General features: G+C 74.8%; 38 protein-coding genes and 1 pseudogene (1 of these 39 running past the window's edge). 18 read left to right on the top strand and 21 right to left on the bottom strand.

Going from position 1 to position 57,671, the window contains the following annotated elements; genetic code table 11:
- Positions 1-1,215, top strand: the 3' portion of a protein-coding gene (dusB, locus tag LZF96_RS02860) for a tRNA dihydrouridine synthase DusB (protein ID WP_267940381.1). It extends 21 nt beyond the left edge of the window; only the last 1,215 of its 1,236 coding nucleotides appear in the window; the start codon falls outside the window, past its left edge; the stop codon is at positions 1,213-1,215.
- 287 nt (positions 1,216-1,502) lie between these two features.
- Here the strand turns inward: dusB and LZF96_RS02855 are convergent, their stop codons facing one another.
- Positions 1,503-3,485 carry a glycogen debranching N-terminal domain-containing protein gene (locus tag LZF96_RS02855; protein ID WP_233865301.1) on the bottom strand — a complete coding sequence of 661 codons (1,983 nt, stop codon included), beginning with the start codon at positions 3,483-3,485 and terminating at the stop codon, positions 1,503-1,505.
- On the bottom strand, positions 3,482-5,605 hold the full coding sequence (locus LZF96_RS02850) for an amylo-alpha-1,6-glucosidase (RefSeq protein WP_233865300.1): 2,124 nt from the start codon (positions 5,603-5,605) through the stop codon (positions 3,482-3,484). Before LZF96_RS02850 ends, LZF96_RS02855 begins: the two co-directional genes overlap by 4 nt.
- Positions 5,606-6,085: 480 nt before the next feature.
- Between LZF96_RS02850 and LZF96_RS02845 the strand changes: the two genes are divergently transcribed.
- Together LZF96_RS02845 and ppdK are read left to right on the top strand one after the other, a co-directional pair.
- Positions 6,086-7,315 (top strand): ROK family protein, encoded by a 1,230-nt coding sequence (locus LZF96_RS02845; RefSeq protein WP_233865299.1) that lies wholly within the window; start codon positions 6,086-6,088, stop codon positions 7,313-7,315.
- A 696-nt stretch (positions 7,316-8,011) separates the two neighbouring features.
- On the top strand, positions 8,012-10,705 hold the full coding sequence (ppdK, locus tag LZF96_RS02840; protein ID WP_233865479.1) for a pyruvate, phosphate dikinase: 2,694 nt from the start codon (positions 8,012-8,014) through the stop codon (positions 10,703-10,705).
- 237 nt (positions 10,706-10,942) lie between these two features.
- On the opposite strand, the gene LZF96_RS02835 is transcribed toward ppdK, so the two are convergent.
- The 7 genes from LZF96_RS02835 to LZF96_RS02795 form a co-directional block, all read right to left on the bottom strand.
- Positions 10,943-11,329 carry an STAS domain-containing protein gene (locus tag LZF96_RS02835; RefSeq protein ID WP_233865298.1) on the bottom strand — a complete coding sequence of 129 codons (387 nt, stop codon included), beginning with the start codon at positions 11,327-11,329 and terminating at the stop codon, positions 10,943-10,945.
- A complete protein-coding gene (locus LZF96_RS02830; RefSeq protein WP_233865297.1) occupies positions 11,326-12,681 on the bottom strand; it encodes a PP2C family protein-serine/threonine phosphatase in 1,356 nt (451 codons plus the stop codon). The genes LZF96_RS02835 and LZF96_RS02830 overlap by 4 nt, the downstream gene beginning before the upstream one ends.
- Positions 12,678-13,490, bottom strand: coding sequence for an alpha/beta fold hydrolase (locus LZF96_RS02825; protein ID WP_233865296.1), 813 nt, complete (start codon positions 13,488-13,490; stop codon positions 12,678-12,680). Before LZF96_RS02825 ends, LZF96_RS02830 begins: the two co-directional genes overlap by 4 nt.
- A gap of 133 nt (positions 13,491-13,623) precedes the next feature.
- Positions 13,624-16,434 (bottom strand): HAD-IC family P-type ATPase, encoded by a 2,811-nt coding sequence (locus LZF96_RS26875; protein WP_308294135.1) that lies wholly within the window; start codon positions 16,432-16,434, stop codon positions 13,624-13,626.
- Positions 16,431-17,240, bottom strand: coding sequence for a hypothetical protein (locus tag LZF96_RS02805; protein ID WP_233865294.1), 810 nt, complete (start codon positions 17,238-17,240; stop codon positions 16,431-16,433). The genes LZF96_RS26875 and LZF96_RS02805 overlap by 4 nt, the downstream gene beginning before the upstream one ends.
- Positions 17,241-17,337: 97 nt before the next feature.
- Positions 17,338-19,839 (bottom strand): glycoside hydrolase family 3 N-terminal domain-containing protein, encoded by a 2,502-nt coding sequence (locus LZF96_RS02800; protein ID WP_233865292.1) that lies wholly within the window; start codon positions 19,837-19,839, stop codon positions 17,338-17,340.
- A gap of 1,006 nt (positions 19,840-20,845) precedes the next feature.
- Positions 20,846-21,865: a LacI family DNA-binding transcriptional regulator gene (locus LZF96_RS02795; RefSeq protein ID WP_233865290.1), complete on the bottom strand. Its 1,020-nt coding sequence runs from the start codon at positions 21,863-21,865 to the stop codon at positions 20,846-20,848.
- 180 nt (positions 21,866-22,045) lie between these two features.
- On the opposite strand from LZF96_RS02795, the gene LZF96_RS02790 reads away from it, so the two are divergent.
- Complete coding sequence (locus LZF96_RS02790; protein ID WP_233865288.1) at positions 22,046-23,494, top strand: endo-1,4-beta-xylanase; 1,449 nt, start codon at positions 22,046-22,048, stop codon at positions 23,492-23,494.
- Positions 23,495-23,967: 473 nt separating this feature from the next.
- Here LZF96_RS02790 and nirD read toward each other — a convergent pair whose 3' ends face one another.
- The 5 genes from nirD to LZF96_RS02765 all read right to left on the bottom strand — a co-directional run bounded on the left by nirD (position 23,968) and on the right by LZF96_RS02765 (position 29,504).
- A complete protein-coding gene (gene nirD, locus LZF96_RS02785; RefSeq protein ID WP_233865477.1) occupies positions 23,968-24,402 on the bottom strand; it encodes a nitrite reductase small subunit NirD in 435 nt (144 codons plus the stop codon).
- A gap of 92 nt (positions 24,403-24,494) precedes the next feature.
- Positions 24,495-27,152, bottom strand: coding sequence for a nitrite reductase large subunit NirB (gene nirB, locus LZF96_RS02780; RefSeq protein WP_374203071.1), 2,658 nt, complete (start codon positions 27,150-27,152; stop codon positions 24,495-24,497).
- Positions 27,152-28,513, bottom strand: coding sequence for an NAD(P)/FAD-dependent oxidoreductase (locus tag LZF96_RS02775; protein WP_233865286.1), 1,362 nt, complete (start codon positions 28,511-28,513; stop codon positions 27,152-27,154). The genes nirB and LZF96_RS02775 overlap by 1 nt, the downstream gene beginning before the upstream one ends.
- Before the next feature lie 177 nt (positions 28,514-28,690).
- A complete protein-coding gene (locus tag LZF96_RS02770; RefSeq protein ID WP_233865284.1) occupies positions 28,691-29,011 on the bottom strand; it encodes a cupin in 321 nt (106 codons plus the stop codon).
- A 139-nt stretch (positions 29,012-29,150) separates the two neighbouring features.
- Positions 29,151-29,504 (bottom strand): Uma2 family endonuclease, encoded by a 354-nt coding sequence (locus LZF96_RS02765; protein WP_233865282.1) that lies wholly within the window; start codon positions 29,502-29,504, stop codon positions 29,151-29,153.
- Between the two features lie 386 nt (positions 29,505-29,890).
- Here LZF96_RS02765 and cutA point away from each other — a divergent pair, with 386 nt between their 5' ends.
- Positions 29,891-30,298 (top strand): divalent-cation tolerance protein CutA, encoded by a 408-nt coding sequence (gene cutA, locus LZF96_RS02760; RefSeq protein ID WP_233865280.1) that lies wholly within the window; start codon positions 29,891-29,893, stop codon positions 30,296-30,298.
- On the opposite strand, the gene LZF96_RS02755 is transcribed toward cutA, so the two are convergent.
- Complete coding sequence (locus LZF96_RS02755) at positions 30,232-32,541, bottom strand: molybdopterin oxidoreductase family protein (RefSeq protein WP_233865475.1); 2,310 nt, start codon at positions 32,539-32,541, stop codon at positions 30,232-30,234. The two genes, cutA and LZF96_RS02755, sit on opposite strands and share 67 nt — an antisense overlap.
- 279 nt (positions 32,542-32,820) lie before the next feature.
- Here LZF96_RS02755 and LZF96_RS02750 point away from each other — a divergent pair, with 279 nt between their 5' ends.
- On the top strand, positions 32,821-33,549 hold the full coding sequence (locus LZF96_RS02750) for a sirohydrochlorin chelatase (protein ID WP_233865278.1): 729 nt from the start codon (positions 32,821-32,823) through the stop codon (positions 33,547-33,549).
- Between the two features lie 82 nt (positions 33,550-33,631).
- On the opposite strand, the pseudogene LZF96_RS02745 reads toward LZF96_RS02750, so the two are convergent.
- Positions 33,632-33,790, bottom strand: a pseudogene (locus tag LZF96_RS02745) (DUF397 domain-containing protein); the annotation flags it as partial.
- Positions 33,791-34,157: 367 nt separating this feature from the next.
- Between LZF96_RS02745 and LZF96_RS02740 the strand changes: the two are divergent.
- From LZF96_RS02740 to LZF96_RS02725, 4 genes are all read left to right on the top strand, one after another.
- Positions 34,158-34,565 (top strand): YciI family protein, encoded by a 408-nt coding sequence (locus tag LZF96_RS02740; protein WP_233865276.1) that lies wholly within the window; start codon positions 34,158-34,160, stop codon positions 34,563-34,565.
- 20 nt (positions 34,566-34,585) lie between these two features.
- Complete coding sequence (locus LZF96_RS02735) at positions 34,586-35,731, top strand: RNA polymerase sigma factor (RefSeq protein WP_233865473.1); 1,146 nt, start codon at positions 34,586-34,588, stop codon at positions 35,729-35,731.
- Positions 35,732-35,905: 174 nt separating this feature from the next.
- Positions 35,906-36,307, top strand: a complete 402-nt coding sequence (locus LZF96_RS02730; RefSeq protein ID WP_233865274.1) for a hypothetical protein — start codon at positions 35,906-35,908, stop codon at positions 36,305-36,307.
- A gap of 4 nt (positions 36,308-36,311) precedes the next feature.
- Positions 36,312-36,857 carry a GNAT family N-acetyltransferase gene (locus tag LZF96_RS02725; RefSeq protein ID WP_233865273.1) on the top strand — a complete coding sequence of 182 codons (546 nt, stop codon included), beginning with the start codon at positions 36,312-36,314 and terminating at the stop codon, positions 36,855-36,857.
- 306 nt (positions 36,858-37,163) lie between these two features.
- On the opposite strand, the gene LZF96_RS02720 is transcribed toward LZF96_RS02725, so the two are convergent.
- Positions 37,164-37,853 carry an alpha-ketoglutarate-dependent dioxygenase AlkB gene (locus LZF96_RS02720; protein WP_233865272.1) on the bottom strand — a complete coding sequence of 230 codons (690 nt, stop codon included), beginning with the start codon at positions 37,851-37,853 and terminating at the stop codon, positions 37,164-37,166.
- Between the two features lie 159 nt (positions 37,854-38,012).
- Between LZF96_RS02720 and LZF96_RS02715 the strand changes: the two genes are divergently transcribed.
- On the top strand, positions 38,013-39,413 hold the full coding sequence (locus LZF96_RS02715) for a deoxyguanosinetriphosphate triphosphohydrolase (protein ID WP_233865271.1): 1,401 nt from the start codon (positions 38,013-38,015) through the stop codon (positions 39,411-39,413).
- A 30-nt stretch (positions 39,414-39,443) separates the two neighbouring features.
- Here LZF96_RS02715 and LZF96_RS02710 read toward each other — a convergent pair whose 3' ends face one another.
- Complete coding sequence (locus tag LZF96_RS02710) at positions 39,444-40,205, bottom strand: triacylglycerol lipase (protein ID WP_233865270.1); 762 nt, start codon at positions 40,203-40,205, stop codon at positions 39,444-39,446.
- A gap of 433 nt (positions 40,206-40,638) precedes the next feature.
- On the opposite strand from LZF96_RS02710, the gene LZF96_RS02705 reads away from it, so the two are divergent.
- From LZF96_RS02705 to LZF96_RS02685, 5 genes are all read left to right on the top strand, one after another.
- Positions 40,639-43,593 (top strand): LuxR family transcriptional regulator, encoded by a 2,955-nt coding sequence (locus LZF96_RS02705; protein WP_233865269.1) that lies wholly within the window; start codon positions 40,639-40,641, stop codon positions 43,591-43,593.
- Positions 43,594-43,920: 327 nt separating this feature from the next.
- Positions 43,921-45,240: a CdaR family transcriptional regulator gene (locus tag LZF96_RS02700; RefSeq protein WP_233865268.1), complete on the top strand. Its 1,320-nt coding sequence runs from the start codon at positions 43,921-43,923 to the stop codon at positions 45,238-45,240.
- A 352-nt stretch (positions 45,241-45,592) separates the two neighbouring features.
- A complete protein-coding gene (locus LZF96_RS02695) occupies positions 45,593-46,774 on the top strand; it encodes a nitroreductase family protein (protein WP_233865266.1) in 1,182 nt (393 codons plus the stop codon).
- A gap of 149 nt (positions 46,775-46,923) precedes the next feature.
- Positions 46,924-48,900: a DNA primase gene (gene dnaG / locus LZF96_RS02690; RefSeq protein ID WP_233865264.1), complete on the top strand. Its 1,977-nt coding sequence runs from the start codon at positions 46,924-46,926 to the stop codon at positions 48,898-48,900.
- A 204-nt stretch (positions 48,901-49,104) separates the two neighbouring features.
- Complete coding sequence (locus LZF96_RS02685; RefSeq protein ID WP_374203070.1) at positions 49,105-50,412, top strand: RNA polymerase sigma factor; 1,308 nt, start codon at positions 49,105-49,107, stop codon at positions 50,410-50,412.
- 150 nt (positions 50,413-50,562) lie between these two features.
- Here LZF96_RS02685 and LZF96_RS02680 read toward each other — a convergent pair whose 3' ends face one another.
- On the bottom strand, positions 50,563-52,011 hold the full coding sequence (locus LZF96_RS02680; RefSeq protein ID WP_233865260.1) for an FGGY family carbohydrate kinase: 1,449 nt from the start codon (positions 52,009-52,011) through the stop codon (positions 50,563-50,565).
- Positions 52,012-52,386: 375 nt separating this feature from the next.
- On the opposite strand from LZF96_RS02680, the gene LZF96_RS26375 reads away from it, so the two are divergent.
- Positions 52,387-55,053 (top strand): beta-galactosidase, encoded by a 2,667-nt coding sequence (locus LZF96_RS26375; RefSeq protein WP_267940378.1) that lies wholly within the window; start codon positions 52,387-52,389, stop codon positions 55,051-55,053.
- Between the two features lie 205 nt (positions 55,054-55,258).
- Here the strand turns inward: LZF96_RS26375 and LZF96_RS02670 are convergent, their stop codons facing one another.
- Complete coding sequence (locus LZF96_RS02670) at positions 55,259-55,930, bottom strand: hypothetical protein (protein WP_233865258.1); 672 nt, start codon at positions 55,928-55,930, stop codon at positions 55,259-55,261.
- Entirely contained in the window at positions 55,927-56,685 is a 759-nt protein-coding gene (locus LZF96_RS02665) for a hypothetical protein (RefSeq protein WP_233865256.1), read from the bottom strand. The genes LZF96_RS02670 and LZF96_RS02665 overlap by 4 nt, the downstream gene beginning before the upstream one ends.
- Positions 56,686-57,126: 441 nt before the next feature.
- Between LZF96_RS02665 and LZF96_RS02660 the strand changes: the two genes are divergently transcribed.
- A complete protein-coding gene (locus LZF96_RS02660) occupies positions 57,127-57,525 on the top strand; it encodes a hypothetical protein (protein ID WP_233865254.1) in 399 nt (132 codons plus the stop codon).
- Positions 57,526-57,671: the final 146 nt, after the last annotated feature.

Raw genomic sequence — 57,671 nt, 5'->3', positions numbered from 1 at the left:
CCCCCCTCCGTCGAACCGACGGCCCCGGGCCTTCCCGCCCCGACGTCGCCCGTCGACGCCGAACCCCCGCCGAGGGCCGTCGCCGCGCCGCTGGTGGTCGGCCCCCACCGGGTATGGCCCCCGGTCGTGCTGGCCCCCATGGCGGGCATCACCAACGCGCCCTTCCGCCGGCTGTGCCGGGAGTTCAGCGGGGGGCGGGGTCTGTTCGTCAGCGAGATGATCACCACCCGCGCGCTGGTCGAACGCAACGCCAAGACCATGCGACTGGTCCACTTCGACGACGACGAACGTCCCCGCTCGGTCCAGCTCTACGGCGTGGACCCGGTGACCGTCGGCCGCGCGGCCCGGATGATCGCTGACGAGGGACTGGCCGACCACATCGACCTCAACTTCGGCTGCCCGGTTCCCAAGGTGACCCGCCGGGGCGGCGGCTCGGCGCTGCCCTGGAAGCGGCCCCTGCTGCGTGCCATCCTCCGGGAGGCGGTCCGGGGCGCGGGTGACCTCCCGGTGACGATGAAGATGCGCAAGGGTATCGACGACGACCATCTCACCCACCTCGACGCGGGACGGATCGCCGTCGACGAGGGTGTCACGGCCATCGCCCTGCACGGCCGCACCGCCGCCCAGCACTACGGCGGGACCGCCGACTGGTCGGCCATCGCCCGGCTCAAGGAGGCCGTACCGGAGATCCCGGTGCTGGGCAACGGCGACATCTGGTCCGCCGACGACGCCGTGCGGATGGTCCGCGAGACCGGCTGTGACGGCGTGGTGGTGGGACGCGGCTGTCTGGGTCGTCCCTGGCTGTTCGCCGATCTGGTGGCGGCCTTCGAGGGACGGGGGAGCGCGGGGTACGCGCGGCCGACGCTGCGCGAGGTCGCCGCGACGATGGTGCGCCACGCCCGACTGCTCGGCGAGTGGCTGGAGGACGAGTCGCGCGGGGTGATCGATTTCCGCAAGCACGTCGCCTGGTACACCAAGGGTTTCTCGGTCGGCTCGGAGGCCCGCCGCCGCCTCGCGGTCTCCTCCTCCCCGGAGGAACTGAACGATCTGCTACAGGAGTTGGACCTCGACCAGCCGTGGCCGACCGGCGCGGACGGGCCGCGTGGGCGCACCTCCGGACGCAACCGGGTGGTGCTCCCCGACGGATGGCTCGACGACCCGATGGACTGTCCGGCGATCATCGCCGACGCCGAACTGGATACCTCCGGCGGCTGACCCCGGCCGGGCGGGTGCCGGCACGGTCCCCGTCTGCCGTTCGCCGGGCGCCGTGGCGCACCGGGAGCGGCGCCGATACCGGGTCCGTGCCCCGGCCCGGAACGGGTGCCGGGGCCGGTGTCGTACGGACGCGGGCGCGCTCCGCCCGCCCGGCGGGGGTGGGGCGCGTTCGCGCCGGTGTCGGGGAAGTCGGGGATGCCGGCGCGGACCCCGGCGCGCGGGCGGTCCGGTGGCTTCCCGGACGGCCGCGGCCGGGGGCGTACCCGATCCGCGCCGCCGGCCCGCCGTCAGCCGGCGGCCGGCTCCGGCACGGGGCCGTCGTGACCCCGATCCCCGCAGCGGCCCGTCCCGCTCTCCCGCCCGGCCTCCCGATGGGCCGTCAACAGTGCCAGCGGCGCCGCCGCGGCCCAGGCCTGCGGCGAACACGCGTAGGGGTGGGGCACCGGCTCGGGGTGGTCCCCGCGCCCGTACCCGGCCACCACCTCCGGCAGCCGGTGGTCGTGGCGCTCGGCCAGCGCCATCAGCCCCGAGGTGAGGCGGTCGACCTCCTCGCACAGCCCGTGCCGGGCCAGCCCCAGGGCCAGTACCGCGTTGTCGTGCGGCCACACCCCGCCCCGGTGGTAGGCGAGCGGGTGGTACGCGTCCTGGCCGGCCGCCAGGGTGCGTACTCCCCAGCCGGTGAAGAAGTCCGGCTCCAGCAGGCGCCGACCCACCGTCGCCGTGCGTTCCGGGTCGAGGATCCCCGACCACAGCAGGTGCCCGGCGTCCGAGGCCAGGGCGTTCACCCGCCGGCCCGTGCCGTCCAGGGCGAGGGCCGGGAAGTCGTGTTCCGGCATCCAGAAGTCGGCGAGGAACCGCTCGCGCAGCGACCGCGCCGCCGACTCCAGCCGTTCCGCCCATCCGGGGTCCCCCCACACCCGGCGGGCCAGACCGGCGGTCCGGAGCAGCGCGTCCCACGCGTATCCCTGCGCGGCGGCGGCGGTGATCGGGCCCTTCGCCGGGGTGCCGTCGGCGAAGCAGATCGCGCCCGGGGAGTCCTTCCAGCTCTGGTTGGCCAGGCCGCCCTCGTCCGGGTGGTAGACCAGGTAGCCGTGTTCCTCCAGCCCGCCGTGGCGGAACATCCACTCCACCGCCGCGCGGGCGTTGCCCTCCAGGGCGCGGGCCAAACCGGTGTCGCCGGTCACCCGCGCGTGCTCGTCGAGCAGCACCAGGAACAGCGGGGTACTGTCCACGGCACCGTAGTAGCGCGCGTACGGGACCTGTCCGAAGTGGGCCAACTCCCCGTGGCGGACCTCGTGCACGATCTTGCCCGGCTGCGCGATCCGCGCCGGGTCCTCCTCGGTCGCCTGCGTCGCGGCCAGGGCGGGCAGGGTCGCCGCCGCCGGTTGCGGGCGGTACGGGAGGGCGAACAGTGAGGCGAACAGGGCGTGCCGCCCCAGCAGGGTGAGGAACCAGGGCACGCCGGCCGCCGGCACCCGGTGGATGGCGCCGTCCGGTCCCTCGGCGGGAATCCGCAGCGCGGCCAGGTCGACGAGCCCCCGGGCGCAGGCGCGGTCCAAGGCCCGTTGGCCGGGGCCGGCGGAGGGCAGGGCGTCGGTGCCGGGGAAGCCGTCGGTGCCGGTGGCCGGGCCGGGAGCGCCGTGCGGGTGGGCGGCCACCCGCAGCACCAGCTCCACCGAACCGTGCGGTTCCAACTCCAGCCGCCACACCAGCCGGCGGGCCCCGCTGCCGGTGTCCTCCACCGCGTCGGGAGCGGGCTCGGCGGAGACGACGGTGCGGGAGTGCCACTCACGGCGCCGATACCCGAAGGCCACCCCGTCCGGCAGGGTCTCGCGGGTGCGCACGGCGTGTGGTTTCTCGTACCAGCGGTGGTCGGAGCGCAGTTCGAACTGGTCGGCGAAGTCCGCGTCCACGGTGAGGGCGACCAGGGTCCGGTCGTCCGTCGCCCGGTTGCTCACCACCCGGACGCGCTCCACCAGGGTCCCGGCGGTCACCGTCTGCTCGCGGAAGACGGTGTGCGCGGGCGGCTCACCCCCCCCGCCGGGCGGGGTGAGCACGCAGGAGGCGGTGTCGCCGGAGCCGTCGGTGGTCGGCACCAGGACGGTGGGGATGATGCCGTCCACGGTGAGCTGCCACCGGCTGAGGTGCCGGGCGTCCCGGGTGAACAAGCCGTCCGGCAGCGCCCCGCGCGCGCCGGTGACGTCCCCCGAGGGACCCAGCAGCGCGAAGGTGCCGTTGTGGACGAGTAGACGGTGGTGCGTGACGGTCATCGGGGCGTCCCCTCCCTCGGTGCGGCCGGGGCCGCGGCGGTCGTCCCCGGGGCGTCGACCGGCGGCTTCGCGGTCGACGGGACCCGGTTCCCGGCCCGGGGCGGGCGGTCGCCGAGCGATCGGCCGACGCCCTCCCCGGTGGTTCCGTCGTGCGCGTCCGGCCGGTCGGCGGGGTCACCCCCGGGCCGGCGGATCCTCCCGACACCCCCGCGGGGCACGGCCCGGGCCCGGCCGTGCCCGGTCGCGGCGCCGTACCGGGCCCCTTCGGGGTCCCCGTCCCGCTCGGTCGGGTCGATCGACCGCGGGGCCGGTAACCCGATCCGGCCGGGGCCCTCCGGGGCGGTGTCCGAAGCGATCTCCGGGAGGTTCGGGAGGCGCGACGGTTCCGCCGGTGGCCCCGCCCCGGGGGCTCCGGGGGCCGGGCGTCCCGTCGGCTCGACGGCGCGCGGTCGGTCGCCGGCGTGCCCACCGGGGCCGTGCCCGGCGTGTCCGCCCGGTCCGGCGGCGCGGCCGGCCCGGCCGGTGCGGGCCGTTCGGCGGGGCGGGTCCGCGGCGCGACGCATGAGCGGCTCGCGCGGCACCGGTTCGGGGGGCCGAACGGCTCCCAGCAGATCCACCGTCAGGGCGGCCGTCCAGCCGAACTGCCGGGTGCCGCGCGCGCGTCCGGTGCGCGGGTCGAGGTACTCGGCGAAGTCGGAGGCCACCGCCGAGGTCAGCACGGCGGTGCGCAGGTCCTCGGCGAGGCCGTGCTCGCCGTACTCCCGCAGACCCCGCTCGATCAGCCAGTTGACGTTGAACCAGGCCGGGCCGCGCCAGTAGCGGGACGGGTCGAAGGCGGCACCGAGCAGGTCGTAGCTGGGCACCATGCGGGTGGTCGAGCCGAGACCGAAGTGGGGGCCGGTGAGGGTCCGCAACAGGGCCGCCGAAACCTCCGGGGGCAGACCGGGGACGATCAACGGGAGCAGGCCCGCGCAGCTCAGTTCGCGGATCGGACCGCCGCCACGCACGTCGTGGCACAGGAAGATGCCGTGCTCGGCGTCCCAGAGGCGGTCCACCAGCGCGTCGGTGAGGTCCGCGGCCCGCTCGTGGTGGGGGTGGGGGTCGGCGCCGACCGCCGCCGCGATGTGGGCCAGGGCCCGTTCGGAGGCGATGAGCAGCGCGTTGACGCCGGGGTCCTCGACGGCGAACCGATGCGGGGCGGCCGCGTCGTCGTAGCCGTGGTCCCGGTAGTCGGCGGCCAGCCGCACGTACCGGCCGTAGTCCAGGTCGGTGGGGCGGTCGCCGGCGTCCCCGTGATCGAGGTCGGCGCGGCGGAAGGTGCCGGCCCGGGCGGGCACGATCCGGCTCAACGGCTCGTCCCAGCAGGGGCTGTTGTCCATCCCGGACTCCCAGGGATGGACGATCGACACCAGGCCCCGGCCGCCGAGGTCGCGGCGGTCGGTGAGGTAGCGCTGCCAGGCGGCCAGCCGGGGGTACATGCGGGACAGGAAGCCCCGCCGGGCGGAGTCGGTCGGGTCGGCCAGGTGGACCAGCCAGGCCGCGAGGGCGTGCACCGGTGGCTGGATCAGCCCCGAGGTCTCCACGCCGGCCGGGGCGCCGGCCCGGGCGCCGGCGGCGGAGGAGCGCCAGAAGTCGGGGCTGGGGAAGTAGGCGCCCAGCGGCACCTCGGGGTTGAAGACGATGTGCGGCATCCGACCGTCGGCCCACTGGGCGGCGAAGAGGGTCTCCAACTCGCGGCGGGCCCGGGCGGTGGAGAGCCGGCGCAGGCCGATCGCGATGAAGGCGGAGTCCCAGCTCCACTGGTGCGGGTACAGGCCCAGTGACGGAACGGTGGAGGCGCCGGTCCAGTTCTGCCGCAGCACCCGCCAGGCGTACTGGCGCAGCAGGTCGGGCGGGGCCGGAGCGGTGGACGCGCCCCCTTCCGTCGGGGCCGCGGGGGCGACCACGGCGAGGGCGCCGGTGGTGTCCGGGGCCGTGCCGGGGGCCGGGTCGGTGAGGGTGCCGACGGACGGGGTGGAGTGGGAGTTCACGATGCCGGGGGGAAGGTCGGGGACGGGGTGGGCGGACGGGTTCGAGCCGAGCGCGCCGGACGGGTCGGCGGCTCCGGTGGGAATCGTCATGCGGCGACCCCGGCGCGGGACGCGCGGGCGACGGGTGTGTGAGCGGTACGGGCGCCGGGGGTGACGCGAATCACCCGGCGTCTCCCCCGAAGCGGGACCCGACGGCACCCGACATGCCCGGCGGGAGCGCCGGGAGCATACGCGGGGCGGGTGAAACGGGGGGCGTCGGACGCCTCGGCCCGGTGCGGCGCCGACGCCGGGTACGGCGGTGCGCCGGGCGGGGTCGGGAGGGTGTGCGCGTCTTCCCGGCGGGTGTTCGGGGAGGTCGGGGGCAGGTCGGGGCCCGCGCCGGTATCCGGCAGGACGTCGGTCGTCGGTCTCGCGCTTTCCACGAAGGGCTCCACAGGAGTCGGGCTTTACCGCTTATGGCCACGATACCGCAGAGTTACGTCGGCTTAACGGTCAAAAGTCCTCCCGTAACATTTCCTTGATGTGCTGAAGGCGGTGTCGCCGCCGTCGGAGAGGACGGGGAACAGTGGGATGAGTCAGGCGAGTTCGGGGCACCTCCTCGGATTGATCCGCCGGGGTCGGGCCACCACCCGGGGGGAACTGCAGCGTGTCACCGGTCTGGCCCGCTCGACCGTCGGCAGCCGACTGGAGCCCCTGCTGCGGGCCGGCTGGATCCGCGAGACGCCCGGTCCGGCCGAGTCCTCCACCGGTGGACGCCCCGCCGTGCGGCTGGAGTTCGACGCCTCGCACGCCCTCGTCCTCGCCGCCGTCCTGGAGACCCGCAGCGCCCGCGTCGCCCTGCTCGACCTCTCCGGTCGGGTGCTGGACGAACATGTCGGCCCGCTCTCCATCGCGGACGGTCCGGACCGCGCGTTGGACCTCCTGGGTGAGCGGTTCACCCGATTGCTCGAGCGCGCCCCCCACCGCGACGGGGTCGGTCCGGCCCGAATCTGTGGTGCCGGCCTGTCGGTTCCCGGCCCCGTGGACGCCGCCACCCGCCGCCTGGTCGACCCGCCGATCATGCCGGGTTGGGGAGGTCATCCACTGCCGGAACGCATGGGCGCCGTTCTCGCCGAACGTCTCGGCACCGATCCCGCCCTGCCGATCCTGGTGGAGAACGACGCCAACCTGATGGCGCTGGCCGAACAGCGCCACGGGCATCCCGACTGCTCGGCCTTCCTGTTGGTGAAGGTCTCCACCGGTATAGGTGCCGGCATGGTGATCGACGGCGGCCTGTACCGGGGCATCGACGGCGGGGCGGGTGACATCGGCCACATCCGCACCGCCGACGCCCCGTGCGTGTGCGGTTCGCGCGGCTGTCTGGCCGCCGTGGCCAGCGGTCGGGCCCTGGCCGCCCGGCTCACCGCCGAGGGGGTGCCCACGGCCTCCGGGTCCGGGGTGCGCGAACTGCTGGAGGCCGGGCACCCGGACGCCGTGCGGCTGGCCCGCGAGGCCGGGCGGGTGGTCGGCGACGTGCTGACCACCGTGGTGACCGTGGTCAACCCCGGCGTGCTCATGCTCGCCGGGGATCTCGCCGGGCCACCGTTCCTCACCGGTATCCGGGAGTTGCTCTACCGGCGGGCGCTGCCCCGCACCACCGCCCACCTCCAGGTGGTCACCTCCCGTCTCGGTGACCGGGCGGGACTGATCGGTGCGGCCGTCCTGCTGGCCGACGAGTTGTACGCCCCGGAGCGGGCGGACCGCCGGCTCGCGACGGTCGCCCCGGCCCGGTCGGTCGGTCGGACCACCTCCGTGGCCTGAGCCGGGCCCCGCGGCTCGTCTCCGGGTGGGTACCGGCTCCGGGTCGGCCGGGTGCCGACGCGCGGGCCCGGGGTGCGGGTGCGCGGGCGGACCCGTGGTCGTGTCGGTGGGGGCGAACGCCCTCGAGGTGGTGGGTGCCCCTCACCGCCCGTCCCGGGGCACGCCGGTGCCGTGCCGGCGCCCCGTGGCGGGAGGTCCCGGTCCGCTCCCGTCCGACCGGGTGGCGGCGTGCGTCCGGGAGCGCGCCCCCGACGCCCCGCTCGGATGAGCGCGACCCCCGCCGCCCGGACCGGGTCCGACGGGATGCCCGTCACCCCGGTCCTCGCCCTCATGCCGCGACCGGAACGGGTGTCGGGCCCCGCCCGGGTCGCCGCGCGTACCGTTCCGTACCACCCTGGAAGGGATGAATCCGGCGGCCCGACGGCCGCTCCCGTCCTCCCGGGGGTGTCGGTGTCCCGGTGTGGAACATCCCGAATCCGGCGGGTGGACGTGGGGTGAAAGCGCCGCTTGGTGGTGTATGCGCGTTTGGTGAGCGTGACGCCCGCCACGAATGATGGCGATTATGCTCAGATGAGCGGTCGGCGGGGTAGCCTCCCGCTGTCAGGGCAGCCGTTCACGAGGAGTAGTCCCGTGCCGGAAACACGAACACGAGTACCCGCCGTCACCCTCGAAGCCGCGGCCCCCGCCGCTCCGCCGGTGAAGTACGTCTACGACTTCTCCGAGGGCCACAAGGACCTCAAGCACCTGCTCGGTGGCAAGGGCGCGAACCTCGCCGAGATGACCAGGCTCGGCCTGCCCGTCCCACCGGGCTTCACCATCACCACCGAGGCCTGCTGCGCCTACCTGGAGACCGGCTCCGAGCCCCCGGAACTCCGCGCCGAGGTGAGTGCGCACCTCGACGCGCTGGAGCGCCGCATGGGCAAGCGCCTCGGACGGGGTGACGACCCCCTCCTGGTCTCCGTCCGCTCCGGCGCCAAGTTCTCCATGCCCGGCATGATGGACACCGTCCTCAACATCGGGCTCTCCGACACCTCGGTGGTGGCCCTCGCCGCGCAGGCCGGGGACGAGCGCTTCGCGCTGGACTCCTACCGCCGACTGATCCAGATGTTCGGCAAGACCGTCCTCGGCGTGGACGGCGATCTCTTCGAGGAGGCCATCGACACACTCAAGGCCGAGGCCGGGGTCACCACCGATGTCGAACTCGACGCCGATCGCCTCGCCGTCCTCGTCGACCGCTTCAAGGCGATCGTCCGTGAGCAGGCCGGCCGGGAGTTCCCCCAGGAGCCCCGCGAGCAGATGGACCTCGCCATCCGCGCCGTCTTCGACTCCTGGAACGGCGACCGCGCCCGCCTGTACCGGCGACAGGAGCGGATACCCCACGACCTGGGGACCGCCGTCAACATCTGCTCCATGGTCTTCGGCAACCTCGGCCCCGACTCCGGCACCGGTGTCGCCTTCACCCGGGACCCCGCCACCGGCCACCAGGGCGTCTACGGCGACTACCTGCAGAACGCCCAGGGCGAGGACGTCGTCGCCGGCATCCGCAACACCGTGCCGCTCGCCGATCTCGAACGCCTCGACAAGGCGAGCCACGACCGACTGCTGTCCATCATGGAGACCCTGGAGAACCACTACCGGGACCTGTGCGACATCGAGTTCACCATCGAACGCGGCACCCTGTGGATGCTCCAGACCCGGGTCGGCAAGCGCACCGCCGCCGCCGCCTTCCGGATCGCCACCCAGCTCGTGGACCAGGGCCTGATCGACGAGACCGAGGCCCTGCGACGGGTCACCGGCGAACGCCTCGCCCAGTTGATGTTCCCCCGCTTCGATCCCGACGCCGAGGTCGAGCACCTCGCCTCCGGCATCCCCGCCTCGCCCGGTGCCGCCGTCGGCCGCGTGGTCTTCGACTCGGCCACGGCCGTGGAGCGGGCCGCCGCCGGCGAGGCCGTCATCCTGGTGCGCAGGGAGACCACCCCCGACGACCTCGACGGCATGATCGCCTCCGCCGGCATCCTCACCTCGCGCGGTGGCAAGACCTCGCACGCCGCCGTCGTCGCCCGGGGCATGGGCAAGACCTGCGTCTGCGGCGCCGAGGAGGTCGAGGTGGACACCGCCGGACGCCGGCTGACCGTGCGACGCGCCGGCGGCGACCCCGTGGTCGTCACCGAGGGCGAGACGATCTCCATCGACGGCTCCACCGGCCGGGTCCACCGGGGTGAGGTCCCGGTGGTGCCCTCCCCGGTCGTGGAGTACTTCGAGGGGCGCGTCGCCCCCGACGACCCCGGCGCCGACGACCTGGTGCGCGCGGTGGACCGGATCATGGGCATCGCCGACGCCGCCCGCCGGTTGGAGGTCCGCGCCAACGCCGACACCGCTCCCGACGCGGCCCGCGCCCGCCGTTTCGGCGCCCGGGGTATCGGCCTGTGTCGCACCGAGCACATGTTCCTCGGCGAGCGCCGCGAACTCGTCGAGCACCTCATCCTCGCCGAGGGCGAGGAGGACCGCGACCGGGCCCTGGACGCCCTGCTGCCGCTGCAACGGGCCGACTTCACCGAGCTGTTCGAGGCGATGGACGGTCTGCCGGTGACGGTCCGCCTCCTGGACCCGCCGTTGCACGAGTTCCTGCCCGACCTCACCGAGCTGTCGGTACGCGTCGCGCTGGCCGAGCGGAACGGCGACCACGGCGCGCTCGACGAACAGGACCGCCGACTGCTGCCCGCCGTCCGGCGCCTGCACGAGCAGAACCCCATGCTGGGGCTGCGCGGCGTGCGGCTGGGGCTGGTCATCCCCGGCCTGTTCTCCATGCAGGTGCGGGCCATCGCGGAGGCCGCCGCCGACCGTCGGCGCGCGGGCGGTGACCCGCACGTCGAGATCATGATCCCGCTGGTCGGCACGGTGCAGGAGTTGGAGATCGTCCGCGAGGACGCCGAGCGGATCATCGCGGACATCGAACGGGCTCGGGGCATCGACCTCGGCCTGGCCCTGGGCACGATGATCGAACTGCCCCGGGCGGCCCTCACCGCCGGCCAGATCGCCGAATGCGCCGATTTCTTCTCCTTCGGCACCAACGACCTGACCCAGACCGTCTGGGGCTTCAGCCGCGACGACGTCGAATCCAGCTTCTTCGCCGCCTACCTGGAGAAGGGCATCTTCGGCACCTCGCCGTTCGAGACGATCGACGTGGACGGGGTCGGCGCCCTGGTGCGCACCGCCGTCCGCGCCGGGCGCGCCACCCGGCCCGACCTCAAGCTCGGGGTCTGCGGTGAGCACGGTGGCGACCCGGAGTCGGTGCACTTCTTCCACGAGGTCGGGCTGGACTACGTGTCCTGCTCGCCGTTCCGGGTCCCGGTGGCCCGGCTCGAGGCCGGTCGGGCGGCGGTCGGCTGAGCCGACCGGTCGCCCCGACCGACCGGAGGACGCCGCCGCACCCCGACCCTCACCGCGGCGGCGGCTTCCGGTGACACGGGGGACGAGGGGGCGGCACCTGTGCGGAGGCGCCGCCCCCTCGGCGCGTGCCGGGGCGGGACTCCCGACACCCGGAATTCCGAAACCCCTTGACCTCAGGTGGACTTGAGGTTGGAGGCTCTCCCCACGCGCCGCTCCGGCCCCGTCCGGGGCGCCCGGTCAGGGGCCGTCGGTGCCGGTGGGGCGGGCGTCGGCGCGCAGGGCGGCCTCGGCCGTGGGGTGGGCGGGGAGGACCGGATCCAACCCCATGATGTTCAGCACCCGGGCGGTGTGCGCCGGCACGCCGGTCAGCGCGATGCGTGCCCCGGCCTCAACGGCTCGATTGCGGGCCGTGATGAAGCCGGTGATGCCGCTGGAGTCACAGAACTCCAGACCGCCGAGATCGAGGACGAGTATCTCGCCCGGGCGGGGCGTCAGATCGCGCAGGGCGGTGTGGAAGGCCTCCGCGCTGTGGAAGTCGAGTTCGCCGCTCACGGCGAGGACGGTTCCGTTCGGGGCCCGCCGGACATCGATGGTCAGGCCGTCCATGTCGCTGAGATCGGTCATATCCGCCTCCCGGGGGTGTGTGCCCGGTGCGGCGGCACACCGAGCGCGAGGATCGCGGTGTCGTCGTCCGGGCCGGGGCCGAACCCCTCCAGCAGGTCGGAGACGGTGCCGACCAGCCGCTCGGCACCGACCGGCGCCAGGTTCTCGGCGAAGGAGAGCAGGGCCTGTTCGCCGTAGCGGGCGGACCCGGGCCCGACCCGGGCCTCGGTGAGGCCGTCGGTGTACAGCAGGAGGGTGTCGCCGGGACGCAGGACGATACCGGTGCCGACGAAGCGCGGGTCGGGCAGGATCCCGACCAGCACGCCGCCCGGAGTGGGCAGGTACTCCACCCGGCCGTCCGAGCGCAGCAGCAGGGCCGGGGGATGACCGCCGCCCGCCAGTCGGATCTCGTACCCGCCCGGCGCCCCGTGCCCGCCGTCGGCGGACTCCCCGGTGCGCACGGGGCTCAGCGAACCGGCGATGACGGTGCAGTGGCGCGGGTCACCGGCGGCTCCGTGCTCGCGCAGCACGCCGTTGAGCGAGCGCAGGGCCCCGACCGCGTCCGGCTCGTGCAGCACGGCGGCGCGCAGGGTGTAGCGGATCAGCGAGGTCACGGCGGCGGCCTCGGGACCCTTGCCGCAGACGTCCCCGAGGAAGAACCCCCACCGCTCCTCGCCGAGCGGGAAGAGGTCGTAGAAGTCACCGCCCACGTGGTCGGGGGAGGCGGTGTGGTAGTACGCGGCGGCCTCCAGATTCGGTACCGGGGGCAGCGAGGGTGGCAGGAGGCTGCGCTGAAGGGTCGCCAGCACCTCCCGGAGCCGCAGCCGCTCCCGCTCGGCCGTCTCACGCTCCCGTTCGGCCGTCGTCGCCGCCTTCTCGGCCTCCAGCCGGGCGCGCAGCAACTCGTTCTCGTAGGCCCGACGCTCCCTGGCGTCGAAGACGGTGGTGCGGATGAGCTGTTGCCGGCCGTCGGTACCGGTCTTCACCTTGGAGGTGACCAGCACCGGCAGCCGTCCGCCGTCGGACCGGCGCAGTTCCAGGGCGATGCCGGAGATCTCGCCCTGCATCAGCAGCAGCGGCGCGAAGTGGGTCTCGTGGTAGAGCCGGCCGCCGACGGTGAGCAGGTCGGAGAAGCGCATCCGACCCACCACGTCCTCGCGGGCGAGGCCCAACCACCCGAGCAGGGTGCCGTTGATCCGCGCGATCTCCCCGTCCAGCAGCGTGGAGAGGTAGCCGCACGGCGCGTGCTCGTACAGGTCCTCGGCGCTGTCCTCGAGCAGCGCGGTGAAGGCCTCCGGCCCGTGCGCGGGCGAATCGGCGCCCACCTCGCCCCCGCGGGGCGAGCCGTCGCCGTCGGCCTCCGGCGGGATCATCGGCCGCGCTCCCCGAGGAAGGAGAGGATCGCGTCGGCGGTGGCCTCCGGGGCGCTGAGATGCGGACAGTGACCGGTGGCGTCGAGCGTCACCAGAGTGCTGTCGGGGATCGTGGCGTGCACGTGGGCGCCGACCTCCCGGGGGGCGATGGGGTCCCGCTCGCACTCCAGGATCAGCGTCGGCACCCGCAGCCGGGGCAGTTCCGCGCGGGTGTCGGAGAGGAAGGTGGTGCGGGCGAAGACCCGGGCGATCGCCGGATCGGTGGCGCAGAAGCTGTCGGTCAGCTCCTGCCCCAGCTCCGGCCGCTCGGGATTGCCCATGATCACCGGGGCCATGGCGGCCGACCACCCCAGGTAGTTGGAGTCCAGCGCCTCCAGCAGCTCCTCGATGTCGGCCTCGGTGAAGCCGCCCCGGTAGCCGGTGGCGGGGTCGTCGATGTAGCACGGCGAGGGCGCCACCATCACCAGCTCGGAGAACAGCCCCGGCGCCCGGGTGGCGGCCCGGGCCCCGATCATGGCGCTGACCGAGTGACCGACGAAGATCACCTCGCGCAGGTCGAGCTCCTCGCAGATCTCCAGCACGTCCCGGGCGTAGCCGTTCAGGTCCGCGTAGCGTTCGGCGTCCCAGGAGCCGAGGTCGGAGCGACCGGAGCCGACGTGGTCGAAGAGGACCACCCGGTACCGCTCGGCCAGTGCCGGCACCACCAGGCGCCACATGTTCTGATCGCACCCGAAGCCGTGCGCCGGCATCACCACCGGGCCATCGGGCCGACCGGTGATCACGACGTTGTTGCGCCTGCGCACGTCCATGGGCACATCCTGCCACCGATCGGGCCGGGCCGGGTGGTATCCGGGTTCCGATGTGGGGCGTCGGGCCACGGGCGGGGACCCGGTCCGTCGTGCCGCCCGTCCCGGGGGGCCACGGGCGGCACGAGGGCACCGGTCACAGCGCGCCGTGGCGCAGCCGCTTGTCGATCGCCACGACCACCGAGGCCAGGGCCGCCAGGGCCAGCACCCGACCCCACGAGTCGAGACCGATCGGCTCGGTGTGGAAGAGGGTGTTCATCACGGGAACGTAGGTGATGAACACCTGGGCGAGGATCTGCAGGCCCACCCCGACGTGGATCCACGGGTTGGTGAACAATCCCACCCGCCAGGCCGGTGTCCGCAGCGACCGGCAGCTGTACAGGTAGAACACCTGGATCGCGATGACGACGTTCATCGCCGCCGTGCGGGCCGCCTCGTCCGAGGCGCCGATCGAGCGTTCGTAGGTGAACAGCCACATCGCGGCGGCCACGATCAGCACCCCCACCAGCAGCACCCGCATGCTCAGCCCCCGGGTCAGCAGGGGTTGTGAGGGACTGCGCGGCGGCCGGTCCATGATTCCGCGCTCGCGCGGCTCGAAGGCCAGCATCAGCCCCAGCAGCACGGCGGTGGTCATGTTCACCCACAGGATCTGGGTGGGCAGCACCGGCAGGGCGCTGCCGAGCACGATCGCGGTGAGGATGACCAACGCCTGGCCCATGCTCGTGGGCAGGATCCAGACGATGAACTTGGAGAGGTTGTCGAAGACCCCGCGCCCCTCCTCGACCGCCGCCTCGATGGTGGAGAAGTCGTCGTCCAGCAGCACCGCGTCGGAGGCCTCCTTGGCCACCTCGGTGCCGCCGCGACCCATCGCCACCCCGATGTCCGCCCGGCGCAGCGCCGGCGCGTCGTTCACACCGTCGCCGGTCATCGCCACGACCTCGTCGCTCTCCTGCAGCGCCTCCACCATCCGCAGTTTCTGCTCGGGGGAGACCCGGGCCAGCACGGTGGCGTTCCGCAGCGCGGAGCGGTACTCCTCCGGCGGCATGGCGGTCAGTTCCGCGCCGGTGATCACGGCGCCGGGACGGTCGGTGGGCAGCCCGAGGTCCGTGGCGACGGCCCGGGCGGTGACCATGTGGTCACCGGTGATCATCTTCACGTCGATGCCGGCCCGCCGGCAGGCGGCCACGGAGTCCCGGGCGGCGTCGCGCGGCGGGTCCATCATGGCGTGCAGGCCGGTGAGCACGAACCCGCGCCCCTCCCCGAGGCCCTCGTCCTCGCCGTCGCCGGCGTCGCCGCCCCCGTTCAGCGAGCGCGCCCCCGCGGGGCCGGTCCGCACGGCCGTGGCCAGCACCCGCAGGCCCTGTCCGGCCAACTCCTCCACGGCCCGCTCAACGGTCGCCGGGTCCAGCGGACGCGGCAGGCCGTCGGCGCCCATCCACCGCTCGCAGATCGGCAGCAGCCCCTCCACGGCGCCCTTGACCAGGGTGACGGTGCCGCCCTCGGCCGGGTGGTCGTGCAGGGTGACCATGCGCCGCCGCCTCGAGCTGAACGGCACGGTGTCCAGCCGGGGCAGCCCGGCCCCCACCCCGGTCGGGTCCAGGCCCGCCTTGGCGCCCACGGCGAGCAGCGCGCCCTCGGTGGGGTCGCCGATCAGCTTCCACCGGTCGCCCTCCGGGTCGTGCGTCAGGCGGGCGTCGTTGCAGGCGACGCCGGTCAGCAGCGTCCAGCGCAGCGCCTCGCCGCCGGCCTCCGCGTCCGACAGCGGTTCGCCGTCGGGGCCGATGATCGCGCCCTCCGGGCCGTAGCCGGTGCCCTCCACGGCGAATACCGCGTCCGGGGTCCACACCCGCCGCACGGTCATCTCGTTGCGGGTCAGGGTGCCGGTCTTGTCCGAGCAGATGACGGTGGTCCCGCCCAGCGTCTCCACGCAGGGCAGTCGGCGGATGACGGCCCGCCGTTTCGCCATCCGCGCCACCCCGATGGCCAGGGTGATGGTGACGACGGCGGGCAGTCCCTCGGGGATGGCGGCCACGGCCAGCGCCACCGCGGCGGTGAAGGTGAGACCGAGCTCGTCGCCGCGCAACAGGCCGAGCGCGAAGGTGGCGGCCGCCAGGGCCAGGATCGCGACCGTCAGCACCTTGCTGAAGGAGTCCAGCTTGCGGGTCAGCGGGGTGGCGAGGGTGTCGGCGCCGCCCACCAGCCGGTGGATCTCGCCGAGTTCGGTCTCGCCGCCGGTGGCGACCACCACGCCGGTGCCGGTACCGCCGGTGACCAGGGTGCCGGACCAGATCATGTTCCGCCGGTCGGCGACGATCGTCTCCACCGGCAGCGCCGACTCGTCCTTGGCCACCGGCAGGGACTCGCCGGTGAGCGCGGACTCGTCGACCCGCAGTTCGGCCGGCCGCACCAGCCTCACATCGGCCGGGACCTTGTCGCCGGAGGCCAGGTGGACCAGGTCGCCGGGAACGAGTTCCTCGGAGTCGACGCTGTGCGGGGCGCCGTCGCGCACCACCTTGGCCCGGGTACGGACCATGGCGCGCAGGGCGTCCAGGGCGGCCTCGGCGCGGGACTCCTGGACGAATCCGATGACGGCGTTGGCGAGCACCACCGCCATGATGACGGCGGAGTCCACCGGTTCGTCGAGCAGCAGGGCGACCGCGGCGGCGACCAGCAGCACGTAGATCAGCGGGTGGTGGAACTGGCGGAGCAGCCGGGTCAGGGTGCCGCTGCCGCCGGTCCGCGGCAGCGCGTTGGGCCCCCAGCGCTCCATCCGGGTGTTCGCCTCGGCGGAGGTCAGGCCGCGGTCGGGGTCGGTGCCCAGCAGGAGCATGACCTCATGGGCGTTGAGGCGGTGGGCCTCGGCGCGCCGCTCGTCCTCACCGGCTGCCCCGGTTCCCCCGACACGGCCCCCGACCCCGGTGTGCCGGTTGCCGGCCGGGGCGCTCATGCCGCTGCGGGGGTCGACGGGCCGGCGGATCCGGGCGTCGCCCGTCGTCGGCCGTCCCCGGTGGGGGTGTGCGGTGCGGTCCGGCGCTGCTCCCGGTGACCGCCGCCGGCGGCCACCGGGACGGGCCCCGGGGAGTGGTCGGGCAGTTCGCGGCAGACACCCCCGCGCGGAGGGTGTGCCCGGTGCAGGGGGGAGTCGACGACGATCACGTCGGGCCCCTCGGCGCGGGCGAGGTCCACCGGTGCGGCGGCCGGGCGGCCGTCGGCGATCTCGACGAGAGGCGGGGGCGTTGCGTGGAACCGGACCAGGGCCACGGCACATCCCTTCAGGGGTCGCGGGGCCCGGTCGATCTCCTCCCGGGCCCGACGGCGGGCGGGGTCGGTGTCGGTCGCGCCGCCCCCGGCCGAGGCGGTCGCGGCACGGTCGGCCGTCCCGGCGGTGTCGTGGTCGATCACGGTGGTCGACACCACCCGGCCGGGACGGAATCGGAGCAGTCGGCCGGTGGCCTTCACGATACGGTCCACGCCCGTTTCGCCCCCGATGCCACCCGGGACGCGGAAACCCCCGCTTCGGCCCTTGACATCGGCCCCACCGGTCCCGGGTACCCCGGGGACGGGGGCGATCACGGTGCGGGGGGAGTGGTCGGCGCGTTCGGAGAGCACGGCGGCGGCGAGGGGGCCCAACAGCACGCCTCGGAGCAGCCACGGCGGATGGGGGTGGCCCGGACGGGTCATCAGGGCGGTGCCGATGGGGCCGGCGGTCACCCACAGGGCGACCGCGACCACGGAGAACAGCGGACCGTCCATGCCTCGATTGTGGTGGGACGGTGCGGATCCCGCGACCGGGACGTTCGGCGGGGGCGACGGTGACGCCCCGGTCGCGGGGATTGTGGGGGGACGGGTCTCAGCCGGCGGGGGCGGAGACCTCCGCGGCGGTCGTCCCGGCCACGGACGCCGGGCCGGAGTCGCCGGGCCCGCCGGCGTCGGTGGGCAGGGGCTCCACCAGCACCGGACAGGTCATCCGCCGATCCGGACCGGTGGTGTGTTCGGCGCCGGTCAGCTCCAGCGCCAGCGGGTGCCGGGTGTCCTCGGAGGAGGCGGCCAACCGCAGTTCCAGGGCACCGGGCTCCACGATCCGTCGACCCGGCCGCAGGGTGTAGGAGGCCAGGTCCGGGTGGACGGACAGGGTCACCCGGGCGGAGGCGCCGGGCTCCAGCGGCACCCGGGCCCACCCGATCAGCCGCTGCACCGGCCGCACGATCCGGGCCACCGGGTCGTGCAGGTACAGCTGCACGATCTCGGTCCCCGCCCGGTCACCGGTGTTGCGCACCGTCACCGACACCCGGGCGACCGCCTCGCCGACACCGTCCGGACCCCGCCCGTCGGTGGGCAGCTTCGGGGTGTCGATGGTCGCGTCCTCCCAGGCGAAGGAGGTGTAGTGCAGGCCGTGGCCGAAGGGGAACAGCGCGCCCGGGTCCAGCGAACTGGCGTCGTTGTGCCGCCCCAGCGGTGGGGCCAGGTACGTCGTCGGCTGGCCGCCCGCGTGGCGCGGCACCCCGACCGGCAGCCGGCCGGAGGGGTTGATCCGGCCGGAGAGCACGCCGGCGACCGCCGGTCCGCCCTCCTCGCCGGGGAAGAACGCCTGGACGATCCCGGCCAGCCGGTCGGCCCACCGCCCCAGCGCGTAGGGGCGCCCGGTCAGCAGCACCGCCACGACGGGGACACCGGTCTCCACCAGGGCGTCCAGCACCGCGCCCTGTCCGTCGGGCAGCTCCAGGTCGGCGGCGTCGCAACCCTCGCCGGAGGTGCCCCGGCCGAAGAGCCCCGAGCGGTCGCCCAACGCCACGACCCACACGTCCGGCCGGGGGCCGTCGGCGGTCGGGAGGGAGGGCGCCGCGGCGGTACCGGGGGCGTCGTGGTGGTCGATCGTCGCGTGCGGCAGTTCCGCGCGCAGCGACTCCAGCAGGCTCCGCAGTTCCACGCCCAACGGCAGTTCCGGATGCTCCACGCCCACGTGGCGGGGGAAGGTGTAGCAGCCGAGCATGGCGGCGGACTCGTCGGCGAACGGGCCGGTGACGCCGATCCGCAGCCCCGGACGCAGCGGCAGCGTGCCGTCGTTGGCCAGCAGGATGACCGACTCCTCGGCCAGCCTGCGGGCGACGTCCCGCAGCGCGGGCGGATCCAGGTCGATCCGCGGCTCGGACCCGTCGGCGGAGCCGTCCCCGGGCCCGTCGGGGGTGACCGGGGAGGCCGGGGCGCCGGGGCGCAGCGCGGGCGCGGTCGGGTCCCAGCCGGGGTCCAGCAGTCCCAGTTCGCACTTCTGGATCAGCACCCGCAGCACGGCGCGGTCCACCAACTCCTCCGGCACCGCGCCGGAGCGCACGCCGTCCAGCAGCGGTTCGCCGTAGCAGCGCAGAACGGGCAACTCCACGTCCACGCCGGCCTCCAGGGCCAACGCCGCAGCCGTCCCGGGGCTGTCGGCCACCCGGTGGGAGAGCTCCAGGAAGGAGATGCCGAAGTAGTCGGCGACGACCGTGCCGGTGAAGCCCCAGTGCTCGCGGAGCAGCTCGGTGAGCAGTTCCCGGTCGCCGGCGGCCGGAACCCCGTCGGTGTCGGTGTAGGCGTGCATCACCGAGCGGGCGCCGCCCTCGCGCAACGCCAACTCGAACGGCGGCAGGATCACGTCGGCCATCTCGCGCGGCCCCATGGAGACCGGCGCGTGGTTGCGTCCGGCGCGGGAGGCGGAGTACCCGGCGAAGTGCTTGAGGGTGGCGACGATCCCGGCCGACTCCAGTCCCCGCACGTAGGCGGTGGCCAGCTCGGCGACCAGCTGCGGGTCCTCCCCGATGGACTCCTCGGTGCGTCCCCACCGGGGGTCGCGCACCACGTCCAGGACGGGGGACAGGCCCTGGTGCACGCCGACCGCCCGCATGGACTCGCCGATCATCGCGGCGGCCCGTTCCAGCAGTTCGGGGTCGAAGGTGGCGCCCCAGGCCAGCGGGGTCGGCAGAATGGCGGCCTGCCAGGCGGTGAAGCCGGTCAGGCACTCGTCGTGCGCCTGCGCGGGGATGCCGAACCGGTTGTTGGCCATCACGCGCCGCTGCAGTTCGGCCAGCGCGCGGGCGCCCTTCAGCGGGTCCACCGGCAGGGTGCCGAAGGGGCGGGTGAGCTGCCCGGGCCCGTGCGGGGGCAGGGTGTCCGGGGAGGCGGGCCCGTTGGGGGTGTCGGCCGGCCCGTCGCCGGCGGTGAACTGGTGCTGGAGCGGGGCGACGTCCTCGCCCCCCGCGTCCGATCCGGGCCAGATCGCGGAGAGCTGGCCGACCCTCTCCTCCAGGGTCATCCGGGCCAACAGATCGGCCGCGCGTTCGGCGGCGGACAGCTCCGTGTCCTGCCAGGGGTGAGGCATAACGCTCCTTGAAGAAGGGCCCGGGCGGGGATGACGTGCCCGGGTGGCGGTGGGTGGTGCCGTTCGGCGGGGTCGGCGCGGGGCGCCGTCCGCCCGTGCGCGGCGCGGTGTCCCGCCGGGGACCGCGCCGTCGTGGACCGGTGGGCGGCGACGTTCCGGCCCCCTGGGCCGCTCCGTATCCGGGTTTCCCGCCGTACCCCGTGCCGGGGGCGGCCGGGGGCGACGGTGTTCCCGCCGCCGGACCACGGCACCGGGTCGCGGGACCCCTCGACGGGGCCGTGCGGGCCCGGGGGGTCGGGGCGGGGACCGGAGCGCGGGAGTCCCCGACCGCCCGTCCGACACCCCCCGCCCGGCCGTTCCCGCCCGGTACGGGGGTGGGCGGCGGGGCGCGGCCGCACGGATCCCGGTGGTGCCGCTCACCCCCGGAGCCCCGGCCCGACCGCGACCCGGCCGTCCGGATCCCGTCGGAACCGCGGGGCCCGAGGCGCCGGGGCGGTGCCGGGCACGCCGACGTCCCCGCCGGGGCGGGCGGGGAGGACGGGCGCCACGGCGGTCCGCGAACGCCGGGCGGGGCTGTGGTGGAGCATCACACACCTTCCGGAATAACTCCGAAAACTATCGGTACCGATGCGGCTGCACGTTAGGGAGAAGCGCCCCGGGTGTCAACGGTTCACACCGAACCGATTCCGCTGTTCGCCACCTCGACCGTGTGACGTGCGAGTTCGCCACGGGCACTCGGGGAATCCCGGGTTGGGTCGGAGTGGCTTCCGACGGTCCCGGAAACTTTCCGGGACCGGTCGGAAGACCGTTCCCGGGAGCGATGCCCCGACGGATGATCGGACCGTCGATCGGAAGTACGTCCGATCGACGGGGCGCGCCCCGGAACACGGTGCGGTGGGGTGCGGTGCCGGGGGTCGGATCCGCGTCCGCCCGGGCCGCCCGCCCGCCATCCCCACCGGCCCCGGCGCGGACCGTCGGGCCCCGGAGCCGTCCGGGGTCGGCCCGATCAGTCGCGGACCGCCGGCGCGGCGGTGCTGGCTCGCACCAACAGCTCGGTGGCCAACTCCAGACGCGGACTCTCGATGGTCTCCCCCCGTGCCATCCGCAGCGCGGTGCGGGCGGCCAGCTTGCCCATCTCCGCCAGCGGCTGCCGGACGGTGGTCAGCGGGGGCGAGCACCACCGCATCTCGGGCAGGTCGTCGAAGCCGATCACGCTGACGTCCTCGGGTACCCGCAGCCCGCGCCGGCGCAACGCCTCGATGGCGCCCAGCGCCATCTGGTCGCTGGCCGCGAAGACGGCGGTGGGCGGGGCGGCCAGGTCCATCAGCACCTGGCAACCGGTGAAGCCCGACTCGTGGTAGAAGTCGCCCGGCACGATCAGCGAGTCGTCCGCCGGGATCCCGGCGGACTCCAGGGCGGCCCGGTGCCCGTCCAGCCGGGCCCGGCTGCACAGCAGGCGGGCGGGGCCGGTGATGAAGCCGATCCGGCGGTGCCCCAACTCCAGCAGGTGCTCGGTGGCGGCCATGCCCCCCGCCCAGTTGGTCGCCCCGATCGTGGGGACGCCCAGGGAGGGCGTACCGGCGGGGTCCACCACGGTGATCGGGACGCCGAGCCGGTGCAGTTCCTTGTGCAGGACGGGCTCCAGCGCCGAGGTCACCAGGATCACCCCGTCCGAGGCCCGGGCCCGCAGGTTGTCCAGCCACTGCCGGGCCGGTCCGGAGCGGTCGTGGATCGCGGAGACCACCGTCCCCACCCCGGAGGCGTGGGCGACCTCCTCCACGCCGCGGATGATCTCCACCGCCCACGGGCTGTCGAGGTCGTTGAAGACCAGGTCGAGCAGGCCCGCCCGACCGGGCGGGGTGGGCGGCCGGCGGCGGTATCCGTGGCGCTGGAGCAGCTCCTCCACCCTGGCCCGGGTCGTCGGTGCCACGTCCGAGCGGCCGTTGACCACGCGGGAGACGGTGGGCACCGAGACCCCCGCCTCCCGCGCGATGGCGGTGATGGTGACCTTGCGTTCGACAGTCATGGCGCTTCCCCGTGCCCTCCTGGTACGACCCGCGCGCGGCTCCCGCGGACCCCTCGTCCCCCCGGAGGGTACCGAAAAACTTTCGAATTTATTCCGGAAGGAAACCTTGACGGCCCTTCAGGAGCCATCTAGAAATATTCCCGTCAAGCCAGGCGGGGGCATGACAAGAAAGGGACAGCGATGTCCTCACGGGTGCGCAGAGCCGCCGTGGCGCTGGCCGCCGGAGTCCTGATCTCCGGCGTCGGCGTGCACGCGAGCACCATGACCGCTTCCGCACAGGACTCCACGCTGCGGGCGGCGGCGGAGTCCAGCGGACGGTTCGTCGGCACGGCCGTCAACGACGGCCTGCTGAACAACTCGACCTACCGCGCCATCGCTGAGCGGGAGTTCAGCAGCGTCACGGCCGAGAACGCCATGAAGTGGGAGTCCGTCGAGCCCAATCGCGGCCAGTACAACTGGGCCGGGGCCGACCGCCTCATGAACTTCGCGGCACAGAACAACCAGCAGGTCTGGGGCCACGTCCTGGTCTGGCACAGCCAGCTGCCGGGATGGCTCGACAACGGCAACTTCAGCGGTTCCGAGCTGCGGTCCATCATGAACAACCACATCGAGACCTTCGCCGGCCGCTACCGCGGTCAGGTGGACCGGTGGGAGGTGGTCAACGAGATCTTCAACGAGGACGGGTCGTTCCGCGACACCATCTGGCTGCGCGGCCTCGGCGAGAGCTACGTCGAGGAGGCGTTCCGGGCCGCCCGGGCCGCTGACCCGAACGCCAAGCTGTTCATCAACGACTACAACACCGACGGGATCAACGCCAAGAGCGACGCCATGTACCGGCTGGTCTCCGGGCTGGTGGCGCGCGGTGTCCCCATCGACGGCGTGGGCTTCCAGTCCCACATGATCCTCGACCAGGTGCCGGGCACCTACCGGCAGAACCTCCAGCGCTTCGCCGACCTCGGACTCGAGGTCGCCGTCACCGAACTGGACATCCGGATGAACACCCCGGCCGACACCACCCGGCTCCAGCGCCAGGCCAACCAGTACGCCTCCGTCACCGAGGCCTGCCTGTCGGTCAGCCGGTGCTCCGGCATCACCGTCTGGGGCATCAGCGACCGGGACTCCTGGATCCCCGACTGGTTCCAGGGCGAGGGCGCGGCGAACCTCTACGACGACAACTACCAGCCCAAGCCGGCCTACTACGCCATGCGGGAGGCCTTCGGCGGTCCCGGTGGCGGCCCGGGCGGCGGTGACAACGGCGGTCCCGGTGGCAACGGCGGGAACGACGGTGGCACCGGCGGTCCCGGTGGGCCGGGCACCGGCGAGTGCACCGCCAACTACAACGTCACCAGCCGGTGGGACGCCGGCTCGGTGGTCGAGGTCCGGGTGACCACCCGCCAGGCCCTCACCAACTGGCAGGTCTCCTTCGACCTCCCCGCCGGTGTGCGCGTCACCAACAGTTGGAACGCCGACGTCACCCGGAGCGGAAACCGGGTGACCGCGACCAACGCCGCCTACAACGGCAACGTCGGCGCCAACGGGACCCTCCAGTTCGGCTTCATGACCGACAGCGGGCAGCAGTACTCCGCGCCGGCCGTGACGCTCAACGGCACCGCCTGTTCCGCGGGCTGATCCGGACCCGTCGCGTCCGGGGTCCGACCGATCCGACCCCGGACGCGCCGGCCGTCGGGGTCCCGACGGTCCGCACACACGTTCCCGGCCCGACGGCACACGCCGTCGGGCCGGGAACATCCGTCCGGACCGGGCACGACACGGCAGGACAGGGCGGTGCCGTGCCGGCCCGGACGGGCTTCGGGCGCCCGGGGAGGACCCGGGAGCGGGCGGGGAGTCGGCGGGCCCGCCGGCTTCGCACCGGTCGGCCGTGTTCCGGGGGCGGACCCGCCGGCGGTCGTGTCCGGCGGTGGGAGCCGCCCCGGTGGATTCCCCCGGTGCCGGCACCGGGGCGGGTCCGTGGGCGCCTCGACCCGGCCCCCACGCCCCGGGGCGGATCCGATTCGGCTCCCGCGACCACGGGGTGGGACGGAACCGGCCTCCCCGGGGCGAACCCGGACGGGCTGCCGAACCCCGGGGCGGGTCCGGACCGGTCAGTCCGTCGGGTCCCCGGGGGAGGTTCGGCCCTCCGGCCCGGACCCGGCCGCCGGCACCACCCGGCAGGCCAGCACCGTGACCGCCCGATCCGGATTGTCCGGCTCGTCCAGGCACCGCCCGTCGGTCAACGCGAACCGCTGTTTGAGCAGCGGCGAGGCCACGAAGGGGGTGCCGTCGGCGGTGGTGCCCAGCAGCCCCCGGGACAGGACCATGGCGCCGGTGAAGGGGTCCCGGTTGTCGATCGCGTGCACCCGACCGGCGCGGGTCGGGAAGACCGCCGCCTGCCGGCCGTCCGGCAGCAGCGCGGCCACTCCCCGGCCCGGCGTCAGCCGTTCGGCGGCGCACACCGTCACCCACTCGCCGCCGTCGGTCCCCGCCACGGCCCGCTCCGTGCCGGCCGGGGGCGCCGACAGCACCTGCACCACCCCCATGGGCACGGGGGCGCCTCCCGTCCCGGTCGGGGCGTCGGCGGTCGCGAGGTCTCCGGAAGCCCCCGTCGGCCGGGGGCGATCGATCGCGGTGGTCATCGGCTGGTCCCCTCCAGGGTGCGGACCGGCAGCTCCGGCCCGGCGAGAATGGTCAGATCCGGCTTGACCTGGTCCCGTTCCGGCACGAACCGCACCGTCGGGTCCGGGGCCTCCGGGGCGTTCACGAAGGACACGAAGCGGCCCAGCTTCTCCGGGTCGTCCAGCGTCGCGGCCCACTCGTCGCGGTAGTGCGCGACGTGGGCGGTCATCAGCGCCTCCAACTCGTCGCAGATGCCCAGCGAGTCGCGCACCACCACGTCCCGGACGTGGTCCAGGCCGCCCTCGATCCGCTCCAGCCAGACCGAGGTGCGCTCCAGCCGGTCGGCGGTGCGGATGTAGAACATCAGGAACCGGTCGATCAACCGGATCAGCTCGGCGTCCGAGAGATCCTGTGCCAGCAGGTCGGCGTGGCGCGGTGTGGCACCGCCGTTGCCGCCCACGTACAGGTTCCAGCCGGAGGAGGTGGCGATCACCCCGAAGTCCTTGGACTGCGCCTCCGCGCACTCCCGGGCGCACCCGGAGACCGCCGACTTCAGCTTGTGCGGCGAGCGCAGTCCCCGGTAGCGCAGCTCCAGGTCGATGGCCATCCGCACGCTGTCCTGCACCCCGTACCGGCACCAGGTGGAACCCACACAGGACTTCACCGTCCGCAGCGACTTGCCGTAGGCGTGCCCGGACTCGAAGCCGGCCTCCACCAGCCGTGCCCAGATCATCGGCAACTGGTCCACCCGGGCACCGAACATGTCGATCCGCTGCCCACCGGTGATCTTCGTGTAGAGCCCGAAGTCGCGGGCCACCTCGCCGATCACGATGAGCTTCTCCGGGGTGATCTCCCCGCCGGGGATCCTCGGCACCACCGAGTAGCTGCCGTTCCGCTGCAGGTTGGCGAGGAAGTGGTCGTTGGTGTCCTGCAACGCCGCCTGCTCGCCGCCCAACACGTGGTTCTCCGCGCCGATGGTCGGGGCCAGCGAGGCGATGATCGAGGCGATCGTCGGCTTGCACACCTCGCAGCCCTCCCCGCCGCGCGCCTCCGGGCGGCCGTGGCCGTCCAGCAGTTGCCGGTAGGAGGTCAGCCGCAGTGCCAGCACGATCTCGTACAGTTCCTGGCGGGTGTGCGCGAAGCAGCCGCACAGCCCCTTGTCCACCGTCACGCCGCGCGACTCCAGCTCGGTGTCGACCAGTTGGCCCAGCACCTTCACGCAGGAGCCGCAGCCGGTGCCGGCCCGGGTGCACGCCTTGACCTGCGGCACGGTGGTGCACTCGTGGTCGGCCACCGCCGACCGGATCGCGCCCTTGGTGACGTTGTGGCAGCTGCACACCACCGCCTCGTCCGGGAGCGAGGACGGCCCCAGCGCGGTCGGCGGCGCCAGACCGGCGGGCAGCACCAACTGCTCGGGCGCGGCCGGCGGCACACTGCCGGTGAGCGGCCGCAGCAGCCCGTAGGACTCGGCGTCCCCCACCAGCACCCCGCCCAGCAGCGTGCCGTCCGAGCCGACCACCAGCTTCTTGTAGACCCCGGCCCGCGAGTCGGAGTAGACCACGTCCAGGCAGTCCGGGGTGCGGCCGTGGGCGTCGCCGAAGGAGGCCACGTCCACGCCCAACAGCTTGAGCTTGGTGGAGGTGTCGGCGCCGGTGAAGCCCCCGCCGGTCTCTTCCCCGGCGATCGCCCGGGCGGCGGCCGTCGCCATCTCGTAACCCGGCGCCACCAGGCCGTAGACCATGCCGTCCGCCGCCTTGGCGCACTCGCCGATGGCGAAGACGTCCGGGTCGGAGGTGCGGCAGTCGGTGTCCACCACGACGCCGCCCCGCTCGCCGACCCCCAGCCCGGCCTCCCGGGCCACCGCGTCGCGGGGGCGGACGCCGGCGGAGAAGATCACCAGATCGGTGTCGACGGTGGAGCCGTCGGAGAGCGCGAGGCCGGTGACCCGGCCATCCTCGTCGGTGGTGATCTCGTTGCCCGCCACCCCGGTGTGGACGGTCAGGCCCATCCCCTCCACGGTGCGGCGCAGCGCGGCGCCGCCCCCGGAGTCCACCTGGATGGACATCAGCCGGTCGTTGAACTCCACGATGTGCGCGTCCAGGCCCAGGTCGCGCAGCGCGCCCGCCGCCTCCAGGCCCAGCAGGCCGCCACCGACCACCACACCGGTGCGCGACTCCTTGGCGTACTCCTCGATCGCCAGCAGGTCCTCGATGGTGCGGTAGACGAAGCAGCCGGTGGCGTCCTTCCCCGGCACCGGTGGTACGAACGGGTAGGAGCCGGTGGCCAGCACCAGCGTGCCCCACTCGCGCACCACGCCGGCGGCCGAGGTGACCGTGCGCGCCTCCCGGTCCACCTCCACCACGGGGTCGCCGATCAGCAGTTCGATGCCGTGCCGCTCGGCGAAGCCCTCCGGCAGCAGGTTCAGGTCCTCGACGGTCGAACCGCCGAACCAGGAGGTGAGTCGCACCCGGTCGTAGGCGGGCCGCGGCTCCTCGCAGAAGACCACCACCCGACGCCGCCCGGTCACCCCCCGCTCGACCAGCTCCTCCAGGAAGCGCTGGCCGACCATGCCGTGTCCGACCAGCACGATCGGGCCGTCGGAGCCGGTGGTGCCGGTGGTTTCGGTCGTACCGGGGGTGTCGGCGGTCTCGCTCGTCTCGGGCATCTCGGACATCACAGCCCTCCGTCGGGGGTGAGCAGGTGCAGCAGGGGAGTGGCGGGAAGGGCCTCGTCGCTCTCCCAGGTACGGGCCAGGGAGCCCACGGCCCCCAAGTCGCCCAGCAGGACACCGCCGCGCAGGCGGTCGCCGCGCACCACCAGGCGCCGGTAGGCGCCCCGGGTCGCGTCGGCCAACTGCACGACGTCGTCACCGGGGGCGGGGACGGGGTCACCGAAGGCGGCCAGGTCGAAGCCGGTGGGTCCGGTGGGTCCGGCGCCGACCGGCGCGGGCACCGGCGCCGGGGCGGCGGGCAGGGTCAACCGGGTCAGCGCCCGGGTGCCGGGGTACGGGCACGGGTCCGGGTCCCCGGCCAGCACCCGGGCCAGTGCGTCGGCCTGCTCGCGGGCCGCACCCGCCAGGCCGTAGAGCGTGCCCCGGTGTTCGGCGCAGTCGCCGATGGCGTGCACCCGGGGGTCGGAGGTGGTCAGCCGGTCGTCCACGACGACGCCCCGATCCACCGCCAACCCGGCGGCCCGGGCCAGACCCACTCGGGGGCGCACCCCGCAGGCCAGCACGACCTGCTCGGCCTCCAGCAGGTACCCGTCGGCCAACTCCACCGCCCGCGCCGGGCGGGTGGGATCACCGGGCTCGGTGCGCACGCCGCGCACCCGGCACTCGGTGTGCACCTCCACGCCCAGCTCGATCAGATGGGAGCGCAGCAGCTCCGCCGCGTCCCGGTCGAGATGGCGCTCCATCAGGTGCTCGCCCTGGTGGGCCAGCAGCACCCGCACGCCCCGGTGGGCCAGGGCGCGGGCGGCGGAGACCCCCAGCAGCCCGCCGCCGATCACCACCGCCCGCGTTCCCCCGGCCCCGTCGCACGCGTCGGCCAGCGCCAACGCGTCGTCCATGGTCCGGAAGGCCCGGACCCCGGCGGGGAGTTCGTGTCCGGTGGGGGTGAACAGACCCCGCAGTGGCGGCAGCACCGGGTTGCTGCCGGTGGCCAGCACCAGGGCGTCGTAGGGCTCCACCGAGCCGTCGTCGCAGACCACCCGCCGTTCGGCGCGGTCCACCCGCACCGCCCGCACGCCCGGCCGGTGCCGCACGGGGCCGGCCGGGGCGGGCAGCGCGATCACCTCCGCCGGGTAACGGCCGGCCAGCACCTCGGCCAGCAGCACCCGGTTGTAGGCGGGGTGCGGCTCCTCGCCGAGGACGGTGACCGCCGTGTCCGGACCGGCGGCCAGCCGGTCGGCGAGACGGGCGCCGGCCATGCCGCCGCCCACGATCACCACCCGCCGGGCCGCCGGGCCGCCGACGGCGGCCGGGGCCCCGGCGAGGGGAAGGGGGGCGGCCCGATCGGCCGATCCTGCTGAGGTCATGCCTTGAGCGTGCGGGTCGGCTGTTACCCGCCCGCATCACCCTCGTTTCCCGGGGGCAACGGTGCGCTCAGCGTGCCGGGAATCCCGGTGTGAGCCCCCGGGCCGGGGGCGGAATCCGCCGCTCACCGCCTCCGGGGCCCGGTTCGGGTGGCGGCCCGGGGCGGTGTGGCGGGGTGCTCAGACGCCGGTGACGGTCGTCAGCACCATCGCGGAATCGTCCAGGGCCCGGACCCCGTGCCGGACGCGCGGCAGCGCGTACACCAGGCCCTCGCCCACCTCGGTCTCGCCCTCCTCCGAGAAGACCCGCACCCGGCCGCGCAGCACGTGCAGGCTCGCGGCCGGCGGGGCGTCGTGCTCGCCCAGCTCCGAGCCGGCGGTCAGGGCGATCACGCTCTGCCGCAGCGGCCCGTCGTGCAGGAAGAGGTGGGCACTGCGTCCGTGCCCGTCGTCACGCGCCAGCCCCAGGTGGTGCTCGGCGAGTGCGGTGAGGTCTTCCACGGTGGTCTCCTCCGAATCGCGCCCGGTACGGTCTCCGGGCGTATCCCCTTCTCCGCACGTGGTCACTCCATGGTCCCGCCACCGGCGTTTCCCGCAACCGAGTCGTGTCGGGGGTCGGTGGGCTCCGGGCGGGGACGGTTCAGGAGTCGATGCCCGCCTCGAACCCGGTCGTGTCGAGCGTGAAGTCGAACGGCGCCGGGACGGGTACCGGTGACCCGAACGGAACCGTGCGCCGTGCCCGGTACCCCTGTTCGGAGGGGTCCCAGAAAATGGTGAGTTGACCCTCCCGCATGTCCAGCACCAGATACACGGGAACCACGCGACCGTAGACCGCCGCCTTGTCGGTCCAATCGGTTTCCTTCGTGCTCCCGGAAGTCGGTTCGGCGACCAGGGAAAGAGCGGATCCGTTTCCGTGGCGGCCGGGAGCCCTGAACGCCTCCTCGTCCACCACGTACAGATCGGGCCCGAAAGCCCGGCCGCTTTCGGGGAACACGAACAGGAAGGGGGCGACCTCGACATCCTGTCCTTCGGGAACATGGGGAAGAAGCCTCTCCCCGAAGCGACTTCATCACCGGACGAAACCGCAGAAGCGACCACGGTGACAAGACGATCCTTCCCCCGACGATCTCGGCTTTCCAGCCACCCGGTGTCTGTAGTTCCTCCACGGTTCGCAGCATCTCCGCGAACCGGGCTTCGGAGACATCCTCCATGGATACCGGACGTTCGGACATGATGGTCACCGCTGTCCTCCGGGGGTGTGGGTCGCGTGGTCACCGCGTGTCACGCGATCTCCACCGTAGCAAGGCGAGGGCGGGGAGACGATGCGGAGAGGTCGGGAGAAAACCCCGGCGAACCCCACGGGAAGTGAGGAGAACGCTCATGAGCGGGACAGGTGCCCACGGCGTGGATCGGGGTCCGATTCATCGGGGGCGGCCCGGCGCCGAGGTGCTGGTGGTGTTCACGACCACCGACAGCGCCGAGGCGGCGGAGGAACTGGCCGCCGGCGCCGTGGAGCGCCGACTGGCCGCCTGCGGGCAGGTGGGGGCGCCGATCACCTCCGTCTACCGCTGGCGGGGCGAGGTGCGGCGCGAACGCGAGTGGCAGGTGTCGCTGAAGACCACCGCCGCCCGCTGGGAGGCGCTGCGGGCCCACCTCGAGGAGGCCCACTCCTACGACGAGCCGGAGATCATCGCCCTCCCGGTGGCCGCCGGCACCGCCGGCTACCTGGCCTGGGTGGCCGGGGAGACCTCGGAGCCCGCCGACGCGCCGGCCGCGACGGGCGACTGAGCCGCCCCGTCGGCCCCGGCGTCGGCACCGGCGCCCTCCCGGTCCTCCGGCGTCGGTTCGACCGGCTCCACCCGCACCGCGCACACCTTGAACTCCGGCATCCGCGAGGTCGGGTCCAGCGCCGGGTTGGTCAGGGTGTTGGCCCGGCCGGCCCCCGGCCAGTGGAACGGCATGAAGACGGTGTCCGGACGGATGTCCGGGGTGATCCGGGCCGGGGCCACGGCCCGACCCCGCCGCGAGGTCACCGCCAGCGGCTCCCCCTCCGCCACGCCCAGCCGCTCCGCCAGCCGGGGGTGCACCTGTACGAACGGGCCCGGCGCGGCGGCGTTCAGCTCCGCGACCCGGCGGGTCTGCGCGCCGGACTGGTACTGCGCCTGCACCCGGCCGGTGGTCAGGAACAGCGGGTACTCGGCGTCCGGCTCCTCCGCCGAGGGCCGGTGCTGCACGGCGACGAAGCGCGCCCGGCCGTCGGGGGTGGCGAAGCGGTCCAGGAACATCCGGGGCGTACCCGGGTGCGGGGTCGGTCGGCCGCCGCCGGGCCCGGTCGGAGTGGAGGCGTCGGCGGAGTGGTCGTTGGACGGGTCGTCCTCCCACCCGCCGGCCGGCTCCTCGCCCCGGGCATCGCCGGGGCCGCCCCCGGAACCCGCCTCCGCGCCCGCCTCCGCGCCGGTGTCCGGGCAGGGCCAGAACACCCCGTCCTCCGCGATGATCCGCCGGTAGGTGATCCCCGAATAGTCCGCCTTCCCACCCGCCGAGGCGCGGCGCAGCTCCTCGAACACCTCCTCCGGGTCGGTGGGGAAACCCTTCTCCCAGCCCATCCGGGCGGCCAGGTCGTGCATCACCCGCAGGTCGCTGCGGCACCCGACGGGCGGCTCGGCCGCCTTCCGGCGCAGGATGACCCGCCCCTCCAGGTTGGTCATGGTCCCGGTCTCCTCGGCCCACTGCGTCACCGGCAGCACCACGTCGGCCAGTTCCGCGCTCTCGGAGAGCACCACGTCGCAGACGACCAGGAAGTCCAGCGCCCGCATCCGCTCCTCCACGTGCGCCGCGCGCGGGGCGGAGACCACCGGGTTGGAGGCCAGCAACAACAACGACCGCACCCCGTCGGGGGTGTCCCGCCCCAGCGCGTCCAGCAGCTCGTAGGCGCTGCGGCCGGGACCCGGCAGCGAGTCCGGATCCACACCCCACACCCCGGCCACGTGCGCCCGGGCGTCGGCGTCCGCGAGCATCCGGTAACCGGGCAGCTGGTCGGCCTTCTGGCCGTGCTCCCGGCCGCCCTGGCCGTTGCCCTGGCCGGTCAGGCAGCCGTACCCGGACAGCGGTCGACCGGGCCGGCCGGTCGCCAGTGCCAGGTTGATCCACGCCCCCACCGTCTCGGTGCCCTTGGCCTGCTGCTCGGGGCCGCGCGCGGTGAGCACCATGGCGTGCTCCGCCCGGTGGAACCGCTCCGCCGCCTCGCGCATCGCCGGCAGCGGCACCCCGGTGATGCGCTCGACCAGCTCCGGCCAGTGCGCCATCGCGGCGGCGCGGGCCTCCGGCCAGCCGGTGGTGCGCTCCGCGATGTACTCCTCGTCCACCCGCCCCTCGGCGATCACCAGGTGCAGCAGGCCCAGGGCGAGCGCCAGATCGGTACCCGGACGGGGTGCGAGGTGCAGGTCGGCGTGCTCGGCGGTGCGGGTGCGGCGCGGGTCCACCACGATCAGCGACCCGCCGTTCTCCTTCAGCTCGGTCAGGTACCGCAGCGCGGGCGGCATGGTCTCCACGAGGTTGGAGCCGACCAGGATCACGCAACCGGTGCGCGGGATGTCCGCCAGCGGGAACGGCAGACCCCGGTCCACGCCGAACGCCCTCGTCCCGGCGGCGGCGGCCGAGGACATGCAGAACCGGCCGTTGTAGTCGATCTGCGAGGTGCCCAGCACCAACCGGGCGAACTTCCCGAGCGTATACGCCTTCTCGTTGGTCAGACCGCCGCCGCCGAAGACGCCGACCGCGTCCGCGCCGTACCGCCGGCGGGTCCCCGCCAGCCCCTCGACCACGCGGTCCAACGCCTCGTCCCACCCGGCGGGCTCCAACGGTCCGCCGGGGGACCGGCGCACCAGCGGTCCGGTCAGCCGCACCCGCGCGGCCAGTACCTCCGGCGACGTGCGGCCCTTCCCGCACAGCGCCCCCCGGTTGACCGGGAAGTCCGTCCGCTCCACGATCCGCAGGCCGGCGGGGGTGCCTGGGTCGGGACGCAGCCCCATCCCGCACTGCAGGGCGCAGTAGGGGCAGTGGGTGGGCACGGTCCCGTCGACCGACGCGGACGACGGCGTGGTCTCCGGCCCGGGGGCGGTTCCGGCGGTGCGGGGGGATGCGCTCATACCCGTCAGTGTGGGTCGGACGTGTTACGCCCGACCCCCCGCGCGCGTTACGCCCCCGGGGCGACCGACTCAGGTTCCGGGTCCGGGGCCGGTGAGCGTGGAGCCGGACGGACGTGACCTGCGGGTAACCCATGGGTAACACGCGAACCGCAAGCTGGCGACATGAGCGTCACCCGCACCGCCCCCACCCTTGTCGCCGTCGCCCACGGCTCCCCCGACCCCCGGGCCCGCGAGAGCGTCCTGGCCCTGCTGCGCCGGGTGCGCGCCATGCGCCGCTCGCTGCGCGTCGAGCTCGGCCACCTGGAGACCGACGAGCCGCTGCTCGGCGACACCCTGGCCCGGCTGCGCGGGGAGGCGGTACTGGTGCCGCTGCTGTTCGGACGCGGCTACCACGTCAAGCACGACATCCCCTCGGTGCTCTCCCGCGCCTCCCACCTCGACGCGACCGTCGCGGCCTGTCTGGGGCCGCACCCGCTGCTGGTCGAGGCCCTGTACGGGCGGTTGCTGGAGGCCGGGTACCGGGGCGGCGCCGTGGTGCTCGCGTCGGCCGGTTCCCGCGATCCCGAGTCGGCCGCCGGGACCCGCACCACGGCGGCGATGCTCTCCCACCGGCTCGGCGGCGCCCCCGTCGTCCCGGCGTACGCCTCGGCCGCCTCGCCGACCGTGGCCGAGGCGGTCGAGTTGCTGCGCTCGCACGGGCACCGGGGGATCGCGCTCTCCTCCTGCTTCACCGCCCCCGGCTTCTTCGCCACGCGCTGCGCGGAGGCCGCGCCGGGGATCGTCGCCGAGCCGCTGGGCGCGCACGCCTCGCTGGCCCGGCTGCTGCTGCACCGCTTCGACAGGGCCGCCGCCGCGCTCCCGGTGCGCGCCCTCCACCACGCCGCCGCCTGACCGGCCGCCGCGGCGGAGTGGGCGCCGGGCCGGGGCGGCCCGACGGTCGGTGCGGGGCGTTCACCGTTCGGTCGAGGAAGGCGTGCCAGGCGCCGGGGGAGAGGCGCAGGTGGGGTGAGGCGCGCCGCTTGGAGTCACGGACGGCCACGGTGCCGGGTACGTTCGTGGCCACCTCGACGCACTGCGAGTCCGGTTGGCCGCCGCTGTGGCCGGAGGTACGGAAGAGGAAGTCGCGGGGCATGGCACCTTTTCCTTGTCGGTCGTCCCGATCGGGACGCGGGTGGTTCTTCCGGCGCACGGCCCGGGGCGCGGTGCGTCCGAGGGTTTCGTGAGGGGTATCCCCCGCCCGGTGGCCCCCCGCCCGCGCGACTGATCCGCCGGCGCCGCATCACCCGGGGGCTCACCCCGGCCCCCTCCCGCCCCGGCCCCCTCCCGCCTCCGTGCCGGGTCGTGGATCCGGAGACCGGAGGTCGGCTCACCCCGGCTCGCTCGGCCGGGTCGAAAAAACTTGGCCGGGGATGTCGAGAACCCGTGATCGGCTCCGTCTCCCCCGTGAACGCACCCGAACGCGACCACAATGGGTCGCACCGGCACCGAGGAGAACCATCATGGCCAAGTACCTGCTGCTCAAGCACTACCGTGGCGCCCCGACCCCGGTCAACGACGTGCCCATGGAGAAGTGGACGCCGGAGGAGATCTCGGCCCACATGCGGTACATGAGTGACTTCGCGGCCCGGCTGGAGGGGACCGGCGAGTTCGTCGACGGACAGGCGCTCGCCCCCGAGGGGACGTTCGTCCGGTACGACGGCGAGGGCCGCCCGCCGGTCACCGACGGGCCGTTCGCCGAGACCAAGGACCTCATCGCCGGTTGGATGGTGATCGACGTCGACGGTTACGAGCGCGCCCTCGAACTGGCCGGTGAACTGTCGGCCGCCCCCGGGGCGGGCGGGGAGCCGATCCACGAGTGGCTCGAGGTGCGCCCCTTCCTGACCGCGCCGCCCACCGTCACGGAGTGATCCCGGAGATGACCCCCGCCGTGGACGAGGCCCTGATCCGGAGCCTCACCCCGGGCGTGCTCGGAATCCTCGTCCGCCGCGGAGCCGAGTTCGCGGCGGCCGAGGACGCGGTGCAGGACGCGCTGGTCGAGGCGGTCCGCGTCTGGCCGGCCGACCCCCCACGGGATCCGAAGGGGTGGCTGGTCACCGTGGCCTGGCGCCGGTTCCTCGACGGGACCCGGGCGGACGCGGCCCGTCGCCGGAGGGAGGACCTCGTCGACGAGGAGCCGGCGCCCGGCCCCGTGCCGGCGGCGGACGACACGCTGTGGCTGCACTTCCTGTGCGCGCACCCGTCGTTGACGTCGTCCTCGGCGGTCGCGCTCACCCTGCGCGCGGTCGGTGGGCTCACCACCCGCCAGATCGCCCGGGCCCACCTGGTGCCCGAGGCGACCATGGCGCAGCGGATCAGCCGGGCCAAGCGCACCGTCTCCGGCGTGCGGTTCGACCGGCCCGGTGACGTCGCCACCGTGCTGCGGGTCCTCTACCTGATCTTCAACGAGGGCTACTCCGGCGATATCGACCTCGCCGCCGAGGCCATCCGGCTCACCCGGCGGCTCGCGGTGGCGATCGACCACCCCGAGCCGGCGGGGCTGCTCGCCCTGATGCTGCTCCACCACGCCCGGCGGGCCGCCCGAACCACGCCCGAAGGCGGCCTGGTGCCGCTCGCCGAGCAGGACCGGAGTCGGTGGGACACCGGGTTGATCGCCGAGGGTGTGGAGATCCTGCAGGCGGCCCTGGCCCGCGACCGGTTGGGTGAGTTCCAGGCCCAGGCCGCCATCGCGGCCCTCCACGCCGACGCCCCCACCGTCGAGGAGACCGACTGGGTACAGATCGTCGAGTGGTACGACGAACTCGCGCGCCTGACCGACAGCCCCGTCGTCCGGCTCAACCGCGCGGTGGCCGTCGGGGAGGCCGACGGACCGCGCGCCGGCCTGGCGGCGCTCGCGGAGCTGGACGACTCGCTGCCCCGCCACACCGCCGTGGCCGCCCACCTCCACGAGCGCGACGGCGACCTCGCGACGGCGGCACGGCTGTACGTCGAGGCGGCCCGTAAGGCCACCAACCTCGCCGAGCGCGACCACCTGACCCGCCGGGCCGCCCGGCTCAACACCCGCCGGGATCGCTGACCGGCCGCACCCGGTCACGTCCGGCCGCGCGTCCGCGACACGGCCCCGTGACCGGAAGGGCCGCCCGAGGCGGGCGGGGCGGGGCCGGCCGCACGACACGCACCGGTGCAGGGGCCCGGTGACGGATGGACCGTCGCAATCGGTCTTCCTCATCGGCGGTGCCACGATGACCTGATGGAGTACATCGTGGACCTCGATGCCGCTCTCGATGTGGTGACCCGCAGAGCCGCCGCTTGGCGAGCCGCCGGATTGACGGTTGGTTCCATCACCTGGCGTGACGGGGACGGGGCATGGCCGCCTCCTCTCGTGACGGACCGGACCCGGGTGCGGGACCCCGATGCCCTCGGTGTCCGGGTGTCCGGGCCGGGAGGGGCGGAGTTCCGCGTGGTGCTCTTTCGAGGGGGATGGGTGGACGCCGAGGCGTGGAACGGGGATCCCGCGCGGGAGGTGGCGGTTCTTCCCGGCGGGGACGTCACCTCGCCGGAGCGATACGGCGCCGTTCTCGACGCCGCCGCCCGCCTCACCTTCGGGTCGCCGGAGTCCGGGGCCGTTCCTGGTACCGGCGGGGGAGGATGAGCGGATGACAGTGATGCGGACGGAACGGCTGATGCTGCGGCGGTGGCGGGAGGAGGACGTCGCCGCGATGGCGGCGATCAACGCCGACCCGGAGGTGATGCGGTGGATCGGCGACGGCTCGACGCGGGACACCCGGAGCACCCGGGCCGGTATCGAGGCGATGGAACGGGAGTGGGAGGCCGAGGGGTTCGGCCTGTTCGCAGTGGAGGTCACGGAGAGCGGGGAGTTGGCCGGCTTCACCGGCCCGGTGGTGCCCCACTACCTGCCGGAGGTGCTGCCGGCGGTCGAGGTGGGGTGGCGGTTGGGCCGGTCCTTCCAGGGGCGGGGCCTGGCCACCGAGGCCGCCCGCGCGGCCCTGCGGTTCGGCTTCGGGGGTCGCGGGTTGGAGCGGGTGGTGAGCGTCGCGCAGATCGGCAACGACGCCTCGGAGCGGGTGATGGCGAAGTTGGGGATGCGGCCGGTGCTGGAGACGGTGGACCCCGGCTGTGGGCGGCCGGTACGGGTGCACGAGGTCACGCCGGCCGAGGCGGTGCTCGACGCCCCGGGGTGACCGGCCCCGGGGGAAGCGGCCCGAGGAGGCGGGGGCAGGCCGGGCCCCGGGGCGGGGAGCGGGCGTTTCCCACCCGACGTGTGCCCGGCGGGTCGGGGGTCGGCCGGGGGAGGTGGCTCCGGGCCCCGGGGAGCCCCGGCCCGGTGGATTCGCGGGCCGGGAGCGGTGAGGTCGCCACCGCGGCGGACCCTCCGCACCGGTCGCCGGTCACCCACGCCGGAGGCCGGTTCGTCGGGTCGTGCCCCCGCCCCACGCGCTCCGGCCGCCGGCCCGTCGGACCGCGCTGTCGGTCACCCGTACCGGCGCTCAGCCCGCCAGGCCGCTCACCCGCAGGGTGATGTTCAGCCGCCCCGTCAGGCCCAGCCACGCCGGCGACGTGCCGGGCCGCACACGCGGCACGCCGTGGTACGCGGCGCGGGCCGGCCCGCCGAAGACGAAGGCGTCCCCACTCCGCAACTCCACGTCCGTGTAGGGCCGTCCCCGGTTCTCCGGGTTGCCGAACCGGAAGACGCAGGTGTCACCGAGGCTCAGCGACACCACGGGGGCGTCGGAGTGCTCCTCGGCGTCGCGGTGCATCCCCATCCGGGCGTCGGCGTCGTAGAAGTTGATCAGGGCGATGTCGTACGCCTCCATCGGCACCACCGGACCGTCCGGCCCGGTCGCGGCCACCGCCTCGCGGGCCAGGGCGTCCAGCCGGGTGGGGAACGGCTTGACCGGGGCGCCGTCGCCGTCCACCACGTGCCGGGAGTACCGGTACGGGGACCAGTGCCACCCCAGGCAGACCTGCCGGGCGGACATCGTCCCGCCGCGCGGGGTGCGCACCGTGCGCAGGCCGGCGGGCGGCCGGGCCCACTCCCGGCAGGCGGCCAGCAGATCTCGCTGTCGGTCGTCGTCCAGCCATCCGGGCAGGTGGACGGCGCCCGGCACGATCGTCACCGGGCCACCCGGAGCCCCGCCCCCGCCGGGCGGGTCGAAGAGCGTGTCGTGCGAGGCCATCGGTTTCGCGCCACCTCCCGATACGGGTCCCGGGACCGAACACCTCGTCCGGGACCGTCCCCCACGGCGGCCCCGCTCCCGGGAACCACCCTGCCACGCCCCACCGACACCCGCGCCGCGTGGTGCGGGAGGGGTCCCGGCAGCGGCTACGGTCGGTGTATGGAGCAGCGGGAGCGGGGCGCGCGGCATTACGGACCGGCCGACACCGACAGGTGGGACCCGGAGCCGGACAAGCGGCCCGGTCGCACCGCCTTCGAACGCGACCGCGCCCGGGTCCTGCACTCGGCCGCGCTGCGCCGCCTGGCCGGCAAGACCCAGGTGGTGACCCCCGACCCGATCGATCCGTCGCCCGCGCGGGACGCCAGCCCCCGCACCCGGCTCACGCACTCCCTGGAGTGCGCGCAGGTCGGTCGGGAGTTGGGCGCCTCCTTCGGCTGCGACCCGGATCTGGTGGAGACGGCCTGTCTGGCGCACGACCTCGGCCACCCGCCGTTCGGCCACAACGGTGAGCGGGTGCTGAACGCCGTGGCCGGGCCGTGCGGCGGTTTCGAGGGCAACGCGCAGTCCCTGCGGCTGCTCACCCGGCTGGAGCCCAAACGGTTCCGGGGCGGCGACGTCACCGAGCCGGTGGGCCTCAACCTCACCCGGGCCGCGCTGGACGCCGCGACCAAGTACCCGTGGTCGCGCGGCGCGCACCCGGAGGGGCCGGCCGCGCCCGGCGCCGCCAAGTTCGGCGTCTACGCCGACGACCTGCCGGTCTTCGACTGGTTGCGGGAGGGCGCGCCGAAGGGCCGCCGCTGCTTCGAGGCGCAGGTGATGGACTGGGCCGACGACGTGGCGTACTCGGTGCACGACGTGGAGGACGGCCTGCACGCCGGGCACCTGGACCCCAACCTGTTGCTCGCCGAGCCCGAGCGCCGGCACGTGCTGGCCGTCGCGTTGGAGTTGTACGCGCCGCCGGGCACGGAGGAGGCGGAGGCGGGGGAGGCGCTGGACCGGCTGCTGGAGGCCGAGTGGTGGCCGCACCACTACGACGGCACGGCCGTCGCGCAGGCGCGGTTGAAGAACGCCACCAGTCAGCTCATCGGCCGCTTCTGCCTCGCCGTGGAGGGGGCGACCCGGGTGCGGTACGGCAGCGGGCCGTTGACCCGGTACGACGCGGAGTTGATCGTGCCGCGCGGGGTGCGGCTGGAGTGCGACGTGCTGAAGGCGGTGGCACGGCTGTACGTGGTGCTGCGGCCGGAGCAGGAGCGGGTGCGTTCGCGTCAGCGGGAGTTGTTGGCGGAGCTCGCGGAGGCGTTGGTGGCGCGGGCGCCGGACGGGCTGGACCCGCAGTACCGGGCGCTGTACGCGGCGGCCGGGGACGAAACGACCCGGCTGCGGGTGGTGGTCGATCAGATCGCCGCCCTGACCGACGCGATGGCGCGGTCCCTGCACGGTCGGCTCACCACCGACCGCGCGGGGACCGCGCGGTCCGCCGGGAGGCGCGCCCCCGGTGCCCCCGACGGCACCGGGGACGCCGGGTACGGGTCGCCCGGGCGTGCTCCCGACGGTTCGTGAGCCCGGCGCTCCCGCCGCCGGGCCCGCGGTTCATCCCCGCCGGACGAACCGCTGGATCTCGGCCATCACCCCCGGGTCGGTGAGGAAGGCGATGTGGTCCACGCAGGGCAGTTCGCGGTTCCGGGCGCCGCGCAGGCGGGTGGAGTCGTACGGCAGGATGACGCCGTCGCAGGGCGAGTACCAGGTGCCGTAGCGGGTGGCGCCGGGCGTCTCGTCGCCCCGGGCCAGGGCCTTCAGGAAGTCGGAGCCGGGGATCATCTCGGCGCAGGAGACCAGCGGCAGGCAGTCGGCGGCACGGGTGGTCCCGTGGTGGGCGCCGGCGAGGGACACCACGTGGCCGACGTGCCGGTGTCCCCCGAGGTGTTTGACGTACCACTGGGTGACCAGGCCGCCCATGGAGTGGTTGACGACGGCGACCCGGTGGGCACCGGTGGTCCGGCGCACCTCGGCCACCAGGTCGGCGAGGTCCCGCGCGGACTCGCGGTTGGAGGCCGACCAGTCGTAGCGCAGGGCGAAGAGCCGGTCGCGGTCCCAGCCGGCGGCCTCGAAGGAGTCCATCGCCGCGGCCCAGTTGGAGGGGTCGCCGGTGAAGCCGTGCACGAAGACCACCGGCGGGAGATCCCGATGCCCGTCATGGGGGCCCCGGGTGTCGGCCTCGCCGTGGCCGCCGGCGATCGCGCCGGGGGCGGCGGAGAACGAGGCGGTGAGTGCCAGGAGGGTTCCGGCCAGGGCGACTCCCAACCTGCGCCGGCGGCCGGGACCGGCGGTGGGGTCGGTGGGGGGACTGCTCATCCGAGGGCCTCCGGGGTGCGCGAATGGACGAGGGGTGTGGCCGAAAAGCATCGGTGGTACCGTGACCGCCGCAGACGCCGTGCGCGGTGTCCCGAACGAGTCTTGACACAACGTCAGTCGTGTGATTCGCGTGCTCCCGCCCGAGAGGCTCCGCGCCCGGTCCGGGAATGCCGCGATGACGCGGTGCCGATGCTTGCCCCGACCCTCCTGCCGGGCATCGGCGAAATCACCGGCCTCCGCTCCGTGCCTTGTCGGGCCCGTACGAAACCCGGGTGTTCTGTGCGCGCGCACAGTCCCGCGCGTCACACACTGGGCGCGCGCATCGACTTGTGGACGCCCGCATGGACGAGCGATCCGGTCGGTGCTGTCGTGCGACAACGGGCGTGAACGGGGGCACCCGTGATCGCGCCCCGGGCAGGGAGGTCCGAACCACATGGACAGTCCTTCGACGTCCTCGTTCCCGAGCCGTTCCCGTACGGACACCGCGGTCCGCGCCCTGCTGGACCGCGCCCGTGCCGGGCACGGGGGTGCGCTGCTGGTGCGTGCCGAGACGGGCATGGGGGTCAGCGCGGTGTTGGAGCGGGCGGCCTCCGCCTTCCCGGTCCCGCCGGCGGGCGGGCGGGGGCGCTGGCTCGCCCACCCGCCCGCCGCCCGCGCGCCCGTCGGTTCCCGGCCGGCCGGGCCGGTCGCCGCGGGCCGGCTCCCCGCGGTGGTGCTCGCGCCCCCCGAACCGGTGGTCCGGTTGCGCGGGGTGCGGGCCGAGACCGGGATGCCGCTGGCGGGCCTGCACGCCCTGGCCGGCCGGTTGGCCGGCCCCGACGCCGCCCGGGAACTGCTGGAGACCGCCCGGCCCGGCGGGGCGTCGCCGGTGGCCGTCCCGGTGATCGGGGACGCGGTGCTGCTGCTGTTGCAGGAGCGAACCCGGTCGGCGGGGCCGGTGCTGTGCTGCGTGGACGACGTGCAGTGGGTGGACCCGGTCTCGCGGGAGGTGTTGGGCTTCGTGGCCCGCCGACTGGGGGCCGGGGTTCCGGTGGCCCTGGTGATGGGGTGGTCCACGATCGGCCCGGGGACACCGTCCGACGTCCTGTTGGGCGGGGTCCCCGAGGAGACGCTGCCGCCGCTGTCCGGGGCGGAGGTCGAGGCCCTGTTGGACCGGTCGTTGCCCGAGGACGCCGATCCGGCGGTCCGGGAGGCCCTGGCGCACGAGGCGGCCGGCAACCCCGGTCTCCTGGCCGATCTGCTGGAGCGGCTGTCGCCGGCCCGGTTGACGGGAGCGGAGCCGTTGCCCCGCCCGCTGTCGGTGGACGGCCCCCGACTGCGCAGGGCCGAACAGGGGTTGCGTTCGCTGCCGGACCCCACCCGGGATCTGCTGGTGCTGGTGGCCGCCGCGCGGGAGGTGGAGGGGGAGGCGGGGATCGGCGCGGTGCTGCGGGCCGCCGCGCTCCTCTCGGGCCCCGACGGCCCCGACGGGGGTCGAACCGACCCGGACGATTCCCCGCCCGGGGACGACGCCTCCCACTTCGCCCCGGCGGAGGCGGCCGGGGTGCTGCGCCGGGACGGCGACCGGCTGCGGCTGGTCGGTCCGCTGGTGTGGCGGGCGGTGCGCCGGGCGGTGTCCCCCCGGGAACTGCGGGACGCGCACCTGGCCCTGGCCGAGGCGCTGCGCGGGGCCGCCGATCAGCTGCCGCGCCTGCGCCACCTGGCCGCCGCGGCCGAGGGCCCCGACCCGGCGCTCGCCGGGCGGCTGGCCGCCGAGGTGGAGGGCGCCGCCGCGGTGCGTCCGCCGACCGATTCGGCGGACGCCCTGCTGCGGGCCGCCGAGCTGGTGACCGACCCGGACAACCGGGGGACGCTGCTCACCGCCGCCGCCGAACACACCTGGGCGGCGGGCCGCCCGCAGGCCGCCCGAACCCTGTTGGAGCGGGCGCGGATGCTGCCCGCCGGTGACGTCACCCGGGGCAGGGCGGCGCTGGTGCTGGGCACCCTGCAGCGGGAGTGCGGGGTGATCACCGACGCCCGGGAGTCCCTGGTGCAGGCGGCCCGACTGCTGGGCCCACACGATCCCGATCGGGCGGGCGACGCCCTGCGGGTCGCCGCCGAGGCGGCCTGGGTGGCGGGCACCGGCCCCCTGGCGATGTCGGTCGCCGGTTCGACGGAGGACGCGCAGCACGCGCCGCGCGACGATTACGGGGCGGGGATGGCGGCCCTGCTGGAGGGCGGGCTGGCGACGGCCATCGTACCGCTGCGGCGGGTGCTGGAGCGCGCCCGCCGATCGGAGCAGAGCGCCGACCTGCTGCGGGCGGCGGTGGTGGCGATGCTGCTCGGGGAGAACAACGAGGCGTACGTCTGCGCCTCGCGCGGCCTGGCGGTGGCCCGGCTGCGCGGCGAGCGGGTGCTGGAGCCGCATGCCCTGGAGTTGCTGGCCTACGCCGAACTGCGCTGTGGGCGGCACGGGCGGGCCGCCGCGCACGCCCGGGAGGGGCTGCGCAGCGCGTTGCGCACCGGGCAGCGCAACAGCGCCGCCCACCACCACGCCGCGCTGGCGATGGCGGCGGCGATCGACGGCGACCCCGAGCGGTGTGCCCGGCACGCGGCCGACGCCGAGCAGGACGCCGGGGCGCACGGCCTGGGCATCGCGGCGACGATGGCGGAATGGGCGCTGGCCCGGTGCGACCTGGCGCTCAACCGACCCCGGCAGGCCGCGCTGCGGCTGGGAGCGCTGCTGCGCAACGGTCCCGGTCGGGGGCACTTCGCGCTGCGCACCCTGGCGCTGCCCTGCTTCATCGAGGCGACCGTGCTCTGCGGGCAGCCCGAGCACGCCCGTCCGGCGCTCAAGCACGTGGCGTCCTGGGCGGCGGCCACCGCCGATTCGCAGGCGGTACCGCAGTTGCTGCGCTGCCGGGCGCTGTGCGCGCCACCGGAGGCCGCGCCGCAGGCGTTCGCCCGGGCGCTGGAGGCGCACCGGGGCGCGGACAACTCCTTCGAGCGTTCGCGTACCCAGTTGCTGCACGGCATGGCGTTGCGCCGGGGGCGCCGTCCGCGCGACGCCCGGGAGGTGCTGCGGGACGCCCTGATCGGTTTCGAGCAGTGTGGGGCGGAGGCGTGGGCACAGCGGGCCCGGGGCGAGCTGCGGGCGACGGGGGAGAGCGATCACCCGGTGGGCGGCCCGGCACCGGAGGTGTTGGCGACGCTGACCCCGCAGCAGTTGCGGGTGGCCCGGCACGTGGCCGAGGGGGCGACCAACCGGGAGGTGGCGGTGCGGCTGTCGGTGAGTCCGCGCACCGTGGACCACCACCTGCGCAACGTCTTCAGCGCGCTGGGCATCCGCTCGCGGGTGGAGCTGACCCGACTGCTCGCCGACGCGCCGGACACCCCGGAGCCGCGGTGAGGCCGGGGGGACGCCGTGGGGCGGGGGAGGCGGTGCCGGACGGGCCGTTCTCCCCGGGGCGTCCCCCGTCCGCCGGGTCCCGCGCACGCGCCTTCCCGGGCGCCCCATCGAGCGGGCCGGTGATCAGCTCACCGAGCCGGCCGCCAAAAGAGACGAAATTCCCCGGAAAGAAACGGAAAAACACGCGCGATCGCGAAAATCCCAACAGTTACCGACTGGACGGTATGGCTTTGGTTGCACTACGGGCACAGCACTGGATCGTGGAGCGTCGCACCCGAACAATGCAGAGCGAGCCGCCCTTACCGCCCCGACAGGTGGAGGTTCGTGATGCCCCTGAGCACCAAGCCCCGGGAGGTCGCCCCGGCGTCCCGGGACCACCGGGTCGATCGGAACGACCGCAGCGACGCCCAACGCGAGGCGACGCGCCCGCCCGACCGCGCGCAGACACTCCTGGTGATGCGTCGCTCCGCCCGCCTGCTGCTGCACCGCCTGCCCCACCTCACCGACCGGGTGGTGGCCCTGGTCCAGGACCAGGAGCCCTCCTACCGGGGACCCCGGGTGGACACCGAGGCCCTGTGGCAGGAGGTGCACCGTTCCCTGCGGAACAACGTCGGCTGCCTGATCGACCCCCGGGGGATGCGCGACCCCGCCCGGCACTGCTCGCGCCGCATCGGCTCGGACCGGGCACGCCAGGGACTGCCGCTGGACGCCCTGCAACACGCCTTCCGGCTCGGTGGCGGCGTGGTCTGGGAGGAACTCCTGGAGACCGCCTCCCGCCAGGACCCCGAGTCCATGCGCCTGCTGGTGCACGTCGCCGGCGACGTGTGGAACTTCGTGGACGAGCACTGCTCACTCGCCGCCGAGGCGTACCGCAGGGCGGAGCGTGAGATGGCCTGGCGGCGGGAGAACCGCATCCGTCTCATGACCGAGGCCCTGCTGCACGGCACGGTCCGGGTCGCCGACCTGCCCGATGTCGTCGAGGCGCTCGGACTGCCGGAGAACGGCCGTTACGCGGTGGTCGCCGTCGGCGGGCCCGGTCGCGCCGCGCTGCGCACCGGACCCGCCGGCGATCGACTGGTCTGGCACCCGGGCGACCCCGTGGACCTGGCCATCGCCCGGCTGGAGGAGGAACCGGGCGACCACCGGGAGGGCGAGCGCGGCGTGGAGGCACTCGCCCGCGACCTGGCGCCCGGTCCGGGTGGTCCGCCCGTGCGGGTCGGCGTCAGCCCGCCGGTCCGGGGACTGGTCGGCCTGGGGGAGGCCAGGTCGTTGGCGGAGAAGGCCCTCCAGACCTGCCCCGCCGACGGCGAGGTCGCCCTGCTGCGCGACCACCTCGCCGCCGCCCTGCTGGTCTCCTCGCCGGACCTCGGAGCGGTCCTGACCGAGCGCGTCCTGGGGCCGTTGCGCCGCCTCGACCCGGGCGATCGGGAGATCCTGCTGGACACCCTCGCGGCCTGGCTGGAGTGCGACGCCTCCGCCCAGCGCACCGGCGAACGCCTCTCCTGTCACCGCAACACGGTCCTGAACCGACTGCGCCGCTACGAGAAGCTGACCGGACGCTCGCTGAGCAGCCCCAAGGAGACCGCCGAACTCTCCCTGGCGCTCACCGCCCGGCGGGTCCTGGAGGGCTGTCGACAGTTGGGCTGAGGCCGCCCCGGGCCGGGGCCGTCCGGGTGGTCCCGGCCCTCGCCCCGTCGGCGGGCCGGGGCGCCCCGGGTCCGGCCGATCCCGTCGATCGCCCGGTGACCGGCGCCGCGCCCCACCGCGGAGGACACGGGAGGGCGTTCGCCCTCCTGTGTCCTCCGGATGAAGGAGCCTAGGCTGGGGAAAGGAGAACCTTCGGACACCCGATCCCGATCACGGTTCCGTCCGGGCCCGGCGGGCCCACCGGCGCGGCGGGCCACCAGGGGGCGGGCGTCGGACCCCGCCGACCCGGCGTGGACGGCCGGTACCCCGGCCGCGCCGGCGACGTGCGACCACCGATCGCAGGGAGCACGCGATGAACGCCGACACCCCCACACCCCGGGCCGCGCAGGATCTCCGGCCGCCGGGCACACCCCCGGACCCCGTCCCCCCGGCGACCCCGCCCGGCGGCCCGGCGGCCGGGGACGCCGCCTCCCCCTCCGACCCGGACCAACCGGTGGGCCGACCGATCGGCCCGCCGTTCCCCATCGGGGAGGCCGTCGCCCGTTCCCTGGTCACCGCCGCCTCCCTGGCCCCCTCCCTGCACAACGCCCAGCCGTGGCGGTTCCGGCTGCTCGCCGACGGCACCACCCTGCAACTGTGGGCGGACCTCGACCGGGTGGTGCCGCACGCCGACCCCGACGGACGCGGTCTGCACCTCGGCTGCGGCGCCGCCATCTGCAACCTGCGGGTGGCCGCCGCGCACGCCGGGCTGCTCCCCGATGTCCGCCTGCTCCCCGAGCCCGCCGAACCCCGCCTGCTGGCCGACATGGTCTTCCGCCGGCTGCCCGCCGGCGCGCCGGAACCGCGGGAGGCCGCCGGGCTGGCCGCCCTCTACCCGGCGATCCGCGCCCGCCGCACCAGCCGGCACCCCTTCCTCCCCGAGCGGGTCCCCGGGTCGGTGCGCGCGGAGCTGACGGAGGCGGCCCGGGCCGAGGGCGCCGAACTCGTCCATCCCGACTCCTGGCACACCGCCACCGTGCTGGAACTGCTGCGCGACGCGGAGGGGCGCGACGGCTCGGACCCGGCGCGCGAGCGGGAACTGGAACGCTGGACCCGCACCGGGCCCGAAGCGGGGAGCGCCGTGGACGGTGTCCCGGAGTACGCCTTCGGCCCGCGTGAGCGGGACGGCCGGACGGTGGTGCGGGACTTCGCCGGCCGGGCGCCGCTGCCCGGCCGGGCCGGCGCCGACTTCGAGTCCGCCCCCCAATTGGTGCTGCTGGGCACCGACGGGGACCGGCCCTTCGACTGGCTGCGAGCGGGCGAGGCCCTGGAGCGGGTACTGCTGGTGGCCACCGACCGGGGCCTGGCCACCTCGCTGTCCTCGCAGGCGCTGGAGTGGGACGAGCTGCGGTGGCCCACCCGCGACCCGATGGGGCCGATCTCGCACGTCCAGATGATCATCCGCCTGGGGTACGGCCCCGAGTCGCCTCCCACCCCGCGCCGGGCCGTCACCGAGATCCTGGAGATCGGGCACGCGATGCCATCCGCCCCCTGACCCCGTCCGGGTCGGTCCCGTCCGGGGCGGGGCCGACCCGGCCATTCGTTCCCGCCCCGGGGCTGCGGTCATGCCTCCGGAGTGCCCCGGACACCGCTTCCCGGCCCGGCGCCGGCGGGGCCGTCGGTGCCCCGCCGTACACTGTGCGGGTGGCGGGAAGGATCAACGACGAGGACGTGAGAGCGGTTCGGGAGGCGGTGCCGATCGACACGGTCGTCGCCGACTACCTGCAACTCCGCCCCGCCGGCGGCGGCAACCTCAAGGGCCTGTGCCCCTTCCACGACGAGAAGTCGCCCTCCTTCCACGTGAGTCCGGGCAAGGGGCTCTACCACTGCTTCGGCTGCCAGGAGGGCGGGGACACCCTCGACTTCGTGATGCGGCTGGAGCACCTCTCCTTCGCCGAGGCGGTCGAGCGACTGGCCGCGCAGGCCGGCATCACCCTGCGGTACGAACAGGGCGGCTACGGACGCGGCAGCCAGGCGGGGGAGCGCACCCGCCTGGTGGAGGCGCACCGCGAGGCCGCCCGTTACTACGTCGAACAACTGGACTCCCCCGAGGCCGCCCCGGCCCGGGCCTTCCTGGACGAGCGCGGCTTCGGCGGGGGCGTCTCGGAACGCTTCGGCGTCGGGTACTCCCCGGCGGGTTGGGACCACGCCGTGCGGTTCCTGCGCGGTCGCGGCTTCACCGACCGGGAACTGCTGCTCTCCGGTATCGCCCAGGAGGGGCGGCGCGGGCCCATCGACCGGTTCCGCGGCCGACTGATGTGGCCGATCCGGGACATCGCCGGTGAGGTGATCGGATTCGGCGCCCGGCGACTGCGCGAGGACGACAACGGCCCGAAGTACCTGAACACCCCGGAGACCCCCGTCTACCGCAAGTCGCAGGTGCTGTACGGGATCGACCTGGCCAAGAAGGACATCGCGAAAGGCAACCGCGCGGTCGTCGTCGAGGGGTACACCGACGTGATGGCCTGCCATCTGGCGGGTGAGACCACCGCCATCGCGACCTGCGGCACCTCCTTCGGCGAGGGGCACATCAAGATCCTGCGCCGGCTGTTGATGGACAACTCCCGTTCCGAGGTGGTCTTCACCTTCGACGGGGACGCGGCCGGCCAGAAGGCGGCGCTGCGGGCCTTCGAGGACGACCAGAAGTTCGCCGCCAAGACCTGGATCGCGGTCACTCCCGACGGAATGGACCCCTGTGACCTGCGGCTGAGCCGGGGAGACCAGGCGGTGCGGGATTTGGTGGAGGGCCGCACCCCGCTCTTCGCCTTCGCCCTGGACCACATCGCGGAGGGGCACAACCTGGAGACCGCGGAGGGGCGTTCGGCGGCGCTGGAGCAGGCCGCGCCGGTGGTCGCGATGATCAAGGACCCCGCCATCCGGCACGAGTACGCGGTGCGACTGGCCGGGCTGGTCGGCATCTCCGATCACCGGTTCGTGCTGAGCCGGGTCGGACAGTTGGTCCACCGACAGCACCACGGGCGTCCGGGGTCCGACGGTTCGGGATCCCCCGGGGGCCCGGCGGGCCGGGGTGGCCGGGGTGGCCGATCGGGCCCGTCCGGCCGCGGCGGGCCCGCCGGCGGGCGCTTCGCGGAGGCCGGCCCCCCCGTCCCGGAGGGCCCCCGGGCCGCGGGCCCGCCCCTGCACCTGCGCAGCCCCACCCACCGGGTCGAGCGCGAACTCCTCAAGCTCGCCCTGCAGTTCCCGGCCCTGGTCTCGCCCGCCTTCGACGCCTACGGCGAGGACGAGTTCACCGCCCCGCCCTACGCGGCGGTACGGCGGACGATCGCGGAGGCCGGAGGCGTGGAGTCGGGCGACGGCGATTCCGGGTACATCGCCCGGGTGCGGGCCACCGCCCCGGACGACACCTTCCGCGCACTGATCACCGAGTTGGCGGTGGAGCCCCTGCGCACCCCCCGCGACCCCGACGAGGTGTACGCGGGCGAACAGCTGGTGCGGGTCCGCCTGGCCGCCGTGGACCGCCGGGTCCTCGACCTCGACGGCACGGCGCTGCGCGCCGAGTCGCGCGGGGCGGCCGAGGAGGCGACGGAGCTGCGCCGGGAACTGTGGGTGCTCCAGCAGTACGGCCGTGCCCTGCGGGAACGCGGCGCGGCGGCGCTGTGAGCGGGTCTCCCCGGGACGGTGCCGACCGTCCGGGGAGGACGTGACGGTCGGTCCTTTCCGGAATCCCCCGGCGCCGTTCCCCGGTCCCCGGCCGGGCCGCCGCTTTCGAAAAGCGGCGCACACCCCTCGTGGACCGGGTGTGCCTTGGCTCACACTGGTGGGCGGCGCCGCCCATTCCGGTCGCGAGCACCTGGAGGTTGCTCCGTGCAGACCCAGTCCCTCGCCGGTGCGGTCCCCGCCGCTCCGGCCGACGTCCCCGCCCGCCCCCACACCGGTTCCGTTTCCCGCAGGCAGCCCGCTCCGGTTTCCCCCACCCCCCGCCCGGCACTCTCCCCTCCCGCCGCGGAGTCCCCCGCGCGGAGGGTCCCCCGCCGGCGCACCGCCTCGGCGGGGGAAGCCGATCCCGCGACGGGGCCCCCGCCGCCCGACGCGTCCGAAGCACCCGGCGAGGTGTCCGACGAAACACCCGAAGCGCTCGACGACCCCTCCACCGACGACCCCTCCGATCACCCCGGGGACGACGGTCCCGGCGCGCGGGACGGGGATCCCCCCGGGAGACCGGCGGCTCGGCGGGGAGAGCGCGCGTCCGAGGGCGGCCCCGGCCCCGGCGGTGACCTCTTCCGGCAGTATCTCCGGGAGATCGGCCGCATCCCGCTGCTCACCGCCGCCGACGAGGTCGAGTTGGCCCGCCGCATCGAGGCGGGCGTACTGGCCGAGCACAGGTTGCACACCCTCCGGGACCCCGGCGCCCGACTCGCCCTGGACCTCGACCGGTTGGTGGTACGCGGTCGGTTGGCCAAACGGCGGCTCATCGAGGCCAACCTCCGCCTCGTGGTCTCCGTCGCCAAGCGGTACATCGGGCGGGGCCTGACCATGCTCGACCTGGTACAGGAGGGCAATCTCGGGCTGATCCGGGCGGTCGAGAAGTTCGACTACGCCCGGGGCTTCAAGTTCTCCACCTACGCGACCTGGTGGATCCGGCAGGCCATGTCCCGGGCCATCGCCGACCAGGCGCGCACCATCCGGGTCCCGGTGCACGTGGTGGAGCTGATCAACCGGGTGGTGCGCACCCAGCGTTCCCTGCTCCAGGAGCGCGGCGTCGAGCCCGGGGTCGACGAGATCGCCGCCCGACTGGACCTCACCCCGGAGCGGGTGGGCGAGATCCTCAACCTCGCCCGGGACCCGGTCTCCCTCCAGGCCCCCGTGGGCGACGAGGACGACATCCACTTCGGCGACCTCATCGAGGACGCGGACCTGCCCGGGCCCGCCGAGTCCGCGACCCTCCTGCTGCTGCGCGAGCAGCTCCACGCGGTGCTCTCCACCCTCGGCGACCGCGAGCGGCGGGTGGTGGAACTGCGCTACGGCCTGTCGGACGGCCGCCCCCGCACACTCGAGGAGATCGGACAGATGTTCGGGGTCACCCGGGAGCGGATCCGGCAGATCGAGCACAAGACGCTCCACAAGCTCCGCACCCACACCTACGCCGGTCAGCTGCGCGGCTACCTGGATTAGGAGGGGACGGCCGGTGCCGCCGCCGGTTCCCCGCCGCCCGCCTCCCCGGGGCGGGGAACCGGCGGCTCCGCCGGCGCGCCCGATCGGGCGGCGCGCGATCCCGGTACCCCGGGGGCCCGCGGACGGTCGTGAACCGCCGACCGCCCGGGGTCAGTCGGCGGGTGGGCCCAGCGCCTCGGGGTGGCGTTCCTCGCGGACGGTCGTGAACTGCTGCCGGACCGCCCGGCCGACCGCCAGCGCCTCCTCGTCCGGGCGGAGTGTCTCGCCGCGCGGTGAGGGCCAGGTCGGCGGCTCGGCCGTCGCGGACGGGTTCTCCGAGGCCGCCAGCGCCCACGCGGCTTGGCGGGCCGCGCCCAGTGCGGCCCAGTCGGCGGGCTCGGGCACCACCACCTCGGCCTCCAGCAGCCCCGGGGCCAGTGCCCGCACGGCCGGCAGCTGCGCCGTCGGCCCCAGCAGGAAGACCCGGCCGATCCGCACCCCCCGTGAGCGCAGCACCCCCGCCGCGTCCGCCACTCCGCACAGCATTCCCTCGAAGGCGGCCCGGGCCAGGTGCTCGGGGCGCATGCTCTCCCGCCGCAGCCCGGCCAGCGTCCCGGCGGTGTGCGGCAGGGCCGGGGCCCGTTCGCCCGCCAGGTAGGGCAGGAACACCAGGCCGTGGGCGCCCGGCGTCGAGGTCATCGCGAGGGCGGACAGTTCCTCGGGTGAGCGGTCCAGCAGGTCGGCGGTGCCGCGCAGCACCCGGTTGGCGTTGAGGGTTCGCACCACCGGCAGGTGCCGACCGGTCGCGTCCGCGTAGGAGGTGATCATGTCGCCGGGATCCGGGATCGCCGATCCGTGCACCGCGCAGACGGAGGCGGAGGCGCCCAGCGAGATCACCGCGTCGCCCGAGCCCAGTCCCAGCCCCAGCGCGGCGGCCATGGTCTCCCCGGTGCCGGCGGAGATCAGCAGTCCCTCCGGCGTGCGGCCGGCGATGTCGGCGGGGCCCAGCACGGTCGGCAGTTCGGCGGGGCGGCCCAGGGCCAGTTCGAGCAGGTCCGGCCGCCAGCGCTCCTCGGTGGGCGACCAGTAGCCGGTGCCCGACGCCCCGCCCCGGTCGGTGGTGAACCGTTCCGGGCGGCCCAGCAACTGCCACACCAACCAGTCCTGCGGTTGCAGGACGGCGGCGGTGCGGCGGGCGAGCTCCGGCTCGGTGCGGGCCAGCCAGGCCAGTTGCGCCACCGGATGTCCGACTCCGGGGACGGTGCCCACGGCGCCGGTCCAGGCGGCGGCCCCGCCCAGGGCGTCCATCAGATCGACCGCGGAGCCCTGCATCCGTTGTTCCTCCGACAGCGCGGCGCGCACCGGGTTCCGGGCGCCGTCCAGGGCCACCACCGCCTGCTGTCGGGCGGCCACGCCGATGGCGGCCACGTCCTCGAGGAGGCCGTCCCCGGCGGCCTCCCCCAGGGAGAGGAGCCAGGACTCCGGGGGCGCCTGCCCGCCCGCGGGGTGTTCGGCGTGCCCGTGTCGCAACACCTCCCCGGTCTCGGCGTCACAGACGACGATGCTGGTCCAGCCGGACGAACTGTCCAGGCCGGCGACGATCCGCGTGCCACTGCCCATGACATCGATCATGCACCATCGCGACCCCCGCCGGGATGCCCGCGCCCCCCACCGGTCGGCCGACGTGCCCGGTGGCGGGGGAGCGCGGGCGGGGCCGTGCCGATCTCCTCCGCGCGGGTCCACGGCGTTCCGTGCGGGGCTCCCCCGATGCCGGGGCAGGGCCCTTCGATCGGTGGCCGGGATCCGCTCGTGGACGATCCCGACGGCGGCGCCGTCGCCGGGTTCCCTTTCGGGGCGTCGGGGCACCCGGACGGGGCCGTTCACCCGCCGGGGGTACGACGGTCGTGGTGGACACGGGGAGGTGGTGGACACGGGGGGTCGGCGGGCCGGCGAAGAGGTGTTGTGGTTCCGGGGAGCCGTTGGTAAAACGTTTCAATGCCCTCTCCGGAACCCGCTCCCACCCCCGTGCCCCTCGCGTTGACCGCCCCGGCCCCCGGAGCGGCCGTGCCCCCGGCCCCCTCCGCCCACCTGCGGATGGGATCCCGGTCCGACACGTCCCGGCCGCCCATCGGGGTGGACGCCCGCTCGGTGCGGCGCGGCGAACGCCCCTGGATCCCGGTGATGGGGGAGTACCACCCCTCCCGCCGTCCCGTGGCCTCCTGGCGGGAGTCGCTGCTGCTGATGCGCGCCGGGGGCGTGGACACCGTGGCCTCCTACGTCTTCTGGAACCAGCACGAGGAACACCCCGGTCGCTTCCGCTTCGACGGGTCGCTCGACGTGCGCCGGTTCGTGGACCTGTGCGCCGAACTGGAGTTGGGGATGGCCCTCCGGATCGGACCGTGGGCGCACGGCGAGTGCCGGAACGGGGGCCTGCCGGAGTGGGTCCCCGGACGCGTTCGCGCACCGCGCACCGACGACCCCGGTTACCTGGCGGTGGTGCGTCGCTGGTTCACCGTGCTCGGCGAGCGCCTGCGCGGCACCTCGTACGACGAGGGCGGGCCGGTCGTCGCCGTGCAGATCGAGAACGAACTGTACGACGACCCCGACCACCTCGCCGGCCTGCGACGGATCGCCGAGGAGTGCGGGATCTCGGCCCCGTTGTGGACCGCCACGGCCTGGGGCGGGGCCCGGCTCCCCGAGGGCGAACTGCTCCCGCTGTACGGCGGCTACCCCGAGGCGTTCTGGGAGGAGGGGGACGCCGGCCCCGCCACGGGAACGTTCCGCCACTACATTCCCGGGCCCATCCGCGACGATCACGCGATCGGGGCGGACCTGCGGCCGGTGCTCCCGACCGGCCGGGACTCCGACCCCGGGCCCGATCCCGCCCTCCACCCCTTCGCCACCTGCGAACTGGGCGGCGGAATGGCGATCGCCCACCATCGACGGCCGCTGATCCGGCCCGCCGACATCTCCGCCCTCGCGCTGAACAAACTCGCCTCGGGCTCGGTCTGGCAGGGTTACTACCTCTACCACGGCGCCGAGCAGTACCAGGGGACCGCTCTCCCCAACCAGGAGTCGCACGACTGCGGTTACCCCAACGACATGCCCGCGGTGGACTACGACTTCCAGGCGCCCATCGGCACCGCTGGACAGATCCGGCCGCACCACCACGCGCTGCGCGCGCAACACCTCTTCCTCCGGGAATGGGGCGCGGAGCTGGCCACGATGCCCGCCCGCTTCCCCGACCGGACCCCCGCCGGCCTCCACGACCGCGACACCGTGCGCTGGTCGGTGCGCTCGCGCGGCGACTCCGGTTTCCTCTTCCTGATCAACCATCAGCCGCACGAGCCGCTGCCCGCCCACGAGGGGGTGCGCTTCTCGGTGGCGCTGGAGGGTCGCACGACCGTGTTGCCGGACGTACCGATCGACCTGCCCGCCGGCACGCACACGTTGTGGCCGCTGGGCCTGGCGCTGGGACCGGCCGAGGGTGCTCCCGACATCGGCGGGTGCGCCGGGGGGCCGCGGCTGGAGTGGGCCACCGCCCGCCCGGTGACCCGGTTGGAGGCCGGTGCCGGCACCGGTTCGGAGGGGCCGCTCACCGTACTGGCGGCGGATCCGGGGATTCCCGTCCGGATCGCCACGGCGGCCGGCACCTCCCTGGAGGGTCCGGCCCGTGCCGTCGCCCCGACCGCCCCCGGCGGCCCCGGCGGCCCCGGGGTCCGGGTGCACGTGGTGGACGAGCCGGGGCCGGGAGCGCTGTTCACCGTCCGCGGCCCGGACGGCGCCACCGCCCGTCTGCTGGTACTGGACCCGGAGAACGCCGCGCGCTTGTACCGGATCCGCTGGGCCGGGGCCGAACGGCTGGTCCTGGCCGACGGCCCGGTGGTGGTGGATCGTGACCCGACGGCGGACGGCACGGAGGTACTGCGCCTGCATCCGGGGGAGGTCCCCGGTGGGTTCGGGGAGTCGGAGGGGCCGGGCGCGTCGGCTGCCCCGCGGCGCGCCACCCGGCTGTCGCTGCTGCCCGCGCCGGCGCGCGTGAGCGGGCCCTCCCCGATGCCGGGGCCGGTGGCCGAGGGGGCCTTCACCTCCTTCCGGCCGGCCCTGCCCGGGCCACCGCCACCGGTGCGGATCCGGTGTTCACGTGCCGACGCCGTGCCCCCGCCGCCCCGGTGGGGCGGGTCGGCGGGCCGGGCCTCGGCGCCTACGGACGCCGACTTCGCCGGTGCGGCCCGATACCGGGTGGAGGTCCCGGCCGAGTGGTGGGACGCCCCGGCCGCGTCGGAATCCGGGGACGACCCGGGGGATGCCGGGGGCGCGGGGTGGGCCCCGCCGGGGGAGGGCGAGGTGTTGCTGCGGGTGCGCGTGGAGGGGGACGCGGCCCGGGCGCTGGTGGGCGGGCGGTTGGTGGCCGACCACTTCCGTTTCGGGCCGCCGTGGGAGATCGGATTGCGCGGAGCCGCCGGGGAGTTGCGTCGCCACGGTGCCCTGGAGCTGTTGGTGCTGCCGCCGGCTCCGGGCGGCGGGCCGGTCCACCTCGACCCCGGGGTGCGGATCGAGCCGGGCACGGCGGCGATCGCGGGAGCCGAGTGGGTGCTGTTGCCGCGGGTGGAACTGCGGGCCGGGGAACCGCGGGTCACGGGGCCGGCGCCGGGGGAGTGAGGGGCTCCGGGGGCGTGGTCGGTCTGCCGCGGGCAAGACGGAAAGCCGGTTCCGACGCGTTCTGTCCAACGCGTCGGAACCGGCTTCGTGTGCGGTGCCCGGAGGGCGGGATCCCGTCCCGGATCCCCGTCCCTGACTCCGGCCCGGGGATTTCGATCCCGGGAACGGGGCCCGATCGGATGGCCCGTCGGGTGCCGGGTCGCCGTCAGGCGGCTATCACCCGCTCGACCAGGTCGCGGTAACCGATCAGGGCGGTGCGCCGCTCCTCGGTGCCGGCGGAGGCGGCATCGTCACCGTCCCGGTCGCCGGTCGCGCCGTCGGCCCGCAGGGCCCCGCGCTGCTCGGCCAGGGACTCCCGCAGGTACTCGCCCGCCTCCTCCAGCAGCGCGTCGGCCTCTCGTACGGCCCGCTCGGGGTCGTCCACGAAGGACTGCACCGCCTCCTGGAGCCGGGAGCGCAGTTCCTCGGCGCGGGCCTGCGGGATGAGCGCCGGGCCGGCGTGGCCGTTCCCCGACCGGCCGGAGCCGGTGGTGCCGGTGGTCCCGGTCGTGCTCGTGGTGCCGGTGGTCGTCCCGTTCCCGGAACGAACGGTCCGCTCGTGGTTCCCGCCCGGGGCGGTGTCACCGCCCCGGAGCGTCGTCCCGGTTTCCGCCTCGGGGGCCACCGGCGCGACCGGCGCGTCCCGGTCGTCGGCGGGGCGGGCGGGGTGGGTATCGGTGTCCGTCGTCCGGCCGGTGTCGGTGGTGTGCTTGCGGCCCTCCACGCGGTTCTCCACTGTCCTGCTCTCCTTTCCGACGGTGTCGCCGTCGGTGTCGTGGTGCGAACGCTTCGTCCGGGTGCCGTCGTCGGGGGAACCCGGGTTGGTCGGTCGGGTCATCGCCGCGCGCCGTTCGGGTCCTCGACCGGCGCCTCGGCGGTCTCCCGCTCGGTGGTCGCCCGGTCCTCGCCGTGCGGGGCCCGGCTCCGGTCGGCCGTCGGCTCGTCGGTCCGCTCCTCGGTCCGCTCGTCACGGCCGGCGCCCGGCAGGTGCAGACGTTCGGCGATGCCGCCGTCACGCCCCTCCGCCTTGGCGCGGTCCTCCCGGTCACCGGAGTGGGGGGAGTCGATCAGCTTCTCGAAGACCTCACCCGCCCCGAGCATCGCGGTGCGCAGGTCCTCGGTGGCGGTGTCCCCCGGGGTGGTGCGACCGGCCAGGGCGTGCGTCCGGCGGTAGCCGTCGACCTGATGGGGGTGGTGCACCGACAGCGCGGCGACGCGGTCGTCGTGCGAGTCGGACGGGTAGCCGCGGTCGTGGGCCAGCCGGGTCAACAGGTGATCGGCCTCGGCGACGGCGCCGCCGGGGTCGTCCACGAAGCGCTGCTGAACCTCCGCCCACTGCGCGCGGTAACGCTCGCGCTCCTCGGCCGGGAGGGTCCGGGGACGCAGGTCCCCGTGGCGCTTGAGCCGCTCGGACAGTTCGGCGCGGGCGGCCTTCTCGTCGCCGTTGTGACGGTCCACGGCCCGGTCGTACTCGGGACCGAAGCGTCCGCGCAGGTCGCCCCGGCGCCGCTTCATCACCGGCCCGAGGGCCAGATACACCAGAGCGAGGACGGCCAGCACCGCCACGAGGATGATCACTTGAGTGGTGGTCATGGTGTGCCTTTCGGTGGGAACCCCTTCGTACGCGCCTCTCTGCTCTGTCGGCTTACCGGGTCACGGACTCGTAAACAAAAGCCTGGTTCCGCCCCTTGGGGGGAGCCCGGCCGACCGGATGATCGCCCCGACCTGTCGGTCGTCCGTCGACGGGGCGTCAACGGGCGGCGTACGCGCTCCGGGTGACCCTTGTGCGCGGTCGCCGTGGCCCGGTGTGTCGTTCGGTTGTGCCGCCGTCGAACATTTCTGGCATATGCACGTGTCAAACACTCGACACCGAACGTCATCCGATCAACTCCTGGCACTTGCCGATGAATAGCGGTCGGAACCCCGCATCCGCTCCGGCACGATGCGTAATCTCCTCGCCACCGGGCCCTCACGGGGTCCGAGGAGGGTTCGGGCCGGTACCACCGGCACCGGCAGCGGGGAGGAGCACGACATATGCCCGGGATCGACGAGTGCCTGCTGGCGGCGATGACGCTGCCCGGGGCCCGCGGCGCCGCCGTCGTGGACTGGATCAGCGGCCTCGCGCTGGGCACCGCCGGGGAGTCGCCCAGCGGCGACCACGAGGTCACCGCCGCCGAGACCGCCGAACTCGCCCGCATGGCCGCCGAGCACACCGCGTTCGTGCCGCCCGACGCGCCCGAACCGGAGAAGGGGGCCCCGCCGGTCGAAGGCGTCATCGTCACCGCCCCCGGAGGGCACCACCTGATCCACTTCGTGGGAGGAGTTCTGGACAGCAGCGTCTTCGTCCACCTGTGGATCGATCGACGCGAGGGCAATCTCGCCCTGGCGCGCATACGACTCCGCGAGATCGCCGAAAGCCTGGTACCGGCATGAGGACCGTCGCCCCCACCGCGCCCATCGCCCGGATCGCCCACACCGTCCCGCCGCCGGCGGTCGCGGTCCCCCCGCCCGGACCCGACCGGGCGTCAACCACCGCCTCCGGGACGGTCTTCGCCGGCGTCCCCGCCCCGACCCCCGGA

It is taken from the genome of Streptomyces sp. ST2-7A, from assembly GCF_021390475.1.
Lineage (GTDB): Bacteria > Actinomycetota > Actinomycetes > Streptomycetales > Streptomycetaceae > Streptomyces.
Note: the sequence above shows the minus strand (reverse complement) of the source record. Positions and strands in the feature narration are given on the sequence as shown.

Coding starts and splice junctions, on each gene's coding strand:
- cutA (WP_233865280.1), top strand. CDS start 29,891: ATGAGCGGGACAGGTGCCCACGGCGTGGATCGGGGTCCGATTCATCGG.
- LZF96_RS02755 (WP_233865475.1), bottom strand. CDS start 32,541: ATGGGGCTGCGTCCCGACCCAGGCACCCCCGCCGGCCTGCGGATCGTG.
- LZF96_RS02700 (WP_233865268.1), top strand. CDS start 43,921: ATGCCCCTGAGCACCAAGCCCCGGGAGGTCGCCCCGGCGTCCCGGGAC.
- LZF96_RS02660 (WP_233865254.1), top strand. CDS start 57,127: ATGCCCGGGATCGACGAGTGCCTGCTGGCGGCGATGACGCTGCCCGGG.
- LZF96_RS02695 (WP_233865266.1), top strand. CDS start 45,593: ATGAACGCCGACACCCCCACACCCCGGGCCGCGCAGGATCTCCGGCCG.
- LZF96_RS02850 (WP_233865300.1), bottom strand. CDS start 5,605: ATGACGATTCCCACCGGAGCCGCCGACCCGTCCGGCGCGCTCGGCTCG.
- LZF96_RS02835 (WP_233865298.1), bottom strand. CDS start 11,329: ATGACCGATCTCAGCGACATGGACGGCCTGACCATCGATGTCCGGCGG.
- LZF96_RS02775 (WP_233865286.1), bottom strand. CDS start 28,513: ATGACCTCAGCAGGATCGGCCGATCGGGCCGCCCCCCTTCCCCTCGCC.
- LZF96_RS02705 (WP_233865269.1), top strand. CDS start 40,639: ATGGACAGTCCTTCGACGTCCTCGTTCCCGAGCCGTTCCCGTACGGAC.
- nirB (WP_374203071.1), bottom strand. CDS start 27,152: ATGTCCGAGATGCCCGAGACGAGCGAGACCGCCGACACCCCCGGTACG.
- LZF96_RS02800 (WP_233865292.1), bottom strand. CDS start 19,839: ATGCCTCACCCCTGGCAGGACACGGAGCTGTCCGCCGCCGAACGCGCG.
- LZF96_RS02720 (WP_233865272.1), bottom strand. CDS start 37,853: ATGGCCTCGCACGACACGCTCTTCGACCCGCCCGGCGGGGGCGGGGCT.
- LZF96_RS26375 (WP_267940378.1), top strand. CDS start 52,387: ATGCCCTCTCCGGAACCCGCTCCCACCCCCGTGCCCCTCGCGTTGACC.
- LZF96_RS02725 (WP_233865273.1), top strand. CDS start 36,312: ATGACAGTGATGCGGACGGAACGGCTGATGCTGCGGCGGTGGCGGGAG.
- LZF96_RS02710 (WP_233865270.1), bottom strand. CDS start 40,205: ATGAGCAGTCCCCCCACCGACCCCACCGCCGGTCCCGGCCGCCGGCGC.
- LZF96_RS02680 (WP_233865260.1), bottom strand. CDS start 52,011: ATGGGCAGTGGCACGCGGATCGTCGCCGGCCTGGACAGTTCGTCCGGC.
- LZF96_RS02855 (WP_233865301.1), bottom strand. CDS start 3,485: ATGACCGTCACGCACCACCGTCTACTCGTCCACAACGGCACCTTCGCG.
- LZF96_RS02825 (WP_233865296.1), bottom strand. CDS start 13,490: ATGGACGTGCGCAGGCGCAACAACGTCGTGATCACCGGTCGGCCCGAT.
- LZF96_RS02750 (WP_233865278.1), top strand. CDS start 32,821: ATGAGCGTCACCCGCACCGCCCCCACCCTTGTCGCCGTCGCCCACGGC.
- LZF96_RS02830 (WP_233865297.1), bottom strand. CDS start 12,681: ATGATCCCGCCGGAGGCCGACGGCGACGGCTCGCCCCGCGGGGGCGAG.
- LZF96_RS02795 (WP_233865290.1), bottom strand. CDS start 21,865: ATGACTGTCGAACGCAAGGTCACCATCACCGCCATCGCGCGGGAGGCG.
- LZF96_RS02805 (WP_233865294.1), bottom strand. CDS start 17,240: ATGGACGGTCCGCTGTTCTCCGTGGTCGCGGTCGCCCTGTGGGTGACC.
- LZF96_RS02670 (WP_233865258.1), bottom strand. CDS start 55,930: ATGACCCGACCGACCAACCCGGGTTCCCCCGACGACGGCACCCGGACG.
- LZF96_RS02790 (WP_233865288.1), top strand. CDS start 22,046: ATGTCCTCACGGGTGCGCAGAGCCGCCGTGGCGCTGGCCGCCGGAGTC.
- nirD (WP_233865477.1), bottom strand. CDS start 24,402: ATGGGGGTGGTGCAGGTGCTGTCGGCGCCCCCGGCCGGCACGGAGCGG.
- LZF96_RS26875 (WP_308294135.1), bottom strand. CDS start 16,434: ATGAGCGCCCCGGCCGGCAACCGGCACACCGGGGTCGGGGGCCGTGTC.
- LZF96_RS02715 (WP_233865271.1), top strand. CDS start 38,013: ATGGAGCAGCGGGAGCGGGGCGCGCGGCATTACGGACCGGCCGACACC.
- LZF96_RS02730 (WP_233865274.1), top strand. CDS start 35,906: ATGGAGTACATCGTGGACCTCGATGCCGCTCTCGATGTGGTGACCCGC.
- LZF96_RS02740 (WP_233865276.1), top strand. CDS start 34,158: ATGGCCAAGTACCTGCTGCTCAAGCACTACCGTGGCGCCCCGACCCCG.
- LZF96_RS02665 (WP_233865256.1), bottom strand. CDS start 56,685: ATGACCACCACTCAAGTGATCATCCTCGTGGCGGTGCTGGCCGTCCTC.
- LZF96_RS02845 (WP_233865299.1), top strand. CDS start 6,086: ATGAGTCAGGCGAGTTCGGGGCACCTCCTCGGATTGATCCGCCGGGGT.